Origin of the sequence: Halostella pelagica, from assembly GCF_004762015.1 — an archaeon.
In the GTDB taxonomy this organism is placed as follows: Archaea; Halobacteriota; Halobacteria; order Halobacteriales; family Natronoarchaeaceae; genus Halostella; species Halostella pelagica.
In genome coordinates this window covers 1-56,042 of sequence record NZ_SJES01000009.1, presented here as the reverse complement: position 1 = coordinate 56,042, position 56,042 = coordinate 1, and the positions used below count along the sequence as shown (strand labels likewise).

Sequence of the window (56,042 nt, the reverse complement as noted above, 5' to 3'; positions counted from 1 at the left end):
GCCATCGGCGGCGGTGCCGACAGCATCCCGCCTGCCGTCCTGAACCCGTTGCGGATCGTCTGGCCGAACGATGGGTACCACCGTCCGATGTCGCCGAGGCTGAGAAACGTGATCGCCGCCTCGATCAGGATCAGTTGCGGTACCTTCTGGGTAGCGCCAACCAGCACCGTGTTCGACACGTTCGGGAGAACGTGTCGTCGGAGGACGGTGAGATGGCCGACGCCGGCGCTTCTGGCCGCCTCGATGTACCCCTCCTCTCGTCGCTGTAACGTTTCGCTCCGAACGAGTCGGGCCATGCTTCCCCAGCTTAACAGACTGAACACGACGGCGAGCAACAGCAAACTCCGCCCGTAAATGAAGATCAGGATCACGTAGATGACGAAGGCCGGAACCGACTGCTGGACGTCGACGTACCCCATCAGTAGGGTGTCGACCCACCCGCCGACGTAGCCCGCGACGACGCCGACGGCCGTGGCGAGCGGCACCATGATCACCGTGGCGATCACGGCCATCTGCAGGCTCGTCCGCAGGCCCCAGAGGAGGAGCGTGTGCATGCTGTATCCCCGATGAGCCGTACCGAGCGGGTAGTTAAGCGTCCCTCGACAGAACTCCTCGCCGCCGGACGTGACGACCGGCCCGACGCAGTCGTCCCCGGCCGGTGCAGTGATGAACGCCGGTGGCTGGTGTTCGATGTACAGGTTGAGTTGCGCCCGCTCGACCAGTATCGGGGCCAACAGTGCGAGACTGACCACGACAGCGAGATAGCCGAGACAGACGACGGCGACCCTGTTGGACGCGAACCGGTCCCAGTAGCGGCGAGTCCGCGCCGGGTCCCGGACCAGCGGCGGAACGACGATGAACGCGAGCACGACGAGGCCCGCCCGGTACACCCAGGTCAGTCGGGACGGGAACATGAGAACGGCGTCGCCGTGTTCCCCGTAGTGCAGGCGGAGCGCCAGGAGGGCACCGAGCGAGAGGACCAGTCCGACGAACTGCCACGGGACCGACCACCCTCCGTCGCGGCTCTCCCAGTTGATCGACTCTATCGGGGGCGAATCGTTCTCGGAACTCATGCGACGATATACCCCTGAGACCGAGCAGAAAACGGCCGAGTAGCGCCTGATCGAAACGCGCGTTGTTGGATAGCGAACGACCGGACCGAGTACAGTTGGATGGCGAACGACTGGCCGGAGTACAGTTGGATGGCGGACGACTGGACGGCGTTCGGGTGTTTACTGTGGAGGGGGGTCATCGTGGGTAATTTCGGGTTCTGGCGGCAGTTATGCGGTTACTATGGTTATGTTAGCATTTCCCCACGAATCATTCATTAATTTTTTGTATTCTCTCCCTCACACTCGATCTGTCAGAGCCCTCCACAATGCCGCCCTGGAAACACGTCACCAAACGAGTCCTCTTTGCAGCGTTCGCCATGTATCTCGTCGTGTCGGTTACGTTCGGCCTCGTCGCGTTGACTGAGGACCCGAACGAGGCTCAGGTCGCCCATCAAGCCACCGAGGAGGCGAGTCCGGGTCAGGAAGAAGAAGCGGTCGAGGAGGCCCTCAGCGACTACCGGGAACGGAACAACCTGGACGACCCGATCACGGAGCGATACGTCCGCTGGGTGGTCGGCATCGCGACGTTAGACTGGGGGTATTCGACCACGCAGAACGCGCCCGTCACGGACGTGATACAGCGAACGCTTCCCGCGACAATCGCGTACGTCCTGCCGGCGATGCTGTTCGCACTCGTTGGGGGTGTCGGACTCGGCGTGTTCTCAGCGATGAACGACGGGACGGTCATCGAGCGCTTCTCGACCGGCGGGCTCTCGCTCGCGTACGGCGTCCCGAACTTCTGGTGGGCGCTCGTGATACCGATGGTCGCGCCGCGGTTTGTCGGCGACGCGCTGTCTTCTATCCCCGAGTTCCAAACGATCGTCTTGCCAGCCGGCATCCTGGGAACGAGTCTCATGGCCGCCCAGCTCCGGTACGCGCGGGCGGAGTCGAACGAGTACGTCAACAGGGAGTTCGTCAAGCTTGTCCGCGCGAAAGGCGCCTCGAACGTCCGCGTTGGCCGCCACGTCCTCCGGAACGCGGCGCTCCCGCTGTTCTCGCTGTTTTTCGTCGAACTGCTGGGCGTCCTCGTCGTGAACGTCTTCGTCCTCGAACAGATCCTCCCGATCGGGGGGATCGGTGCCGTCGGTCTCCGGGCGATCAACGACCGCGACATGGCGCTCATCATCGGCGTCGCGATAGTCACCGCCTTCGCGGGTATCGTCGGTAGCCTCGTTCAGGACCTCGCACACCTCTCTCTGGACCCGCGGGTCGAGGCGGACTGATAGGGGCGGTGGTAACTGTGTCCCGGTAGTCGCCGACGCGGCCCGCCGAACTACTGAACTGGCATCCAACAGGCCCTATGAGTCGGAAAACGGACGGCGGACTCGGCCAGCTTACTCCGTTGCGCGCTCGACGAGGGCGGACGCTCGCCGCTCGGCCCGTTCTACGACTGCCGTCTCGTCGACGGTCAGCACGTCGCGGTCCCGCATGAGCACCTCGCCGTCACAGACCGTGTGTCGAACGTCGCTGCCGGACGCGGCGTACGCGAGGTGGCTCACGAGGTCGTGGTGCGGCGTCAGATGCGGTGCCGAGAGGTCCACGACCGCGAGATCGGCGTTCGCGCCGGCCTCGATCCGGCCGCTGTCGATGCCGAGCGCGGCCGCGCCGCCCCGGGTCGCCATCTCGACGACCCGCTCTGCGGGCACCGCGCTCGCGTCGTCAGTGGCGAGTTTCCCGACCATCGCGGCGTCGCGCATTTCGTCGAAGAGGTCGAGGTCGTTGTTCGAGGCCGCGCCGTCCGTGCCGAGGGCGACCGTGACCCCCGCGTCGACCATGCGCTGGACGGGCGCTATCCCGCTGGCGAGTTTCATGTTCGACGCCGGGCAGTGGACAACGGCGGTTCCCCGCTCCGCCAACAGTTCGATCTCCGTCCCGTCGACGTGGACGCCGTGGGCGACGAAGTCCTCCGGCCCGAGCATCCCGCGGTCGTCGGCGTAGGCGAGCGGTCGCTCTCCCCGCTCCTCGACGATAGGGTCGACCTCGTCAGTCGTCTCGTTGGCGTGGTAGTGGAGCGGAATTCCGGACTCGCGGGCGCGGTCGGTGTACTCGGACAGATACTCGTCGGCGACCGTCGTCAGACTGTGGGGCATCACGGCCGTCGAAACGCGGCCGTCCGCCGCACCGTTGTACTCCTCGGCGACGTCCAGACACTCCTCGAAATCCGCGATGGCGACCTCCTCGTCCTTTCCCACCGTGACCACGCCGTGGCCGACCAGAGCGCGCATTCCCGACTCGTCGACGGCGTCGACTATCTCCGGGACTTCGAAGTACATGTCGCCGAAGGCGGTCGTCCCGGACCTGATCATCTCTACGATGCCGAGATCCGCCCCGGCGCGGATGTCCTCGGCCTGAAGGGCACCCTCGACCGGCCAGATGTCTTCCTGCAGCCAGGCGTCGAGCGGTTTATCGTCGGCGTACCCGCGGAGGAGCGTCATCGAGACGTGCGTGTGAGCGTTCACCAGGCCCGGGATCACGAGGCCGCCGCTCGCGTCGAGTCGGTCGTCGGGGTCCTCGCCGACATCCTCGCCCACCGCCAGTATTTCACCGGCATCCCGGTCGACGAGTACGTCCGCGCGCCTCACTGTCATATCTGGACGGAGCACTGACCCGTCCGAGACCAGCATGGTGGTCATACCGTGGGGTTTCCGGTCCTGTGGCGTCAATCTACCGGGTCCGCGTCGGCCGTTTCGCTCACCGAACGTCGGACGCGTGCGACCGGGGTTTATTTTCCCGGGCTCCGTCGTCGTTCGTATGCAGTTCCAGTGGCTCAGTTTGGCGCTTCGAGAACACCGTCGGTATCTACTGGTCTCGGTCGGCCTGTTCCTCCTCGGGACCGTCGTGGGCGTCGGGCTGGTCGCTCGCGGCGTCGACCTCTTGGCCGAACTCGAACTGGACTCTCTCCAACAGGTGTTTCCCGCGGAGCCGACCGTCTCGTTCATCCTCGTGAACAACACGCGGGCGTTTCTCGTCTTTCTCGTCGGCGCACTTTCGCTTGGCCTGATCACGGTTCTCGGTCTGGTGGTCAACGGTGTCCTCCTCGGCTACGTCGGCGCGCTTGCGGCGGGCAACGAGGGTATCGGCTTCGTCGTCCTCGCCATTGCCCCCCACGGGATCCTCGAACTCCCCGCGCTGTTTGCCGCCAGCGCGGTCGCGTTCCGCGTCGTCGCGCGGGCCGGTGCAAGGATCGCTGGCCGACGCTCCACCGTCATGTCCGGCGACGAGTGGCGGCGGACCGCCGGGTTCGTTGCGGCGGCCTGGGTGGTCCTCGCCGTCGCCGCGTTCGTCGAGATATACGTCACTTTCGGGCTGGTCGAGGCGCTGTACGGGTAGCGAACGAAAAGCAGTTCCACGCGGACCTCGTTGACCCGACCATGCGCATCGCCGTGCCGAACAAGGGTCGTCTCCACGAACCCACTATCGAGTTGCTCGAACGCGCCGGTCTCCACGTCGTCGACGGCGCGGACCGAAAACTGTACGCCGATACGGTCGACCCGGACGTGACGCTACTGTTCGCCCGGGCCGCGGACATCCCGGAGTACGTCAGCGATGGCGCGGCCGACGTGGGCATCACGGGCCTCGACCAGGTTCGCGAGGCAGAGCCCGGAAACGTGGTCGAACTCCTCGACCTGGAGTTCGGCCGCTGTCGCCTCGTCCTCGCCGCGCCGCGCGACGGGACGATCGAGTCCGTCGACGACCTGGAGGGCGGCACCGTCGCGACTGAGTTCCCCAACGTCGCCCGGACGTACTTCGAGACGACGGGCGTTTCCCCGGACATCGTCGAGGTTACCGGTGCGACGGAACTCACTCCGCACGTCGATATGGCCGACGCCATTATCGACATCACATCGACGGGGACGACGCTCAAGGTGAACAACCTCGCCATCATCGACGAAGTGCTTTCCAGTTCCGTCCACCTGATCGCGCGCGACGACGTGCTTGACGACCCGAAAGTCGAGCAGACGGAGACCGCGTTCCAGTCCGTTCTCTCCGCGGACGGCAAGCGCTACCTGATGATGAACGCCCCGCAGGACCGCCTCGACGAGGTGCGCGACGTGATCCCGGGCCTCGGCGGCCCGACCGTGATGGACATCGCGGACGAGAACGGCGGCGAGAAGGTCGCTGTCCACGCCGTCGTCGACGAAAGCGACGTGTTCGAGACGATCACGGAAGTGAAAGAACAGGGCGCGAGCGGTATTCTCGTGACGGAGATCGAGCGGCTGGTCGAATAGCTCCGCCGACCCGAACGGTATCGGTCCGCCCGCACAGCGTCACGTCGGTGCCGTCCCGAGCAAGCCGACCAGGTTCACGAGCGTGATTCCGGCGATCACGGTCACCGTGTAGTGGATGACGGCGACCAGTCCTGCGAGCCGGTAGTTCAGCCGATACGCGCTCCGAATGGCGAGGTAATCACCGAACATCGTAACGCCGATCGTGATCGCCGGCCCGTAGTGCTGGAGCAGCACGGAAGCGGCGGCGGGGACCGGTCCGACGAGCAGGGCCCGCCGCGCCGATACCTCCCCGAGAACGTACCGCGCGGCGATATGCGCGGTCACTGAATAGCCGAGTGCGAATATCAGAAAGGTCCCGACGTATGCCACCAGCGTTCCGCCGGCCGGATCCAACTGTGCGACGAATGCCATGTCGACCGATCGGAGTCCGACAGGTAGTGCGTACCGATCTTACTCCAGCAGACCGAGGTCCTCGAGTCGAGAGACGATCTTGTCGACCGCGTGTTCGGCGTCTTCTGGCTTTTTCCCGCCGGTGATGACGAGCTTCCCGCTGCCGAACAGGAGCGCGACGACCTCGGGCTCGTCGAGGCGGTAGACGAGACCCGGGAACTGCTCGGGTTCGTACTCGATGTTTTCGAGACCGAGACCGATCGCGATAGCGTTGAGGTTGAGATTACGACCGAGGTCCGCGCTCGTGACGATGTTCTGGACGACGATCTCGGGGTCTTCGTTGACGTTGATCTCCAGTTCGCGGAGCTTGTCGAAGACGATACGGAGACTCTCGTGGACGTCGTCAGTCGACTTCGCGCCAGTACAGACGATCTTGCCGGACCGGAAGATGAGAGCGGCGGATTTGGGGTCCTGCGTTCGGTAGACGAGACCGGGGAACTGCTCGGGGTCGTAGTCGGCCCCTTCTAGGTCCATCGCGACGCTCTGCAGATCCAGTTCCTGCCCGATACCCGTCGAGGCTACCACGTTTTCGATATTAATGGTTTCCTTGGGATCAGTCATGAGTCGACTTAAAAGACGTATTTAAGGTTTATAAAGGTTGGTGCCGTCCGCAGACAGGTCGTCCACGAGACACACCGAATGGGCCGTTTATACCGAGCCAATCGACCAAATACGCTACACTGTCGGCCGTACGTCAGTGACGAGATCCGACACCCTGGTGTGTCGACAGTCGTCATGGGTCTCCGTCCGACAGTGTGAAACAGTACGCTCGCCAGTATCAGCCGACAGTATCATTGTCGGGCCACCCGGACCCTCTGTCGTGTACGTCCTCGAACTCGGCGGTGAAGACGACGCGTTCGCGGCCCGCGAGGCTGCGAGCGCCGCCGCTGACGTCTCGATCGTCGGACCTGGTCTCGCCACCGCGACGGCGATCAACCGCGACCGCGTCCGGACGCTCGCCTACACGCACCGAGCGAGTGAGATGATCGGCCGCGCGGACGCGACGGTCGACGGCGCTCGCGCACTGCTCTCGGCGTCGACGCTCGACCGCCAGGGGACCGTCGCCGTCCGCGCACGAGACGTTCGCGGGAGCGCCGATATCGATACGCAGGCCGTCGAACGCGAGCTCGGCGACGTGCTCGTCGACCGGGGGTTCACGATAGACCTCGACGACCCCGACCACGAAATCCGTGCGGTGTTCGCCCGCGGCGAACCGTCGGGTGACGTCGACGCCGACCCCGCAGATACATCGATTCTGGGCTGGCTCGCCGCCGAGAGCCGGCGGGATTACGGCGAACGCAAACCGACCGACCGCGCCTTCTTTCAGCCCGGGAGCATGGACCCGCTGCTCGCCAGAGCACTCGTAAACATCGCTGGCGCGGCACCCGGCCGGACGATCCTCGACCCGATGTGCGGAACTGGCGGCGTCCTCGTCGAAGCGGGCCTCGTCGGCGCGCGCGTTCTCGGTAGCGACGCGCAGGCGCGGATGGTTCGAGGGTCCCGCGATAACCTGGCTCAGTTTCTCGGCACTGACGGCGATTACGGAGTCGTCCGCGGCGACGCCACTCGGTTACCGTTTGCCGGTGACGCCACTGACAGCGACGAAGATGCCTCATCGAACTCACGGAGTTGGCCCGTAGACGGCGTGGTCTTCGACGCGCCCTACGGCCGCCAGTCGAAGATCGCCGCTCACGACCTGGACGACCTGGTCGCCGGCGCGCTGGCGGAGGCGCGCCGGCTCGCGCCCCGGACGGTGATGGTCGCTGATCGTTCGTGGGCCGGTACCGCCCGCGAGGTGGGCTGGGAGATCGAATCGTCGTTCGAGCGCCGCGTCCACCGGTCGCTGACGCGGCACGTGCTGGTGTTAGAGTAGGCGGTCGCACAACCACTTTCGGCCGGCGACGACGGCACCGACGAGGAGTCCGGTGAGCCAGGCCCCGAGGACGACGGTCCTGTCGGCCGTCAGTTGGTTCGACCCGGTGGCACCGAGCAGAAGGAGCGTGACGAACCAACTCGTCAGCGAAAATGACCAGATCTGGCCGTACGAGACGGGGATGCGGTCCGTCGAGGCGAGGACGCCGACGACGAACCCGGGTGCAAACACCAACACACCTGCTATCCAGGGAGGCTATCCGGCATCGAGAAGATGGGACCCGACGACTCCCATCGGCAGGGAGAGCAGGAGCGTCGCCCCGACGACGACCCCGGCCCGCTCCAGTCGCGCGGGAAGCGAGGCGTCCTCTGAGCTCTCCCTGACGGCGTTTTCAGTCATGCTCCCTCTCGGGGAGAACGATCGGCGGGGTCTGACGTTCTCTCGACATGGTTCGGCTTGGCGGATGCTTCTGATAAGTGTATCCCCCATGAAACTAACAGGCGACACCGCATGTCACGGGACGAGTCGTCGCACAACCGCCTCGTCCGCCCCGTGTCGTCTGGTCAGGTCACGAGGGGTCTGGCCGCGGTTCGGTACAAAAAGGTGTAGACGCGGATCGATCGTCGACCCGCTTACCGGCCTATCTCCGCGAGCAAGTGCGAGACGTGCAGTCTGTCGTTCGTCCCCTCCGCGAGGTCCATATCTATCTCGCCAGCGATGCGGTGGAGTTCGGCGAGATGTTCGCCGCCGTAGCGCGAGCGCGCGATCCGGAGGATGTCGTCTAGGACCTCCTCGCCGCTGAACCCCTCGTCGACGAGCAAGTCGTCGAGCGTACTCCGAGCGTCGGTGAACTCCCCGGCCTCGGCGTCGTCTAACATCTCTTTCACCTGGGTGTCCGCGCCGACGTCGCCGAGCGTTTCGTAGGCGGCGTTCATCGTGACCTCGCCTTCGGCTTCGCTGGTGGTCTGGGCGGCGAGGATCGCCCGCCGGAGGTCGCCGCCGGCGTAGCCGGCGACGTACTCCAGTCCGTCGTCGTCGTAGTCGACGCCCTCCGTCTCGACGATGTTTTCGAGGACGGCGACGACCTCGTCGTCGGTCGGTGCGCGCATCGGGACCGGGAAACAGCGCGAGCGGATCGGCGGGATGAGCTTGGTGGGCTGACGGGTCGTGATGACGAACTGGGTCATCTGGTGGTGGCGCTCCATCACGCGGCGAAGCGCCTGCTGGAAGTCAACGCGGATCCCCTCGGCGTTGTCGAGTACGACCGTCTTGTATGTCCCCGAGACGGGTGCGTAGCTCGCTGATTCCTTGAGGACGTGGTTTATCATGTCCCGTTTGGCCATGCTGCTGCGCCCGTTGAGGAAGGAGGCAAACCGCGGGTCGTTTTTGATCTCCTTTTTCGTCCGGTCGAAGAAGTCCGCGACGTTTATCTCGACGAGGTCGTTGTCCGGGTCGTCGTGAGCTGCGCGGGCCAGCGCTCGCACGGCGGCGGTCTTGCCGCTCCCTTTCGGGCCGTGGACGACGAGGTTCAGCGGTTCGTCGACGGCCTTCTGGAGGTACTCCCGAACGTCGTCCTGCGGCAGGTCCGCGAGATCTGGGGCGTAGGTGTCGGTCCACAGCGGCGCGTCCATCACCCACTGGTAGTTCCGTCAGGGGTAAGAATCGGTCGGTTCCGGCGGCCGCGTTGCAGGTGGAGGAACGACTCCGGTCACCGTTTCGAAGCGGGTTTAGGCGAGGGCGGCCGACGATACGTCAATGTCGATTCGCGTCACCTTCCTCGGGACCAGTGGGGCCGTGCCGACGACCGAGCGAAACCCCAGTAGCCTGATGGTCAACCGCGAGGGTGACGGCCTGCTGTTCGACGTGGGAGAGGGGACTCAGCGCCAGATGATGCGGTTCGGAACCGGGTTTTCGATCTCGCACATCTTCATCACGCATCTCCACGGCGACCACGTTCTCGGCCTTCCGGGACTGATCCAGACGATGGACTTCAACGACCGGGAGGAACCGCTTGCGATCCACGCGCCGCGAGGGACGCGATCCGAGGTCGAGGACCTGCTGTACGCCGCCAACACGCGGCCCTCGTTCAGGGTTCGCGTCAACGAGGTCGACGACGGCGACGTGGCGCTGACACAGTCCGACTACGAGGTGCGCGTCATCGAGGCCGACCACCGCACCAAGGCTATCGGCTACGCCATCGTCGAAGACGACCGCAAGGGCCGGTTCGACCGCGAGAAGGCGGAGGAGTTGGGTGTCCCAGTTGGCCCCAAGTTCGGCCGTCTTCACGAGGGAGAACCCGTCGAACTGGAGGACGGAACTGTCGTCCGCCCCGAACAGGTCGTCGGGGATACGCGGCCCGGCCGACGCGTCGTCTACACCGGCGATACCCGGCCGATCGCGGCGACAGTCGAGGTGGCCGAGGACGCTGACCTGCTCGTACACGACGCAACGTTCGCTGACGACTTCGCCGAACGCGCCGGTCAGACCGGCCACTCGACGGCGCGCCAGGCCGCGGAGATCGCAGCGCGGGCGAACGCGAAACGCCTCGCCATGACGCACATCTCCTCGCGCTACGCGGGCGACGTTTCCGACCACGAACGACAGGCGCGGGAGACGTTCGACGGCGAGGCGTTCGTTCCCGACGACGGACAGACCGTCGAAGTGCCGTACCCGGACGCTGAGTGACGGTCGCTGAGGGGACGCTCTACTGAGGTCTTCCGACTTCCGCCCGGTCTTTTATATCTGTGACTCCCTTACGCCGTCCTGTGAGTACCCGCACGAGTGCCCTCGACACGGTAGTCTTCGGCGTCGACGTGCAAAGCGGCGACGTCCGCGGCGACGCTCCCTCTTACGCGCTCGTCGTCTTCGACGGCGAGGACATCGACCGCGATGTCGTCACGTACCGGAAGCTCAGACGCCTAATCGAGGACGAGCGCCCGGACATCATCGCGACCGACAACATGTACGAACTCGCGGAGGACAAGGACGCGCTCGTGCATTTCCTCGGCGAACTCCCGGACGAGACGCGCCTCGTTCAGGTCACGGGCGCGGAACAGCCGGAACCACTCTCTCGGGTCGCCGGCAGGCACGGCGTTCCCTACGGAAAGGATCCGATGCAGGAGGCGGAAGCCTCGGCCCGCCTCGCTGCCCGCAACGTCGGGCAGGAGGTGTCCGCATTCACGGACACGACCGAGGTGAAGGTCTCTCGCGGCCGCTCGACCGGCAAGGGCGGGTGGAGCGAGGACCGCTTCACCCGTCGGATCCACGGGGCGGTCCGTACTCGGGCCCGCGAGGTTGAGTCAGCCCTCGACGACGCTGGCCTGGAGTACGAGAAAGATGCAACCGAGAAGTACGGCGGCTACTCCAACGCTGTCTTCCGCGTGACGGCCCGTCCGCAAGACATCCCAGTCTCCCGCCGGCGAAACGGCGACACCCGGACCGAGATCGAGCGCGTCCGGCGCGACGGCATCGAATTCCGGCCACTCGCCAAGCGACGGGACCACGTTCTCGTCGGCATCGACCCCGGGACGACGACCGCCGTCGCCATCGTCGACCTGGACGGTGGCGTCCTCGACGTCCTCTCGACGCGGACCGCAGACACCGCCGCCGTCATCGAGTGGATAGTCGAGCGCGGCCGACCGCTGCTCGTCGCCGCGGACGTGACGCCGATGCCCGAGACCGTCGAGAAGATCCGTCGCAGTTTCGACGCCGCGGCGTGGTCGCCGATGTCGGACCTCCCCGTCGACGAGAAACAGCACCGGACCCGCGATATCGGCTACGACAACGACCACGAACGGGACGCGATGGCCGCCGCGCTGTTCGCGTTCGACGACCACGAGGACCAGTTCGAGCGCATCGCCCGGAAAGTGCCGCCGCGGATGAACCGCGGCGAGATCACCGCCCGCGTCATCGCAGGCGACGAGTCAGTCGAGTCGGTTATCGACGACCTCACCGAAACCCCCGAGGAGGAGGAAGAGACCACCGAGCACACCCCCCGCGAACTCACTGCCGAGGAAAAGCGCATCCGAGACCTCGAACGGCAGGTCGAGCGCCTGCAAGCGCACGTCGAGGACCTGAACGACACCGTCGCGGAGAAAGACGACCGCATCGACGAACTGGAGAGCAACCTCGACGCGGCCCGCAGCGAGGAGCGCCGCGAGGTCCGTAAGGACCGCGAGGTGACCCGCCTCGAACGCGAGACCGAGCGCCTCGAACGCGAATTAGAGGAAGAACGCGGGCGCAACGAGGAACTCCAGGGGAAACTCGACCGCCTCAAGGAACTGTGGAAACTCGACCACTCGAACTTCAGCGACGTGGCGGCCGAGAAGAAGGGCCTCGTTCCGGTCAAACCGGTAGAGAAGTTCACCAGAGGCGCGCTAGAGGCGGCAAACGAGTCGTACGGCCTCGCGGAGGACGACGTGATCTACCTCCGGGACGCAAGCGGCGCGGGCCGCAGCACCGCCGAGAAACTCGTCGACGTGAACCCACGCGTCGTCCTCAAAAACGGCGGCGCGATCTCCGATATCGCCGACGAGATCCTCTTCAAGAACGGGATCCCGGTCGGCCCCGCGGACGACGTGGCCATGCAGGAGGTCGACGAACTCGCGGTCGCCCGCGAGAGCGAGGTCGAGGCCGTCATCGACGACTGGGAGGACCGCGCGGAGGAACGGCGCAAGGAGCGCAAGGCCGAGGAACTCGACCGGCTAATCAGCGAACACCGGGCGGACCGCGGCGAGTCCGACTAACGCGACCTTTTTTCTCGTCGGGTCGCCGAAGGCGACCACTCCTCCAAAAAATGTCGATCAAAAAAGGCCGCTTGCTCACTCGCTACGCACGTTCGCTCGCGGACCTTTCTCTTGTCGCGCCTGCCTGCCCTCCCCAGAGTCGCGCGGTTCGTCGCGTCCGCTTCTCACCGCGCTCGCCGGCCGTAACTCGGAATGATCGGCTCCGACGCCCGTTCGCCGAACACCGTAGCGTTGAAACCCTCGCTCGTCCACCCTCTCGGTATGGATACGTACGACCTGATCACCCGGAACGCGGCCGAGGTGGTCACCGAGGACGAGGTGGAGGAGATGGCCGAGAGCCCCGAGGTGAAGCGGGCATACGTCGGCTACGAACCCTCCGGCGTCCTCCACATCGGTCACATGTTAACCGCGAACAAACTCATCGACCTGCAGGAGGCCGGTTTCGACGTGACCGTCCTGCTCGCGGACGTCCACGCCTACCTCAACGACAAGGGGACGTTCGAGGAGATCCGCGATACGGCCGAGCGGATGCAACAGCAGTTCATCGCGTACGGCCTCGACGAGGACAAGACCGACTTCGTCTACGGTTCCACGTACCAGATGGACGAGGAGTACGAACTCGATCTGCACGCCATGCAGGTGGAGACGACGCTGAACCGCGCCCAGCGCGCGATGGCCGAGATCCAGAGCGGCGAGACGGCAAAGGTGAGCCACGTCGTCTACCCGCTGATGCAGGCGTTGGACATCGAATATCTCGATGTCGACCTCGCAGTGGGTGGGATAGACCAGCGGAAGGTCCACATGCTCGCCCGCGAGAACCTGCCGGAACTGGGCTACGACTCGCCGACCAGCCTGCACACGCCTATCCTCGCCGACCTGACGACGGGCGAGGGGAAGATGTCCAGCAGCGAGGGCGTCACCATCTCCATGGAGGACTCAGCCGACGACTTAGCGGAGAAGGTCAACTCGGCGTACTGCCCGCCGACGCGCGACCCGGAACCGGACGACGACGGCAACGAGCGGGAGAACCCGGTCCTTCAGATATTCGAGTACCACGTGTTCCCGCGGTTCGAGGAAGTCGTCGTCGAGCGCCCTGACCAGTACGGCGGCAACCTCGAGTACGGTGACTACGCAGCGCTCGCGGACGACCTGGAGAGCGGCGAACTCCACCCTGCGGACGCGAAGTCGGCGCTTGCCGACTACCTCGACCGCCTGATCGAACCGGGCCGCAAGCAACTGCAGTCCTGACCGACGGGCGCTCTGTTACTTCACGGTTAACTCCCCGTCGCACTCGGGACAGACCAGCGGTTCGCCGTCGGTTCCCGGAATCTGCATGTTGTCGTGTCCGCAGTCGGGGCAGGCGACGTTGCCGACGCCCGGGATTCGGGCGATGCGAACGTCCTCGGTTTCCCGCGGCGCGCCGAGCGCGAACGCCACCAGATCCTCGTCGCCCTCGTTCCCGCCGGTCTGGAACTCGCCGGTGGCGAACCGGACCGCCTCGTCCTCGCTGACGGTGACCTCGCCCTCCCTCGTTCGGAACGTCGCCTCTCCTTCGACGACGAGGAATATCTCCTCCTGGTCCATGTGCGCGTGGAGCGCGCCGCTGAACCGCTCGCCGGGTTCGAGGACGTAGCGCGCGACGGCCACGTCCCCGGCGTTCAGCGGCTCGGTGAGGCCGCGACGGTCGTGCGTCCGGTTCTCCGGATCGAACGTGCTCGGTTCCACGTCGTCGATCGAGACTTTCTCCATGGTCGCGGCTTCGACGGGCGGGATCAAAAACGTTCGCGGTGACGGGGACGTAAAAATAAGGGGGTGCGAAGCGGTTCTCCCGCAGTGTTACATCATCCCGCCCATGCCGAACGACGAGAGCAGGTTGCTGACGAGTGCTTTCACCGTGAGGACGAAGCCGAGCAGCATGAGCGCCAGTCCGGCAGCGATGATCTGACTCTCCCACGCGACGAGCGCTAACCCCGCAAGCACGACGACGATACCGACTATGCCGACAGCGCCGAGTTTCTTTATCATGGGTTCGAAGACGTGAGTCTACACTTAAAGGCCGGCGATGTATTGCGGCCGTCTCCCGCGCATTTAAAGGTCTGCCGTACCTTATCTCGCGTATGAGCGACAACCAGGGGCGCAAAGACCTTCGCATGCCTGACGAGGACGAGGTGTTCGCCACAGTGACGAACATGCTCGGCGCGAACCGAGTCAAAGTCCGCTGTGCGGACGGGACGGAACGGACGGCCCGTATCCCGGGCAAAATGCAAAAGCGGATCTGGATCCGCGAAGACGACGTCGTGCTGGTCGAACCGTGGGACTGGCAGGACGAGAAGGCGGACATCACCTGGCGCTACGAGAAACAGGAAGCTGACCAGCTCCGCGAAGAAGGACACATTCAGTAGCTCTTCTCATGGCGACGCCGTATCCCGACGACCGACTAGCGGGTGATCCGCCGGTGCGACGATGAACGACGAGTACGCACTGGTCGACCAGGAGAACGCAGACGGCCCCGGAGACGAGTGGGAAGAACTCGACGTTTCCGACACCGAGGCGGACGAGATCGCCCGTCAGCGCGACCGGGAGTTCGACGAGTTTCGCAAGAAGATCAAAAACAGCGAGCGATTCAAGGTCGAAGCGTCGGTGTTCGACGACGCCACGTTCGCCGCCCTGTACAAACTTGTTCAAGACGGCTACGTCGACGCACTGGGCGGCCCCGTCTCGACCGGCAAGGAGGCGAACGTCTACTCCGCGCTCGGTAGCGGCGGCGAAGTTGCGATCAAGGTGTACCGAATCAACGCCAGCGACTTCAAAGACATGCGGGAGTATCTCGTTGGCGACCCCCGCATCGAGGAACTCGGCGGCGACAAGAAACGGACCGTCCTCGCGTGGACGAAAAAGGAGTTCGCGAACCTCAAACGCGCCCAGAAGGCGGGCGTCCGCGTCCCGAACCCCATCGCCGTCCAGCGCAACGCCCTCGTCATGGAGTTCCTGGGCCACGACGGCGAACGCGCGAAGCGTCTCGCGGAGGTCGACGTCGAGAACCCCCAGACGGCATACGAGGTCGTCCGGGAGTACATCCGCCGCCTCTACGACGCCGGACTCGTCCACGGCGACCTCTCGGAGTACAACGTCGTCGTTTACGACGACCATCTCGTCGTCATCGACGTCGGGCAGGCGGTGACGATCCACCACCCCAACGCCGTCGATTTCCTCGAACGCGACTGCGAGAACGTCGCGAACTTCTTCTCGCGGCAAGGACTCCCGGTGTCCGGCGAGGACCTGCTCGCGTACGTGCAGGAACACTCCGAGCCTCGCGAAAACTGATCGAGTCTCCCGAAAACCGATACCGTCGAACGGACCGTCGTGACGAGATTCGACTCGGTGTCGACAGTCTTGGCCTCCGTCCGACGGTATAGTAAACGCCGATCCTATGTAGACCGTCGCCGACCCCATGTAGACCGTCGCCGAGCCCTCTCACCGATCAGTCGGAAAACCATTCGACTGCCGACTCCCGACTTTCGACCAGCGCCGACAGGTGGTCGTCGTTCGGGAGCCGAGTCAGTTTGGCGTCCGGAAGCCGTTCGGCGAGATGTGCCGCCGCCGCTGGCGGGGCGTTCGTATCTGCCTCGCCGTGCCAGAGACGGACCGGAGTGGCGACAGCGTCGATGTCGAACCCCCAGTCGCGGACGAACAGTCGACTCTCGCTAGCAGCGGCCGCGCTCCCCTGGCGATACGCCTCGCGGAGGTTGGCTTCGACGAGTGGACCGAACGGTCGCTCGGTTCGTTCCTCGAAGTCGGCGAGCGGCCGGTCGCTGAACTGCCCGACCAGCGACTCGGCGTCGGACCGCTCGACGGCGAACGCCTGTAGCCGGAACAGCACGCCAGTCAGTAGCGCCGACCGGCGAGCGACCGCGTCCAGCGTCTTGCTCGTCAGTCCCGCACCGTCGTTCGGCGCGGACGGCGGACCGACGGTGCTTACCAGCGCGACGCGGTCGACGCGCTCGGGGTGACGAGCGGCGACCGCGAGTGCGTGTGGACCGCCGCCGGAAAAGCCGAGGACGCCGAACTCGTCGACGCCGAGGCCGTCAGCGAGCGCAACGGCGTCGTCCGCCCAACCGCCGAGACTCCGGTTCGCTACCGGGTCGGACTGTCCGGTTCCGGGCCTGTCGGGGGCGATCAGCCGTACCCCGTTCGACTCCGCTATGTCCTCGAACGCGGCACCGAGGAGCCGGGACCCGGGCGTCCCGTGGTGGTATATCACCGGCACCCCGTCCGGGGAACCGTATTCGTCGTACGCGACCGTCCGCCCGTCCGGCAGATCGACTGTCCCGTCGGGGTCGTTCGCGTCCACGCTCGTCGTCATGCAGAGATGTCTCTGCCTTGACTACAATTGGATTTCGTTCGGGCGGCGTCCAAAACAGTGATGTACGGAACAGTACGTACTCCCGCTCGATGAGGTCCGCTCCCGTTCGCTGCTGGCGCTGGCACACCCCGGGAGCGGACAGTGTCGGCAGTTCGGTCGGCGCGGCGTAACCCGTCGCCCGGGCGGTCGACGCTCACTCGCTTTCTCTCGCGCACCGCTTTCGACCAGCCGCGACTCCGACCACGACTCTATGCCAGACGACACAGACTACGACAAGCTACTCGACGAGTTCGGCGCGGACGCACTGACAGACGACCAGATCGAACGGTTTCCGGACCCGCCTCACCCGCTCGTCCGCCGCGGCGTCTACTACGCCAAACGGGACCTCGATCCGTTCCTCGCGGCGGCCGAACGGGGTGACACCCACTCGATAGTGACGGGTGTCGGCCCTTCCGGACCGCTCCACCTCGGACACGTGGTCCCGCTGTACTTCGCGAAACACGTTCAGGACCGGACGGGCGCGCACGTGTACGTCCCCATCTCGGACGACGAGAAGTACTTCACGCGGGACCTCACGTTCGACGCGGTCCGCAAGCATCTCCGGGAGAACCTGCGCGACCTGCTCGCCGTCGGGTTCGACCCTGACCGGACGCGGATCGTGATCGACACGGCCGACGCCGACGCGCTGTACCCGCACGCGGCCTCGTTCGCGGGCGACATCACCCAGGCCACCGTCGACGCGACGTACGGCACCCCGGAGAACGTGGGGCAGTCGTTCTACCCGGCGATGCAGACTGCGCACCTGCTGTTACCCCAACTTGTCCACGGCGAACACCCCACGCTCGTTCCCATCGCCGTCGACCAGGATCCCCACGTCCGGGTGTGTCGCGACGTCGCCGCGAAAGCGAAGTACAAGGTCCGCAAACCCGGCGCTCTACTCTCGAAGTACCTGCCCGGACTGGGCGGACCGGGGAAGATGAGCAGTTCCGACGACGCGCCGTCGATACGGCTCACCGACGACCGCGAGACGGTCGAGCGGAAGATCAAGAAACACGCTTACTCGGGCGGACGGGAGAGCCTCGACGAACACCGAGAACGCGGGGGCGATCCGGACGTGGACGTTGCCTACCAGTACCTCTACTCCTTTTTCGAGGACGACGACGCCGAGGTGGTGCGCCTCGCCCGCGAGTACCGTTCCGGGGAGTTGCTCTCCGGGGAGATGAAGGCGCGCGCCATCGACCGCATCGCGGATTTCCTCGACGCGCATCAGCGCCGCCGCGAGGCGCTGGGTGACCTCCCCGAGGAACTCGAACTGTACCGGCTGACAGAGGACGAGCGCGAGCGGTTGCGCGCGGACCCGCTGGGGTAGGCGTCGACCGCACGAGGTATCGCGGTTCCCCGGCCGGGGAAACGATAATACGGCCCGCGTTCAACCGTCAGTAATGACAGTACAGTTACCAGACGGTCTCTGGCAGCTCGATTGTCAGACCCGGGATAAACCGAACGCGTACGTCGTCGATGACGGGGAAATCACGCTCGTCGATGCCGGATGGCCCGGCGACGAAGTGACCGTGAGAGACGGCCTCAGTGACGCCGGCTTTGAACCGTCGGACATCGACCGAGTCCTGTTGACTCATTACGATGCTGACCACGTGGGCACGCTCTCGAAACTGACGCCCGCTCTGGACGCACCAGTGTACGTCAACCGATTGGAGGTACCTTACGTCGCCGGTGTCCGGCTTCCACCTTGGACTGCCCGCTGCGGACTCGAAGCCCTCCATCGACTGTACTACCGACGCCTCACGCTCCCCGATCTCCCTATCCGTGCCGTCGAGGACGGCGATACGATCGGCGGCTTTCGGGCGTATCACGCGCCGGGACACACACCTGGTCACGTAGTCTACGTTCACGAAGAACTCTCCGCCTCGTTTTTGGGTGATCTCGCATACGGACTCGGAGACAGTCTCCGCCCCTCCGGCCGGATCACGAGCTACGACCATAAACAGGTCGAGGAAAGTATTCAGTCTCTCTCCGACCGGACCGGGAGCTTCGAATACGCCTGTCCCGGACACGGTCCCCCGCTTCGGGATGGTCACCACCGGCTGTCGAGTCTGGTCGAGTAACTCCGCGGGCGAATGTACACCGGTCCCGTTTCGGACTGCCCCCTTGCCGAACCCTTAAAACGGCACATCGCCTACACCCTCTCATGCAGCACGTGAAGATACCGCAGGACCGCATCGGCGTGCTCATCGGCGAGGGCGGTGAGACGATGCGAGAGATCGAGAACCGCGCCGAAGTACGCCTCGACATCGATTCGGAGAACGGCTCAGTGAGTATCGACAAGACGGGCGACCCGATCAGCGGACTGAAAGGGCCGGACATCGTCAGAGCCATCGGTCGCGGCTTCAAGCCGGAGGAAGCGCTGACGCTGCTGGACGACGAGATGATGATGTTCGACCTGATAGACATCAACTCCGCAGCCCGAAACAAGACCGACCTGAAGCGAAAGAAGGGGCGGCTCATCGGCGAGAACGGCCGGACCCGAGAACTGATGGAGGAACTCACCGGCGCGTCCGTCGTCATCTACGGGTCGACGCTGGGCGCTATCGGCACTCCCCAACAGGTCGAAATCGTCCGCGAGGCCGCGGAGATGATCTTAGAGGGCGCTCCCCACGGTTCCGTTTACTCCTTCCTCGAGCGCAAGCACAACGAACTCAAGCGCCAGGGTATGGAGTACCACCAGTTCACCGGATAGGCCGATCTCGGACATATAAACCCCGTCCTTGACACGGCGTAGCATGACGCACCGTGGCGGTCCCTTTGGTGGTTCTGTGTCCTCTTTCCGGTACTTTTATATAGAATCACATTCAACCTAAAGCTTGTATATGGCGCAGCAGATGGGCAATCAGCCGCTTATTGTACTTTCCGAGGACAGCCAGCGAACCTCCGGAAAGGACGCACAGTCGATGAACATCACCGCCGGGCAGGCGGTTTCCGAGTCCGTTCGGACCACACTCGGTCCGAAAGGCATGGACAAGATGCTCGTGGACTCCACGGGCGATGTCGTCGTCACGAACGACGGCGTCACCATCCTGAAAGAGATGGATATCGAGCACCCGGCGGCCAACATGATCGTCGAAGTCGCCGAGACCCAGGAGAACGAGGTCGGCGACGGCACCACGAGCGCCGTCGTCGTCTCCGGTGAACTCCTGAGTCAGGCGGAGGAACTCCTCGACCAGGACATCCACGCGACGACCCTGGCTCAGGGGTACCGCCAGGCCGCCGAGGAAGCGAAGAACATCCTCGAAGACATCGCCATCGATGTCGACGAGGACGACACCGACATCCTCACCCAGATCGCCTCCACGGCGATGACGGGCAAGGGTGCCGAGAACGCCCGCGAACTGCTCGCCGAACTCGTCGTCGACGCCGTCCGCTCGGTCGCCGACGACGACGACATCGACACGGACAACATCAAGGTCGAGAAGGTCGTCGGCGGTTCCATCGAGAACTCGGAACTCGTCGAGGGCGTCATCGTCGACAAGGAACGCGTCCACGAGAACATGCCCTACTTCGTCGAGGACGCGGACGTTGCGGTGCTCGACGACGCTCTCGAAGTCAAGGAAGCGGAGATCGACACCGAGGTCAACGTCACCGACCCCGACCAGCTTCAGCAGTTCCTCGACCAGGAAGAGGAGCAGCTCCAGGAGATGGTCGACCAGCTCGTCGACGTCGGAGCCGACGTCGTCTTCGCAGAGGACGGCATCGACGACATGGCCCAGCACTACCTGGCCCAGGAAGGCATTCTCGCGGTCCGTCGCGTGAAATCCAGCGACGCTGAGAAGCTCGCGCGCGCCACGGGCGCTCGCTCCGTCGCCAACCTCGACGACATCGAGGCCGACGACCTCGGCTTCGCCGGCAGCGTCGCCCAGAAGGACGTCGGCGGCGACCAGCGCATCTTTGTCGAGGACGTCGACGAGGCCAAGTCCGTCAGCCTCATCCTCCGCGGCGGCACCGAACACGTCGTCGACGAAGTCGAGCGCGCCATCGAGGACTCGCTCGGCGTCGTCCGCGTCACGCTCGAAGACGGGAAGGTTCTGCCCGGTGGCGGCGCACCCGAGACTGAACTCGCTCTGAAACTTCGCCAGTTCGCCGACAGCGTCGGCGGCCGCGAACAGCTCGCAGTCGAAGCGTTCGCAGACGCGCTGGAGATCAACCCGCGCACCCTCGCCGAGAACGCTGGTCTCGACCCCATCGACTCCCTCGTCGACCTGCGCAGCCAGCACGACGGCGGCAACACCGCCGCCGGTCTGGACGCCTACTCGGGCGACATCATCGACATGGAATCGGAGGGCGTCGTCGAGCCGCTCCGAGTCAAAACGCAGGCCATCGAGTCCGCCACCGAGGCGGCCGTGATGATCCTCCGAATCGACGACGTCATCGCGGCGGGCGACCTCTCCGGCGGTCAGGTCGACCCCGACGACGGCGGTGACGGCGGCGCAGGCGGCCCCGGCGGCGCGCCCGGCGGTATGGGCGGCGGCATGGGCGGCATGGGCGGTATGGGTGGCATGGGCGGCGCGATGTGAAGTCGGGCAACGCCTGATTTCACGGACGCCGTCGACCCCCCGGAACCCACGTCCGTCCGCGACCGCTCGGATGAATCACCGTACGGGAACGTGTGTTCTCGACTAACGCGTCGCGTTCGCCCGGCGGCGGTACGGTAGCCGGGCGACACGGTTCTCTTCGGATATTTTCGCTTTCGTTAGCCGATCTGTAGCCGTTCCGATTCACCTAAGTGAGCTACCGTGATAGTTGCAATATATGGACACGCTGCTGCTGAACAGCGATGCGGTCGACGAAAACGCGCGAATGGACGCTATAATCCGCTCCGTCGAAGAGGCGTTCGGAGCGTACCAGCGCGGTGACGTACAGATGCCGGCGAAGTCCTACATCGAACTCGAACGATACAACGGCGACTTCCGGTCGATGCCGGCGTACATGGACGCCGGCGACTGGGACGCTGCCGGGATCAAGTGGGTGAACGTCCACCCTGACAACCCGGCGGACCACGGCCTGCCGACCGTGATGGGGACGATGATCTACTCGGACCCCGAGACGGCCTACCCGCTTTCGGTGATGGACGGGACGACGCTGACGATGAAACGGACGGGCGCGGCCGCCGCGGTGGCGACCGACCACCTCGCCGTCGAGGACGCGACCACCCTCGGGATCGTCGGCGCGGGCGTCCAGTCCTACACGCAACTGACGGCTATCGCGGAGGTCCGTCCCATCGAGACGGTCGTCGTCGCCGACAAGGACTCCGACCGGATCGACGCCTTCCGCGACGAGTTCGGCGACCGCTTTACTGTCCGGGAAGGCTCTATCTCCGACGCCGCCGCCTGCGACGTGCTCTCGACGGTGACGCCCGTCCGAGACCCGATCGTCTCGCTCTCTGACCTGGGCGAACACACCCACGTCAACGCGATGGGCGCCGACGCAGAGGGCAAACACGAACTCAGCGACGAGATCCTCCTGTCGTCGAAACTCGTCATCGACGACCACGAACAGTGTACACACTCCGGCGAGATCAACGTCCCCTGGCACGATGGGACCCTCGGCGACGACGACCTCTACGGCGAGATCGGCGAGATCGTCGTCGGCGAGAAGGAGGGTCGCACCGCGGAGGACGGGGTAACCGTGTTCGACTCGACGGGCCTGGCTATCCAGGACGTCGCCGCCGCCCGCGTCGTCTACGAGGAGGCCACAGACGGCGACGAGGGCACGCCGTTCGACCTCGTGCAGGCGTAGACGTCGGCATCGAACCACGCCCCGCCGCGGACGGTTTTGCAGTTGCGTAGTAGTGCCGGAGGCTGCCGACCGACAGGCCCCGGACGAGACCAGTACGCGCAAGCAGCAGTACGAGCAGTGTCAGTGCACCGGAACGGGGTTTGATTTTCTTCGTCCGAACTCGCGTCGACCCGTCAGCGTCGGCTTCCGACGGCGTCCTCTATCCCGGCGCTGCTGTCGGATAGAAAGGTATAGGGAGTCGACCCGCCGAAACACGTACAAGCGAATGAGCGACGAGAGTTACGACCACGCGGCGATAGAGACACGCTGGCAGGAGGCGTGGGACGACGCGGCGGTGTACCGGACGCCGGACGACGTCGAAGACCCGACGTACGTCCTCGGCATGTACCCGTACCCCTCCGGGAAGCTTCACATGGGCCACGTCCGGAACTACACGATCACCGACGCGTACGCCCGCTACCGTCGGATGCAGGGCGACGACGTGTTGCATCCGATGGGGTGGGACGCGTTCGGCCTGCCGGCCGAAAACGCCGCCAAGGAGCGGGACACGAACCCCCGCGACTGGACGTTCGACTGCATCGACACGATGAAAGGGCAGATGAAGTCGATGGGGTTCGGCTACGACTGGGAGCGGGAGATAGCCACCTGCACGCCCGACTACTACAAGTGGAACCAGTGGTTTTTCACCCGGTTCTACGAGGAAGGACTCGTCGAGCGACGCGACGCCGACGTCAACTGGTGCCCGTCTTGCGAAACTGTCCTCGCGGACGAGCAGGTCGAAGGCGAGGAGGAACTCTGCTGGCGGTGCGACAACCCTGTCGAGCAGCGCGAACTGGACCAGTGGTTCCTGCAGATCACGGACTATTCGGACGAACTTGTCGACTACATCGACGAACTGGAGGGCTGGCCCGACTCCGTTCGGCAGATGCAGCGCAACTGGATCGGCCGCCAGTACGGGACCCGCCTGCCGTTCGACGTCACCGGACCTGACGGCCACGACCACGGCACCGTCGAGGCCTTTACCACCCGCGCCGACACCGTCTACGGGGCGACGTTTTTCGCGCTCGCGCCGGACCATCCCATCACAGAGGAACTGGTCGCGGAAGACGACGACGTCCACGAGTTCGTCCACCACGAGGCAGACCCCGACGGCGACGAACCGAACGGTGTCGAGACGGACCTCACCGCCACGAACCCCGTAACGGGCGAGGAGATCCCGGTCTACGTCGCCGACTTCGTCCTCTCTGACGTGGGGACCGGCGCGCTGATGGGCGTCCCCGGTCACGACGACCGCGACCACGAGTTCGCCTCGAAGATGGGCGTCGACATCGCGCCCGTCGTTGCGCCCGATACGGGCGAGGACGACGGGCCCGAAGCGCCCGACGTCTCCGAGTCGGCGTTCACCGACGACGGCGTCCTCGTCAACTCCGGGGAGTACTCCGGTCTGGACAGCGAGAGCGCCCGCGAGGCGATCACTGCGGACACCGCGGGAGCCGAGGAGGCGACCCAGTACCGCCTGCGCGACTGGGGCATCTCCCGGCAGCGCTACTGGGGCACGCCGATCCCCGTTATCCACTGCGACGACTGCGGCCCTGTGATGGTGCCCGAGGAAGACCTGCCGGTGGAGTTACCGGAGTTCATCAACACCACCGGCAACCCGCTCGACGAGGCCGAGGAGTGGAAACAGACGACCTGTCCCGACTGCGGCGCGGACGCGGTCCGCGAGACGGATACGATGGACACCTTCGTCGACTCCTCGTGGTACTTCCTGCGGTACGTCTCCCCGGACCTGCCGGACGCGCCGTTCGACCCCGCACGGACCAACGACTGGATGCCGGTCGACCAGTACGTCGGCGGCATCGAACACGCCGTGATGCATCTGCTTTACTCTCGCTTCTTCACGAAGGCACTCGCCGACTACGAGGGATTAGAACACCGCGAGCCCTTCACCAACCTGCTCGCGCAGGGGATGGTTCAGTTAGAGGGTGAGGCAATGTCGAAGTCGAAAGGGAACACGGTCTCGCCCCAGCGCATCGTCGAGGAGTACGGTGCCGACACCGCTCGCCTGTTCATGATGCAGGCGGCCCAGCCCGAACGCGACTTCGACTGGACCGAGGAGGGCGTCCGCTCGACGTACCGGTTCCTCGGCCGACTGAAAGACCTGGTGCAGTCGTTCGACCCCGACGCCGGCGGGTCGGGAGACGACCCGATAACCGACTACGTCGCCGATGAGATAGACGCCTCCGTCGCCGTCGCGACCGAGGAGTACGACGACCTGACGTTCAACGTCGCGCTCCGCGAGGCGCAGGAACTGGTCGGAACGCTGCGACAGTACCGCGACTACGCCGACCCTCACCCCGAGACGTTCGAGCGCGGACTGGCTGTCGCCGTCCGATTGCTGGCCCCGGTGACGCCGCACCTGGCCGAGGAACTGTACGACGAACTCGGCGGCGACGGGTTCGTCGCCGAGGCCGAGTGGCCGAGCGCTGACGTCGACCGAGAGACGGCCGAAAAGCGCCGGCAACTGGTGGAAAACACCCGCGAAGATGTCCGTCAGATCGTCGAGGTCGCGGGCATCGAAAACCCCGAGCGCATCGACATCGTCGTCACGCCCGAGTGGAAGTTCGACGCACTCGGCATCGCGGTCGAGAGCGACGCCGACAACCTCATCTCCGAACTGATGGGCGAGTCCCACATCCGCGAGCAGGGCGATGCGGCGGCCTCTTACGGGCAGGACCTGCAGGCAGAGCGTGAGGCGCTGTCGATGACGCTCGCTCCCGAGGACGAGTACGAGTCTCTCGTGGCCGCGGCGTGGCTCGTCGAGCGCGAGTTCGACGCCTCAGCCCGCGTCGTCCGCGCCGACGAGGCGGACGACGACGTCGCGAACACGGCCGAACCGGGCCGTCCCGCCATCGACATCGTGGAGTAACTCTCCCGCGTCACCGATATCTGATCGCCCAGGTGGTGGCCGTCCCGGCGAGAAATGCCGCGACGCCGGAGAGAACGGCCGTCACCGCGCGCGAAACCGGGTCCAGCGAAGCGCTGAACCAATCGAACACGGTTAGTATCACTGCGACCGCCAGGATCGATGCCCACTCCGTATCGGAGAACTTAGTGACACCCGACATACGTTCAGACTGACCTCTCCCGTACTAAATACTGGGCGTTCGAACCCGTCACTCGATATCGATCTGGCGTCCCTCGGTCGACCCCTCCCGCTTGGGGAGACTCACCGTCAGAACGCCGTTGGCGTACGAGGCCGAGACGGCGTCCTCGTCCACTTCCCCGGGCAGCGTTAGCGTTCGGCTGACCGACTTCTGGCGTCGCTCGCGGCGGTGGTACTGCATCCCGTCGCTTTCGCTCTCCTGTTCGTGCTCTCGTGCCGTGCTCGCCTCCAGTTTGAGGCGGTCACCCGCGACGGTGAGGTCTATCTCGTCGGTGCCGTACCCTGGCAGATCTGCGGTCACGACGAACTCCTCGTCGTCCTCCGCCACGTCAACCGCGATACCCTGTAACTCCGCCCCTGCGCCGCGGAGCAGTCCTTCCTCGGCCTGCCGACTCATCCGGTCTAGCATCTCCTGAACGTCGTCGAATGGATTGTGTTGCATGGTCCCCCTCGTGATTCAGTAGCACGCTAGCGGGCTTAAAGTTCGTCCCTGCGACGCCGCCCGGGAGATATTTTCCCGCTCTGAAGCCGAGAGAATGCTTTATCACGATCTGGGCGGTACTGTACGTATGAAACGCCGGTGGCTCACCGTACTCGGCTGTCTCATCGTCGCTGGCTGGACCGCCGTGGTTCTGGCGTTCGGATCGTTCCAGTCCCCCGACCCGCTGTTTCTGGTCGGCACAGTGCCGTTTCTGCTCGCGGGCGTCCTGTTCGCCCTCGCAGGAACGACCGAGAGCCTCGGCGGCATCGAGTGGTATCAGCTCTCCGGCCTCGGCGACGTACTGATAGGACTATCCATGTCCGCCCAGTTCCTGTGGACCGCGACGCGGAGCGGTAGCGTTCCCGGGGACGCGCTCGTCGTCGACGCGATCATGGCGGTCGGCGGCCTCTCGCTCGTGTTCATCGGGATCGACTGGATACGCGGCGGCAAGCACTTCGACCTCTCGACGTACGAGTCCGGGCCGATATTCGACGGGTGAAACTGACGGACGGAAGTCAGTGACGAATTTCGCGGGGACGTTCCCGCGAAATATCTGAAACAGTTACGTCCGACAGTATAAGCGCCGTCGGTGCCGGCCGGTCCAGAAGAACTACTGTAACTGTGTACCGCTCCGACCGCACGTACTCGTGCGGTCGATGCCGAAATGACTTACAGCAGTCCCTATCAGAGCGCCGCGAGACCGTCGTCCAGCAGGTCGCGGAGCACCTCGCGAGCGTGACCGTCCGGGGCCACGTCCTCGTAGACCGCGTACACCTCGCCGTCCGCGAGGACGAACGTCGTTCGGTCGGTTACCCCGCCGGTCCGGTCGACGTCGAACGCGTCGGCGACATCGCCGTCGGGGTCCGCTAATAGGTCGAAATCGAGCCCCTCGGCCTCGCAGAACGCGCGGTGGTCGTCGACGGTGTCAGTGGAGACGCCGTACACCGTGATTCCGGCGTCGCGATAGCTCTCCAGTTCGGCCTGGAACTGCCGGGCTTCGGTCGTACAGCCGGGTGTGGCGTCTTTCGGATAGAAGTAAAGCACCGTCGGAGCGTCGCCGTCGATGCGGACCGTTCCGTCGTCTTGGTTGCGGGCGGCGATCTTGGGCGCGTCGTCGCCGGGCGCGAGTGTCATACGCCGTCTTCGGCCCGGAGTGGAAAAGGCCCTCCGCCCGAGCGTCGGCGGTGGGTCTCCGTCCGACAGTATCAGTAGAGGACGTGTTCGCTGTCGTAGGAGCCGAGGCGGCGGACCCAGCCGTTCTCGGCGATGTCTTCGATGACTTCCAGAGCGTCCTGCGTGCGGTCCTCGTACAGACCGGCGGCGATGTCGATGTGGAAGACGTAGTCCCCGAGACGCTCGCCGCTGGGTCGGGATTCGGCGCGCGTGAGGTTGATGTCCCGCTCCGCGAACGGTTCGAGCAGTTCGAGCAGGAGACCGGGGTAGTTCGCGTTGGGATAGACGATGATCGACGTTTTGCCGCCGGCCGGCGAGCGGTCGCCCACCGGCGCGAGGACGAAAAACCGCGTGGCGTTAGAGGTGCGGTCCTGGATGTCTTCGGCGAGGACCTGCAGTTCGCCTGCTGCGTCATCAGACCGCGACTGACTGCTCGCGGAACTCGGTCCCGCGGCGTTTTCCGGGTGGCCGATAGCGGCAACAGCGGCGTCCTCGCGAGCGCGCTGGACGCCGCGAGCGGTGCTGGCGACGGCCTCTAGCTTCGCTGACGGGTACTCCGCTTCCAGATAGTCCCGACACTGTGCCAGCGCCTGCGAGTGGCTGGCGACGACGGAGAACTCCGTTTCCTGGGCGAGGAGTGCGTGTCGGATCGGCGTGACTATCTCCTTTACGACGGCGATGTCGTGGGCGGCGAGCGCGTCTAACGTCTCCGTGACGCTGCCCTCGATGCTGTTCTCGATGGGGACGATACCGCGGGGATACGTCCCGTCCGCCACCGCCTCGACGATTCCGGCGACCGACTCACGGAACTCCACCACGTCGGCGACGGCGCTGGCCGCGCGGTGCGAGTAGGTCCCCTCGGGTCCGAGCGTAACTGCCTTCATCGCTCGGTGTATCGCCCGTCACCGTCAAAAGGACTCTGATGTGACCGGGACGCCGGTTCATGCCAGAGGCTGGTCTTGTCTCACGAGCGCGAGGGTATCGTCTCCAGGAACCGCTCGGGGTCCTCGTGGAAGCAGTCTCCGACCACGATGGCGTCGGCACCGGCGTCTATGATCTCGTCCGCTCGCTGTTTCCTGTCGATACCACCGCCGTAGAGAAACACCGTGTCGTCGAGATACGTCGCCGCCGCCTCCACGTCGGCGGGACCGCCGTAGGTGCCGGAGTATTCGAGATAGAAGACGGGAAACCCGTAGAAGGATTCGGTCGCCAGTGCGGCCCCCGCTACCTGCTCACTCGAATAGGCCGCGTCGACGCCCGACACCGCCGCTGCCGTCGATTCCAGGTTCTGGATCACGTACCCCTCGCCGATGATCTTGTTGGCCATCCGTGAGACGACGTCGAGACCTTTCGACGCGATCAGGTCCCCGAGAACGGGCAGACCGGTCCCGAAGATCTCGTCCGGTTTGCTTCCGACCTCCGTGAAGAGGTCGACGTGCTTTTCGACGAAATGTTCCTTGTCGCCGTTGTACACCGCGGGTATCGCGACGAAGTCCGCTTCCTCGACCGTGTCCGTGGAGACGTGACTCGAACTGTACGGCTCCTGTAACACCGGTTTCTCCGGGAACCGCCGCTTGATCGCCCGGATCGTATCGAGCGTGTTCTCCGCAGTGACGCCGTCCGACCCTCCGACTAACACCGCGTCCGTGCGATCGAGGACGTCGATATCGGGCGGAAGTTCCTTTGCCGGGTCCGCTTTCGTGACGTGAGTGATATCGCTCCAGTTCAGGTTCATATACGCCGAGACAGACAAGAGCAGTAAATAGCTGTTTTTCTTCCAGCGATGCCGATCGCTGGAGAGGCCTGTGACGGCCCGTCCCGACCGAATCACTCGGATTCGCCGACCGGGTCGTACACGTTCTCCATCGCGGGGAACTCCCGGATTTCGACCTCGTACCCCAGATGGTTGTGTCCCGCCGAGTCCCCGACGAGGATCATGTCGACGCCGCCCGCGTCGACCTGTCGCGCGATGGGCGCGTCGTACGCCGTCAACATCGTCAGCGGTTCGCCGCTCTCGTACTTCTCACGAACTCCCGTATCGAAACCCGCGACAGATAGTAGTCACTGAAAGTCACTGCACACCTGATCGCACGACGGCGATGCGATCAGCGTGAGGTCCGTTTCAGTGACTACTATCGTTCGACCAGACGCACGAACGCACCGTAACTCTGTAGTTTGGCCGATAGCAGTCTGATCTCCCCTACTCGCCGCATCCGCCCGCCGAGATCGTGACCGTCTCGGAGAGAGAGAGCGCGATCCGCTCGGGGTCGTCACGCGGGCCCGAAAGCGCCGTCCAGTTCTCGACCGTCCCGTCGTAGAACTCGCCGTACAGCGCCGCGTCCTCGTTGAACGCTGGCGCGATCGTGATGGAGAAGCCGTCGCCGAGGCCGGAGTACGCGCCCCCGTCGGTACGTCTCTCGTCCCACGTCCAGTCGATCCGGTGAGTTTCGCCCTCGGTGGTCCAGTTGTCGTAGTTGTTTGTGTCGTTGTACTGGTCGTCTTGGACAGTCCACTCCCCGCTATCCGACAGACCGGTGATGGTGAACGTGGCCGCGCCGCCGGCAGACGTGGTGTTGTTCGCCCCGTGGATACTCACCAGACTGAGAGTTCCGTTGGGGTCTTCGTACAGGAACAGCGTACTCGAATTCGGCTCCTGAAGGTCGTTCGTTCCGTCCGATCTGTACGAGGCGTTGGTATCGTTCCCTGTCGTATCGGGACTCCCGTAGTCGTAGAACTCCGCAACCGATCCGTTACCAGCGATCGGCGTAACCGTGTAACACTCGCCGCCCTGCTCGACGGAGTACGGTTCGTCCTCCTGTGCCGCGACGGTCCCGACCGTCATCGACAGCGCGGCAGCAATAACCACGAGTACGGTGATGACCCGCGTCGCTGTCTGCCGATCCGCGCTTTCGGACGATCCGTACAGTAGAGCCCTTATTTGCATGCAGTCCCGCTTGCCCGACTGTCCCTATTGTAATGATTGGAGTAGCGGGTCCGTGACGAAGCAAAACCGTCCCTATTCGCGGACAAGTGTAGGTTACTGAACTGCTCGCGAGAAGCGAACGGTCAGCGCGGCGTCCGTCGTTCAGGCGTCGGCCCCGCTCGGACCGGCCGACAGGAGTACCGGAAGCCGCGCTATCGGTTCAGCGTGTGGATCGCCTGTCCTAGCGCGTTCTCGCAGGCCTCCATCACGGCCTCCGCGAGCGTCGGATGGGTGTGAATAGTCGCGGCAACGTCCTCCAACGTCGCACCCATCTCGACCGCGAGAGCGAGTTCGGCGACCAGTTCCGAGGCCTCCGGGCCCGCTATCTGCGCGCCGAGGATGAAGCCGCTCTCCTCGTCGGCAACGACGCGGACGAACCCCTCGCTGTCGCCTGTCGTCAGGGCGCGGCCGCTTGCACGGAACGGGAACTCGCCGACGACGGGGTCGAAGCCGTCCGCTTCGGCCTCTTCCTCGGTGAGACCGACGGTGGCGATCTCCGGGTCGGTAAACACCGCGGCGGGGACGGCCTGGTAATCGAGCGCGGCCGGTTCCCCGGCGATGACCTCCGCGGCGACTTCGCCCTCCTTGCTCCCCTTGTGGGCGAGCATCGGTTCGCCGGCGACGTCGCCGACGGCGAAGATGTGGTCTTTCTCGGTCCGGGCGCGGTCGTCCGTCTCGATGAAGCCGTTGTCGTTCGTCTCGATGCCCGCTGCTTCTAGGTTGAGCGTGTCCGTCACCGGCTGGCGGCCGACGGCGACGAGTACGTTGTCGGCGTCGAACGTCTCCGCCGCGCCGCCGTCGGCTTCCGCGGCGACTTCCTCCTCCATCGCTTCCGTCGAAACGCGGATGCCGTCGTCGGTTCCCTCCCACCCGGTCGCCGTCCGGCCGAAGTGGAAGTCGATGCCGAGTTCTTCTGCGCGCTTTTTCACGGGCCGAGTGAGGTCCGATTCGTAGGCCGGAAGCACGGAATCAAGCATCTCGACGACGGTGACGTCAGTGCCGAGTTTCGCGAAGACGGTCGAGAGTTCCATGCCGATGTAGCCCGCACCGATGACGACCAGGCGTTCGGGGACCGAGTCGAGAGCGAGCGCCTGCCGCGAGTCCAGCACCGGTTCGTCGTCGAACGAGAAGCCCGGAATCTCGATGGGGCGCGACCCCGTCGCGATGATCGCGTGCTCGAACTCGACGGATTCGCTCCCCTGTCCCTCGCCGGAGTGACCGACGCGGACGCTGTTCTCGTCGGCGAACTCCGCCTGCCCCTCGATGAGGTTGACGCCGTTTGCCTTGTTCAGTTTCTCGACGCCGCCGGTCAACTGGTCGACCACGCTGTCTTTCCACTCGACCATCTGGGCCATGTCGACCGCGGGGTCGGCGTGGATCCCCATCTCCTCGGCGTTGCCCGCCTCGTGGGCCACGTCGGCGGCGGTTATCATCGCCTTCGAGGGGATACAGCCGTGGTTGAGGCAGGTCCCGCCGTAGGCGTTCTTCTCGACGAGCGTCACGTCGAGGTCTAACTGGCCAGCGCGGATAGCGGCGGTGTACCCGCCGGGCCCCGCGCCGATGACCAGCACGTCCGTTCCAGTTGCGATGTCTCCAACGACCATTATTCTAGTAGCAGTAGCTCCGGGTCCTTCAGGTATTCCTTCACGCGATTCGTAAAGCGGGCGGCGTCCGCCCCGTCGACGAGTCGGTGGTCGACCGACAGCGACAGCGGTAGCGTGTGTCGCGCGACGACCTCTCCGTCCTCGACAACCGGACGCTCTTCGATGGCTCCCAGCGCGAGGATACCGGCCTCGGGGTAGTTGATGATCGGCGTTGCGTATTCGCCGCCGATGCCGCCGACGTTCGTGACCGTGAACGTCCCGCCCTGCATCTCCTCACGGGCGATAGAGCGGTCGCGGGCCTTCTGGACCAGTTCGTTCATCTCGGAGGCTATCTGGAGCAGGCCCTTGTGGTCGACGTCGTCGACGACGGGGACCATCAGTCCCGCGTCCGTCGCCGCGGCGACGCCGATGTTGTAGTAGTTCTTCTCGACTATCTCCTCGTTCTCCTCGTCGAGGCTGGAGTTCACCATCGGGAAGTCCTTCAGCGCCGCCGTGACCGCCTTCATGATGAGCGGCATGTAGGTGAGCTGAATGCCGCGTTCCTCGGCGCGTCCCTTGAGCCGCTCGCGGATCTCGACGAGGTTAGTCACCTCGACCGAGTCGTGGTGGGTGATATGCGGCGCGGAGTATTTCGAGCGCTCCATCTGGTCCCCGATGGACTTGCGAATGCCGCGATACGGCGTGCGCTCTTCCCGTTCCGCGGGCTCCTCCCGAAGACCGAGCGCTTCGGTGTCGGCCTTCTGGGCCTCCTGCTGGGCCTGGGCGTACTCGCGGACCGCCTCGGGCGTGACGAACGGTTCGCCGTCCCGTTTTTCGGTCGCCGGCACCGCATTCAGGTCCACGCCCTCCTCGTCCGCGAGACGGCGCGTGGCGGGCGCGGCGAGCGTCTTCTCCCTGTCGGCAGATTCGACCTGCTGCGGGGCTCCGCCGGCGGTCGAGCCGCTACTGGTCGCTCCGGCGCTTTCGGCGGATGCCTCGGCCGCGGATGCGGACTCGCTCGCTTCCGCGGTCGCGGTCTCCGGTTCGGATCCGCCGCTGTCGGCGGCGGCGCGTACGTCATGTTCCGAGATGCGACCGCTCGGGCCGCTGCCGTCGACTTCGGCGATGTCGACGCCGAGTTCTCGGGCCAGACGGCGTGCGCTCGGTGCGGCGAACACACGGCCTTCGGGCGTTTCGGCCGATTCGCCCGCCGTCTCCGTCCCCTCGTCGCCGGCGGGTTCGGCGTCGGCTCCGTCGGCCTCGGCCGCGTCCGCGGCCTCTCGCTCGGTCGTCTCCTCGACCGGTTCGCCCTCGACGTTGAAGGTGATGATCACGTTTCCGACGGGGACCATCTCCCCCTCGTCCGCCCGGATCTGCCGGACGGTCCCGTCTACGGGGGCCGGGACCTCTACGACGGCCTTGTCGGTCTCGACCTCGGCGACCGGTTGGTCCTCTTCGACGGTGTCGCCTTCCTCGACTAACCACTGTACTATTTCGCCTTCGCTGACGCCCTCTCCGACGTCCGGAAGCTTGAATTCGCGTACCATGTTGGGTTATCGTCTATCGTTCAGAACTCCACCGCGTCGCGGATACCGTTTTTGATACGTGCAGGTTCGGGTAGGTAGTAGTCTTCTAACGCATACAGCGGGAACGGCGTGTCGAAGCCAGTGATCCGCTCGACCGGTGCCTCCTGGTACAGGAGAGACTCCTCCTGAATGATGCTCGTTATCTCCGCGCCGAGGCCGCCCGTCTTGGGCGCTTCGTGGACGACGGCGGCGCGGCCGGTTTTCTCGAACGACTCGACGATGGCGTCGCGGTCGAGCGGGGAGAGAGTGCGCAGGTCGACGACCTCGACGTCGATGTCACCGTCGAGTTCCTCGGCCGCCTCCAGCGTCGGTCGTGTCATCGCACCCCAGGTAAACACCGAGATGTCGCTGCCCTCGCGGCGGACCGCGGCCTCGCCGAGCGGTACTTCGTACGACTCCTCCGGCACCTCGCCGCGGAACGCGCGGTAGATGAGCTTCGGTTCGAAGAACATCACCGGGTCGGGGTCGCGGATGGCAGCGGTTAGCATTCCCTTCGCGTCGTACGGCGTCGAGGGGATGGCGACCTTGAGCCCCGGTTGGTGGACGAAGAAGGCCTCCGTCGACTCCGAGTGGTGTTCCGGCGCGCGGATGCCGCCGCCGTACGGCGCGCGGATGACCATCGGGCAGGTGTACCGCCCGCGGCTTCGGGTGCGGAGGCGCGCGGCGTGGCTGACGATCTGGTCGAACCCGGGGTAGATGAATCCGAGGAACTGGATCTCGGTCACCGGACGCAGGCCGTAGGCGGCCATGCCGACCGCGGTGCCGATGATGCCGGATTCGGCGAGGGGGGTGTCGATGACGCGCTGGTCACCGAACTCGTCGTACAACCCTTCGGTGGCGCGGAACACGCCGCCGTTTTTCCCGACGTCCTCGCCCATGACGAGCACGTCGTCGTCCTGGCCCATCTCCGTCTCCAGTCCGTCTCTGACCGCCTGTACGAGTGTAAGATCCTGAGCTTGAGATTCTGCTGCCATAGTTTACTCCTCCAGTAGTGCGTCGTCGCCGTGCGTTTCGCGTAGTCGCTGTAACCACTGCATCTGCTCTTCGAGCCGTTTCGGCATGTCCGCGTAGACGTGTGCGAATATCTCCTCCGGGTCCGGCCGTTCGACCGATTCGGCGGCGTCGATAGCGTCCGCGACGTCTTCCTCTATCGACGCCTCGATAGCGTTGACCCGTTCGTCGTCGAGACGGCCCGACTCCCGTAGGAACGTCTCCATCCGCGGGATCGGGTCCTTTTGCTTCCAGCGCTCGACCTCTTCCTCGTCGCGATACACCGAGGGGTCGTCCGCCGTCGTGTGTGCGCCGAAGCGGTACTGCACCGCCTCGATGAGCGTCGGTCGCAGTTCCTCGTCTCCGGGGTTTTTCGTCTTTTCGACCGCTTCGCGGGTGACCTTATACACGGCGAGCGGGTCCATCCCGTCGACCTGTACGCCCTCGAACCCGTAGGCGTTGGCCTTCTGCGCCAGCGTCTCGCTGGCCGTCTGGCGCTCGCGGGGGACCGAGATGGCCCACTGATTGTTGTTACAGAAAAACACCGTCGGAGTGTCGAACACGCCGGCGAAGTTCAGTCCTTCGTGGAAGTCGCCCTCGCTCGTCGCTCCGTCGCCGAAGTAACAGAGGAACGACTTCTTCTCGTCCCGAAGCTTCGACGCCCACGCCGCACCCGTCGCGTGCGGTATCTGCGTGGCGATGGGGACGGCGGCGCTGAAGATGTTGGCGTCGTCTGGAATGTCCATTCCCTCCTCGCTGCCCATCCAGTACAGCAGCGTCTGCTTCAGCGAAAACCCGTGAACCAGCGCGGCCCCGTGTTCACGGTAACTCGGGAACAGCCAGTCCTCTTCGTCCAGGGCGTGCGCGCTTCCGATCTGCGCGCCTTCCTGTCCCGACAGCGGCGGGTACGTCCCCATCCGCCCCTGTCGTTGAAGGCTGACCGCTCGCTGGTCGAAATGCCGCGCGAGACGCATCTCGCGGTACATCTCGACCAACTCTTCGTCCGATAGGTCGGGCACTTCTGCGTCGTCAAGTACCCGGCCCGTGTCGTCCAGCACCTGTACGCGGTCCTGGGGATCGTGCTGTAGCGTACTCACGGTCGGACCCTCCGTACCATACTCCCATGGACAATCGCTCGGGTTATATGATTTTCGTAAATACTTTACTATCAACTCTATTCTTGCCTCGGTCTCGTAAGGACGTACGCCCGAGGCGGGAGATACACGACGCACGAATAACTGTTGGGTGAAGAACTGAAAATATCGGCACTTGCCACTCACGTCGAACGCGTTCTCTGGACGGACGGTCAGCGCCTCGGCGACAGTTTCCCGTCCGAGACGAACGGGCCCATCCGAACGCGGTCACGGGACGGCGAACGCGCCGAGCGTGACCTCGGAGTTCGGGTCGACGGAGGCTGTCCACCGGACGCGGACGGTCGTGGCGCGCTCTACGTCGACGGTGACGGAGTCACCCTCGGTGACGTGCCGCCGCTCGAACGTCTCGTGGAACCCGCCCGGTAACGGCCGGCCGCCGGCGGTGACGGTCAGGTTCGTCCCCAGGATACGCTCGTCGCCGTCGTGTGTGACCGTCACCGACCCGTCGCCGTACTCGAAGACGAACGTCGCGTCCGGTTGTACTGGGTTCCCGTGGTGGAGCAGGTCGAACTGCCCCGTCGCTATCTCTCCGTGGACGCTGAGAGTCCGATCGTCGGCGCGTACAGTGCGGTCGACGAACTCCTCGACGCCGCCGACGTATCTGTCGCCGGACCCGTCGCCGTAGCGGTCTTCGACGGCTTCGACCTCGGGCGTCCCGTCCGGATAGTCGAAGACGATCCTGCCGGCGGTCGCTCGTTCGCCGACGGTCCACCCGACGCCGGTCGCCGCCGGCGTTCCGATCGGTGCGGTCGGACGGTGTGGGTCGAGACCGGGGTTGCTGTCGAGCGGACTGCCGACCGTGGCGACCGGCGGCGCGCCGACCGCCTCGGCGACGCTCCGGACTGCGGGCGGGAGCGACTCGTCGCGTTCGAGCGCCTCGACCGACCCGTCCCAGTTCCCGTACCGCGAGTGGACGATCCCCCGTTCGTCCGGACGGTCCTCTCGGGCGTCCGCGACCGCAGGTACGGAGACGATGACGCGGTCACTGAACAGGACGGGCGACATCGGCGTTCCGTACACGACCTCGAACTCGCCGTCGTTGACCGCCTCGGGCGTCCCTTGCGCATCCGCGAGTGCGGTCCTGGCCGTCGACCGGCGGAAGTTGCCGACGACGAACATCGACCGCCCGGTTGCGACGAAGTGGTCGATGTCTTCGAACGGGAGACCGGTCCACGCCGTGTTTTGCCGCAGTCCGTCGGCAACCGGCGCGGCGACGGACGGGAGCACGTCCGCCACTCTGCTCGGTGCGAGATAGAACGCCGCCCGCCCTGGCGCGTCGGTCGACCCCATGAATCTGACGTACGGGTCCGGGTCGCGGTCCTCGTACTCAGGAGCGTCGGCGCGAAACGCCGCGGACTCGGCCGTACAGCCGGCGACCGCTCCGACTGCTCCGACTGCTGTCGCCCGGAGCGCGTCGCGGCGCGTCCACTCGTCCATACGCTGCGGTACTTCGACTGAACACAAAATAGTCGGGTGGTGAGATGTCAGCCGTCGTCCATCTCCGCGCCGTGGGTCAGTCGTCGCTCGCTTCCGGCGCAACGCTCTCGCGGGCGCGCTTGCGGGCCTGCTCGACGGATTTCCCGTCGCGCAGGACGGCGTCGACGAACAGTTCGCCGGCCTTGTACGAGGACCGCACCATCGGCCCGCTGGCGCAGTAGAGAAAGCCGAGTTCCTCCTCGGCGACGCGCCGCCAGGTTTCGTACTTGTCGGGATGGCTGTACGCCTTCACGGGGAGGTGGTCCCGCGAGGGTCGGAGATACTGGCCGAGCGTCACGACGTCGACGTTCGCCTCCCGCAGGTCTGCGAGGGTCTGATACACCTCGTGGTCGTACTCGCCGTGGCCGAGCATGATCGACGTCTTGGTGTAGATGTCCGACTCGCGGTCGACCTGTTCGAGGACGCCGAGGCTCTGTTCGTACCCGGCGCGCGGGTCTCGGACGGGCCGCTGGAGGCGCTCGACCGTTTCGATGTTGTGTGCGATCACGTCCGGTTCTGCCTCGATAATCTTCCGAACTAGCCGTTTTTCGCCCTGGAAATCCGGGATCAGCACCTCAACGAGAATGCCGGGATGGCGGCGCTTTATCTCGCGGATGGTTTCGGCGAAGTGACCAGCACCCTGGCCCGTCAGGTCGTCCCGGTCGACCGAGGTCAACACGACGTAATCGAGACCGATCTCCGCGACGGCGCTCGCCACGTTCGACGGTTCGTCCGGGTCGAGCGGTTGCCCTCCGCCGGTGTCGACGTCGCAGAACCCGCAGTTTCTGGTACAGGAGTCCCCCATGAGCATGAACGTCGCCGTGCCGCCGCGGTCCCCCGAGGCCCCGCCGGACGGCTTGTTTCGACCGCTCCAGCACTCCCCGAGGTTCGGGCAGTTCGCCTCCTCGCAGACGGTGTTCAAGTCGTGGTCCCGCAGCGTCTCCTTGATCCCGGTGAACTCCTGACCCGCTGGCGGTTGCATCTTCAGCCAGTCGGGTTTTCGCGGGCGACTCATGGACGGTACTGATGATTCGTCGGGTGAAAAACGTGGGGTTTTTGCGACAGTGACGACCGTAGGGCATCTCCGTCCGGAGGCGTCGACGCCGTCCGAGGGCGCGATGCCGTCGCGACGTTCGACGAGTCGCTGGACCGACACTAATGACAATATGTTGATTTTTCCGACTCCAAAACTATAAAAAGATGTCTCTATTCGGGGTTGAATATCAAAAGACCATGTGGGAAACTAGCCCGGAGGACATCACGGAGGGGTCGATCGCCCGGGTACTGGTGGTCCTCGCCGCACCGCTCGTCGTCCAGAACCTCGTACAGGTAGTTCAGCAGGTCGTCGACACCTTCTGGCTCGGCCGGATCGGCGAGGACGCCGTTGCGGCTGTCGGCCTGAACTACCCGGTGGTGGCGATGCTCGCTTCGGTCGTAATCATGGCTCCGTTCGTCGGGACCCAGGTGATCGTCTCGCAGCGAGTCGGCGCGGAGGAGTACTCCCGCGCCCGGCGGATCGCCGTTCACGGGTTAGCGGTCGGGCTCGTCCTCGCTCTCGTCGTGGGCGTAGTCGTCGCCGTTGGGGCGGACACCGTCGTCGAGGCTCTGGGCGCGGGCGACGACGTCGCACCGCTTGCCGCGACGTACCTCGCGACGTACGTCATCGGCCTCCCGGCGATGGCGTTGAGCGACGTGCTCGAAGGGGGGTTCATCGGCTGGGGCGATTCCCGCGCGGCGCTGTACATCAATGTCGTCGCCGTCGTGGTCAACATCGGTCTCGACCCGATCCTCATCTTCGGGTGGGGGCCGGTCGACGCCTACGGGATCCGGGGTGCGGCCTTGGCGACGGTGATCGGTTACACCGCGGGGTTCGCCCTCGCCCTCGCCATGGCTCTCGGCCTCCGGAACACGTTCACGTTGAGCCGCGACGCGGTGACGTTTCGGGTGGACGAGTTCCGGGAACTGCTCGATGTCGGTATCCCGTCGGCCGGGCGTCGGATCGCACAGGACGGCGTCAGAGTGGTGATAGTCGGCATCGTCGCGGCAGTCAGCGGCGCGGCCGGCCTCGCTGCGTACACCGTCGGCGCACGTATCGCAAGCGTCGCGTTCATCCCGGCGAGCGGGTTGAGTCAGGCGGCACAGAGCGTCATCGGCCAGAACATCGGGGCGGAGCGTCCCGCGCGGGCGCGAAAGACGACATGGATCGGCGTCGGCATCGGGGCCGGCGCGCTCTCGGTCGTCGGTGCCCTGCAGTGGGTGTTCCCCGTCGGTCTGACGCAGTTGTTCGTCCCCGACATCTCGACGGACGCGCTCTCGCTGACAGTCGATTACCTCCGGATCCTTGCGTACGGATACTGGGCCATCGGGGCGACGTACGTTCTGCGAGCCGGGTTCAACGGCGCGCGGCGCACCCGAACCAGCATGGTCGCCTCGCTCCTCCAGTACTGGGGGGTGCGACTCCCCATCGCCGTCGGTGGCATCGCGCTGTTCGGCATGGGCGTCCACGCCGTCTTCTGGGCGGTGACGCTGTCGAACGTGGCCGTCGCGGTCGGCCTGGGCACGTACTACTACTACAGCACCGAGTCCGGGATGTTAGACCGCGCCGTCACGCAGGCCGTCGCGGACGACTGATACTGCCGGACGGAGTCCCGCGACGAACTCCGGCACATCGGGGTGTCGGATCTCGTTACGACGGTCTGTCGACAGTGTGGCTGTGCCGGCCGCCGGCTCGGGGTCTGTGGACCCGCCGCTACACGATCGACCGCTACGGAAACGCCTTTGACCCCCGGACCCCCCGAACCACACGAGATGGAAGTCGCCGAGGTGGTTCCGGAGTTCGCCGACGCGTTCTCGTTCGAGGAGTTCAACGACATGCAACGCGAGGCGCTGCCAGCGATCGTCGACGGCGACGAGAACGTCGTCGCCAGCGCCCCCACCGCAAGCGGGAAGACGGCGCTCGCGGAACTCGCTATCTGCAAGACGCTCGCGGAGGGCGGCACCGCGCTGTTTATCGCCCCGATGCGCGCGCTCACCAACGAGAAGGAAGACGAGTGGGAACGCTTCGAGGACATGGGCTACTCCGTGTACGTCGTCACCGGCGAACGCGACCTGAACCCGCGACGCGCCCGGCGCGCGGACATCCTCGTAATGACGCCGGAGAAGGCCGACTCCGCGACCCGGAAACACGACACGCCCCGGTACTCGTTCATCGCGGACGTCGACTGCTGCGTCATCGACGAGGTACACCTGCTGGACTCGGACCGCCGGGGGAGCGTCCTCGAAGTGACGGTGTCGCGCCTGCGCCGCCTCTGTGACCCGCGGACCGTCGCCCTTTCGGCGACGATGCCGAACGTCGAGGACGTCGCCGCGTGGCTCGACGCTCCGCCCGAGGCCACCTTCCAGTTCGGTGACGAGTACCGCCCCGTCGACCTCAACGCCGGCGTGAAGACGTACACCCACGGTGACAACGCCTTCGCCGACAAGTACCGACGGCTCTATCGCTCGCTCGACCTCGTGGAGCCGCACATCCGCGACGGCGGGCAGGCGCTGGTGTTCGTCTCCTCGCGACAAGACACCGTCCAGGCGGCGAAGAAGGCACGCGACGAGATCGGCGAACGCGACATTCCCGTCGGCGCACGCGGCGACTACGACTTCCACACCGAGACGAAGCAACTCGAAAACGACACGCTCCGGAAATCCGTGTTAGACGGCGTTGCCTTCCACCACGCGGGGCTTTCGAAAAACGACAAGGACCTGATCGAGGAGTGGTTCCGCCAGGACCGCATCAAGATCCTCTTTTCCACCTCCACGCTCGCGTGGGGGGTCAACCTCCCCGCCCGCTGTGTCGTCATCCGCGACACGAAGCTCCACGACCCCCTCGAAGGCGAGGTGGACATGAGCCCGCTCGACGTCCTCCAGATGCTCGGCCGCGCGGGGCGGCCTGGGTACGACGACGTGGGCTACGGCTGGGTGGTCTGTGACCGCTCCGACGCCGACAAGTACCGACGCCTGCTCCGGGAGGGCAAGGAGATCGAATCGCGGCTTGCAGGGGTCCCCGACTCGTCCGACTCGGGCGCTCGTCAGCGCAACTCCGACGGCGACCTCGACGCCCACCTCAACGCCGAGATCGCGATGGGCACTATCCAGGACTTAGACGACGTGATGGAGTGGCTCGAAACCACGTTCTACTACGTCCGCGCCCAGAGCAAACCGGCCGAGTACGACTTCGAGAACCTCCGCGACCGCGTGCGGACCGAACTCGAACGGCTGGTCGACCGCGGCTTCGTCGAGACGGACGCGAACCTCGGCGTCGAGGCGACGGGGCTCGGCCTGCTCGCCTCGAAGTTCTACCTCCGCCTGGAAACCGCCGAGCGGTTCCACGACCTCGCCGTGCGTGACTCCATCCCGACGGACGCCATCCTCGAAGCGGTGGCGAGCGCGACTGAGTTCGACAGCGTCAGCGCCCGGCAGTCCGAGCGGGACGCGGTGGAGGCGGTTCTTTCGAGTCAGAACGCCGGCGACCTAGACCACGGCCCGCGGAAAGTGCTCGCCATCCTCCGCTCGTCGATGACGGGGTCGACCCCCGCGGAACTGCGCAGCGACGCCTGGGTCATCCGCCAGAACGCGTTGCGTCTCGTCTCCGCGCTCCGGGGCTTTCTCGATCGCTTCGCGGACCCGCGCGACGCCAACCTCGCGCGCCGCGTCGAGGCCCGCATCGAGAACGGCGTCAGCGACGACGCCGTCGGCCTCACCGCCATCGACGGCGTCGGCTCGGGCCGCGCGAGCAAACTCGCCTCCGAGGGGATCGAGACGCCCGGCGACGTGGTCGACGCCGGCGTCGCTGGACTGGCCGACGCCGGCCTCTCCGAGGGCGTCGCCGAACGCGTCGTCGAGAGCGCCCGCGACCTCCCCGCCGTCGCAGTCGAGTGGGGCGACTTCCCCTCGACCGTCGCCCCCGGCGAGAACGACATGCGCGAGGTGTCAGTTCGGAACTCGGGTGCCGCGGCGCAGGCGGGCGTCCGCGTCACGGTAAACGGCGTCGAGATGACGACGTCCGACGGCTATCTCGACGACACGCTGACCGCGCCCGTCGGCGTGTTCGGCGGGAGCGACGACGAGATGACGTTCACCGTCAGCGTCGCGTTTCCGGACCTGCCGCTGTTGCCGGTCGAGGAGCACCGGACGGTGCGGGTAGCGTGATCAGGCCCAGCCGTGCGTTGCCGCGTCCGACGCGATCTCGTTGTCCGTGGCGTCATACCTGAGAACGTCGTCGATCTCGCGCGTCCGGACCCTTGAGACGTTTCGTCTCTCTTGGAGATACTTCTCGGGGTGTTTTGGTACAAGGGATCCGCATCTATTTGGGCTGACTCTGATAAATATAAATTACTATTCATATTTTTTCAACACACAAGGAATATCTTCATAAAAGTTTGAATTGGAATGAGGTGAGAGCAATGAACCGTCAAGGATTATGGGCAACGTTTCTTACTGTGAGTCTCGTCGGAGCCATCGGCTTTTGGCTGCTGTCGTTTTACTCCGACCCGTACACGAAGGCGGTGGTCGGCGTCCTCCTCGCCGCGATCGTCGCCCGCGTCGTCTTCCCGAAGCTCCGGGACTACCGGTTCGACGACGCGGCCGTGGGCCGTGGTGTGCGAACGTTTCCGGTCGCGCTGCTGGTCGCCCTCGTCGTGGTCCTGAACTTCGTGCCGGCGGACGCTATCGCCTCTGCGAAGGCGCTCCTCGTGGCGGTTTCGGTCGCCGCTATGACGAGCTATCTGGTCGCGGTGTACGACGTGCGTGCGACGCTCGCCCGGCGGATCTAACCGCGCCGCCCGCCGCCGACTTCAGGCCGTCCGCGAAAGCAGGTCGTCATGCAGTTCCTCCGCGCCGTCCGCGACGGCGTCGGCCTCGTCGAGGTCCATCTCGGCGTTCGTCTCCGTCCGGTAGCCGACGGCGGTCATCCCGGCCGCCTTGGCCGATTTGACGCCGTTTTTCGAGTCCTCGACGGCGATGCAGTCGGCGGGGTCGACGCCGACCTGCCGCGCGGCGTGTTCGAACACGTCCGGGGCGGGCTTGCTGTCGGCGTCGATGTCGTCGGCGCTGACGACTGCCTCGAAGAGATCCGTCAGGCCGAACCGCTCGGTGACCATCCTGATCCACTCCTGCGGCGACGACGACACGACGGCGACCCTGCACCCGCGGTCGCGGAGCGTCTCGACTAGATCGCGGAAGCCGGGCATCAGGTCAACCTTCTCCGCGTAGATCCCTTCGGCGGCGGACTCGTACCGCCGTTCCCACTCTTCGCTGTCTATCGCCACATCGTAATACTCGTCCAGATAGTCGTAGATCTCCCGGTAGTTGATCCCGGTTATCTCGTCCTCCGAGATATCCCCGTCGGGGACCGCCGCGGGCAGTATCTCTTCGGTTTCCAGTTCGACCCAGAAGTCCTCGGAGTTGACGATCACGCCGTCCATATCGAACAGTACAGCCGTCGGTGACACGTCTCGACCGACGGCGCGACGCGTCAAATGTTCTGCCCCGCAGGTTTAAGGCCGAAACCGGGACCAGCCCGGGCCATGTCCGCGACCGACTCCCCCGACGCTCCGATCCGCGTGCTCGCCGGCGACTGTACCGTCGTCTACGACGGCGACCGCCGCGAGGAACACCGCGGCCGCGTCACCGTGGTCGTCAAGCCCGACAACACCGTCCTTGTCCACGATGCCGACGGCTATCAGCCCGTCGCGTGGCTGACCCGGGCCGACGCCGTCGCCTGCTCGCGTGACGGTAGCTTCGCCGTCGACGCGCACGCCGGCGACCAGCGACTTCGAGTCGTCGCCCACGCCGAGGACGGTTTCGCGCGGTATCCCTCCAGCGAGGCGGGGACGCCCGTCGGCGACTGTCCCGACTGCGACGGCACGCTCGTTCGGACCGGCGGCGCGGTGTCGTGTCTCGACTGCGGCGAGCGCTACGGCCTCCCGTCCGGAGCGATCGTCACAGACGAGCGCTGCGACTGCGGTCGCCCCCGACTTCGGGTTGAACGCGGCCAGCCGTTCGACGTCTGTCTCGACCGCGAGTGCGAGTCACTTGACGCCGCCGTACAGGAGGCGTTCGACGGCGTCTGGAACTGCCCGGACTGCGGTGACGACCTGCGTGTCCTCCGCCGCGGCGGTCTCCTGGCGGGTTGTGACTCGTATCCTGACTGCGACGCGAGTTTCTCGCTTCCGGCGGGCACGGTCGTCGGAGAGTGCGACTGCGGGCTACCGCTGTTCGACACGGGAACCCGAAAGCGGTGTCTCGACGGGACCTGCGAGGCATGAGTGGCTCCCTTCGTTCGTGCCGCGCTCCCGACCACAGCCCCTTTGCCCTCGCGCCGTCCACCGACGAGTATGGACGGACACCTTCGGGACGGCGTCGTCAGAGTCGGCGGCGACGCCCGCCAGCGGTTCTACGATTCGCGGGGCTACGGCCGGCCGCTTGGCGGGAACGAGATTGCCCTCGCGCGCACCGAGGCGGCCCACCTCCTGTTCCGGGGGGACCTCGACGCCGTCGACGGAATGAGCTTCCGCGAGTTCCTCACCTCAGTCGACGACCCACGCTTCGGCGTCCGCTTTCTCGTGTACGCCGACCTCCGCGAACGCGGGTTCTACCTCTCGCCCGCCAGGGAGGACTGGGTTCCGGACCCGGACGACACCGACTTTCACGTCTACCCGCGCGGGAAAGGTCCCGGCGACGGCGAGGTGGCCTACCGGGTGCGAGCCGTGGGCGAGCGTGCGTCCGTCCCCGCCGCGACGCTCGGCGACCGCGTACTCGCCATCGTCGACGAGGAAAGCGAGATAACGTACTTCGAGACGGGCCGGCCGGACGTCGGCGGCACCAGCGGCATCGACCTCCCCGATAGCGTCCCCGCCGACCTGCTCTCGGACCGCGTCGTCTGCTGGGAGTCGCCGGCCCACCTCCACGAGCAGGGATTCTACGGACAACCGCTTGCCGGCCGCGACGGCGACCGCGAAGCGCTCCAGCTATCGCTCGTCGAGGCTGCGTACCTCGTGGAACGCGAGGTACTAACTCTCCCCCGTGAGGCGGTCGTCGACCGCGGCCGTGCCGTCGAGGGCGAACGGTTCGACCGCCGCCTCCTGGTGTATGCGGACCTTCGGGACCGCGGCGTCGTCCCCAAGACCGGTTTCAAGTTCGGCGCTGACTTCCGGACGTACGCCGACGTCGAGAGCGTCGACGACCTGGGACACTCCGAACTACTCGTTCGCGTCCTGCCGTCGGAGTACGCGTTTGCGCCGCGGGACTTGGCGCTCGACGTGCGCCTCGCCCACGGCGTCCGCAAGACGATGACGTTCGCGCAGGTCGACGGCGAAACGGTGCAGTGGCGGTCGGTCGAACGGCTGACGCCCTGAGGACTCACTCCGCGGGCCGACGAGTCGCGACAGCGGTGTAGTTCACTCCCGCGAAGTACGTCTCCACGACGTCGCAGTCGCCGAACGTGCGCTCGACGGCGGTCGTGACGTTCGAATCGACGTTCCAGTTCGCGACCAGATGCAAGGCCCGCGCGAGAAGCGGGTTGACGATCCGGAGCGGACCGGACGGGACTCGTCGGATGTCGAAGACCGCGAACCGTCCCCCGGGGACGAGCGCGTCGCAGACCCGCTCGACGGCCTCTTCCGGCGACGGCATCACGCTGAGCGAGAGGGTCGCTATCGCCGCGTCGTACGCCGACGGTTCGAGGTCCGCCCTCGTCGCATCCGCGCGACGGACCTCCACGTTCTCCCAGCCACGCTCGGTGACCCGCTTGCGGGCCCGGTCGACCATCTTCGGACTGTAATCGATCGCGACGATGCGCCCTTCGGGACCGACAGCCTCCCGGAGCAGTTCGAAGTTCACGCCCGGCCCACAGCCGATATCGAGCACGGCATCCCCCGGTTCGAGGTCGAGATAGCGGACCGTGGTTTCACGCATCGGCTCGTAGTCCGACTCGCTTCGTTCGTAGTGGTCGCTCCACCAGTTCCAGACGCGGCGGCTCCGTTCCAGATGTCCTCCGTCCGGGTCGCTCCTGCTCTCACCCGCCGGTCGTGTCGTTTCGCTCATACTCTGTTATCGAACGGCGAGCGGGAGGGTTCTATCCCCGATACTTTTCGGAGGTTTAAGTATTCACCCGCAGTACGCCCGCTGTGAAGTCGCTGGAACTCGTCATCGAATACACGGCCGAGACGATCCATCCGATGCACGCGTTCGTCTGCGAATCCCCTGCAGTCGAGCAGGAGGTGATGCTAGAGGGGAAGACAGAGGGCGGCAAGCGGACACTGCTGTTCTACGTCGAGGGCGACCCCCGGGTCTACGAAGCGATGCTCTCCGCGCGGGATTCGATCACCGAGTACGATATCCGGCCCGACGGCGACGGCGGGTTCTTCCTGTACATCCGTGCGCCGAACGGCGAGGGCGAGGAGTTGCTGCTCGACGCATTCAGCCGGGACACCGTCGTGGTCGTCCCGCCGGTCGAGTTCCGTGCCGACCGGACGATGCGTCTGACCGCCGTCGGCCACGGCACGGACCTGCGAGAGCTACTGGACGCGATCCCGTCTGAGCTGAGCGTCGATATCCTCTCGGTCGGTCCGTTCACCCGCGGTTTCGGCCCGTCTCTTACCGACAGACAACGGGAGGCACTGGAGGCCGCCCAGTCGGTCGGATATTACGAGATTCCCCGGGAGGGCGGCGTCGAAGCCATAGCCGCCGAACTCGACTGCGCCGTCTCGACGGCCTCGGCGTTGCTTCGGCGCGCGGAGTCGCAACTGGTCGCCGACACGCTCGGCGACCGCCCGTAACGCTCCGAAGCGAACCCCTTTTGCCCATGTCGCCGCGATGCTACGGTAATGACTGACGAGACTCGCGACGCCGACGAGACGGTCCGCCAGGACGACGGCGGAACGGAGGCGGCGGGGGCCGACACCGAGGCGTCGAAGACGCCTCGAGCAGACGGTGGAACCGTCGACGACGTGGCTCTCGACCCGTGGGGCTCCTCCAGCGTTTCCGACTACCGCAAGCTGTTCGAGGAGTTCGGCATCGAGGAGTTCGACGAGGTGCTCCCCGAAGTGCCCGCTCCGCACTACCTGATGCGCCGCGGCGTCATCTTCGGTCACCGCGACTACCGGCCCGTGGCGGAGGCGATGCGCAACGACGAGCCGTTCGCCGCGCTCTCGGGGTTCATGCCGACGGGCGACCCCCACATCGGCCACAAGCTAGTCTTCGACGAGATCATCTGGCACCAGCAACAGGGCGGCGACGCCCACGCGCTGATCGCCGACCTCGAAGCCCACAGCGCCCGCGGCCTGACGTGGAAAGAGATAGACGAGCACGCGCGGGACTACGTGCTCTCGCTGCTGGCGCTCGGCTTCGACCCCGAGGACGGGACGTTGTACCGCCAGTCGACCAACCGCGAGGTGCAGGACCTGGCGTTCGAACTCGGCAGCGAGGCGCGCTTCTCGGAGTTCCAGGGGATCTACGGCTTCGACGGCGAGACGGACGTCTCGCACATGCAAAGCGTCGTCACGCAGATGGCCGACATCCTCTACCCGCAACTCGACGAGCCGAAGCCGACCGTCATCCCGGTCGGCCCGGACCAGGACCCGCACGTCCGCCTCGCTCGCGACCTCGCCGCCCGGATGCGCTTTTTCAAGGTCACCGAGGCGTTCGCCAGCTTCGAACTTGCGGACGAGCGGGAGCGGGCGCTCGTCGGGTGGTTCTACGATGCGGTCGAGACGGCGATCGAGTCCGGACTCGGGATGGAAACGAAACGTGTCGACGCCGACGAGGCGGATCTCGGGAACGTCACTTGCGAACAGGCGGCAATCCTAATCAGCGAACTTCGTGACGCCGTAGCGAACGCGGACGATACGACCGTAGACCTGTCCGATGTGAACGTCGACGTGGTTGAGATCGAACGAGCCGGGTACGACCTGTCCGAGAACGAATGGTCAGAAATCATCGACGCGTTGCTTCCGCTTGACGCCAAGACACTCCGCCAGACTGACGATGAAACCATCGAATCGACGCTGGATAAGCTTCATTCTGGTGGGAAAGAGCCCCTCCAACGCCGAACACGCTTCGTCGCACAGCACGCGGACGACGAGGCGTTCGACGCCCTGATCGAAGCGATCGACGGCGAGAAGCGCGTCTACGACGAGCACGCCGACTCGTTCGACCTCGACCGCGACGTGGCGGAGGAGCTCGCCCGCGATGTCGAACTCGACAACGGCGGCTACGGTTTCGTCCCGCCCTCGTCCATCTACCACCGCTTCATGACCGGCCTCACCGGCGGGAAGATGTCCTCTTCCGTTCCGGCGAGCCACATCTCGTTGCTCGACGACCCCGAGGAGGGTTACGACAAGGTCAAGTCCGCGACGACCGGCGGCCGCGAGACCGCCGAAAAGCAGCGCGAACTCGGCGGGAAAGCAGACGAATGTCCCGTGTACGAACTGTACGCGTACCTGCTCTCCGGCGACGACGACGAGTTCGCCAAGGAGGTGTACGACGAATGCGTCACCGGCGAGCGCCTCTGCGGCGGCTGCAAGGAGCAGGCCGCCGAACTGATGGAGGAGTTCTTAGAAGACCACCAGGACAAGCGCGAGGAGTGGGCGGAGAAGCTAGACGAGGTCGATATCGACCTGAACTCCGCCCGTAAGCGGGTGTAACCGTTCCGCAGCCGAAACGGTCCGCTCCGGCCGCCGGAGACCACGGCGCGGTCGAACCGTCCACCGCGCTCGCGGCTACTTCTCGACGTACACCGTCGGCCACTCGGGGTTCTCTTCGAGGACAGCCGTCGCGTCGACCGCGCTCCAGTAATCGTGCGGTTCTGCGCCCAGCACCTCTCTCACGCGCTCGCGCGTGATCAGGTTCTCGCCGTCCCGGACGAGGTGAAACGCCTCGCGCTTTCGCTCGTCGAACTCCTCGCGGACGGCTCGCTGAAGTCGGTCGGTCGGGTAGTTGACGACCAGGTGCCCGCCCTCGCAGACGAGGTCGAACAGTGCCCGCAGAGCTGATTCCGGGTCCGCGACGAAATACAGCGTGGCGACGCAGTAGACCACGTCGAACTCCCGGTCTGTCGCCAGGTCGGGGAGTTCGTCGACGGCGAAGTGGAGGTTCTCCAGTCCCCGCTCCGCGGCGAGGAGACGGTTGTCGCGGACGACCGTCTCCGAGAGGTCGTACCCGTAAACGTCCATCTCCGGGTAGCGCTCGGCCAGTTCGAACGGCACGACCGCGGGTCCGCAGCCGACGGAGGACAGATCCCGGGGCATCGCTCCGTCGTCTCCGGCGACCGTCTCCAGAAACAGCGCGAGCAGGTCGGCCATCTCCTCCCCCGCCAGATACGCGCAGCGGTCGTACTCGGCCTCGCGGTAGAACTCGTCCCAGTCCATCGCCGGCGGTTCGCCGCGGGAGCGATTAAAACGTCCGGTCCCGGCGACGAACGGAGCGGGTTCCAGCTGAGCGCCGCGCAGTTAGGGGGTCACGAAACGGGTCGCCCGCTTCCGCGTCGGTACCGAACTGCCCTCGCAACGTTTTTACTCCGCGTGCGACTATCCCTCACTATGGCATCCGAACCCCACTGCCGGCGTCTCGCCCGCCAGCCGCAGGTCGCTCCGGGGTTCGGCTTTTTCCTTTCCGGGTGATCACGGGCTGTGGACTGCGCGGCGACGCGCCGGGAACCCGGCCGCCGCGGACGAAACCGCCCACGTCGAACCGGAATCGGTAACTGACGACCCCAGAGTACGTGTACCAACGAGCGAATGAAGCTACCAGCATCACAGGTCGCGGTGTTAGAGACCGCGAGCGCGAACGAGGCACAGACAGTCGAGCAACTGGCCGAGGCGACCGACCTCCCACCCGAGACGGTCACGGGTGCCGTCTTCGAACTGGCAGACGCAGAGCTCGTCTCCGTCGAGGAGGCCACCGAGGAGAGCGTCTCGCTGACCGACGAGGGCGCGACGTACGTCGACGGAGGCCTGCCCGAGATCCGCCTGTACGAGGCGGCCCTCGACGCCGGCGCGGACGAAGCGGCGGTAGAGATGGGTCGCGTCATCGGACAGTCCGGTCTGGAGGGCGCGGCGGTCGACATCGCGCTCTCGAACTACGCCCGCAAGGGGTACGGAAGCATAGAGAACGGTGAAATAACGGCCGACCCCGACGCGGACCCCGACAGCGACCCCGAGGCCGCGGCACTGTCCACGCTGTCTGCGGACGAATCAGTCGACGAGGACGGCGTTCTCGACCAGTTGGAACGCCGCGACCTCGTCGACCGGAGCGAGTCGACCGTTCGCTCGGTAACGTTGACCGGTGACGGCGTCACTGCGATGATGGAAGGCGTCGAGACGGCCGAGACGGTCGACCGGATAACGCCGGAACTGCTCACGTCCGGCGAGTGGGAAGACGTCGAGTTCGCCGAGTACAACGTCGAGGCCGACGCCGCCGAGATAAACGGCGGGAAAGAGCATATCCTTCGACAGACCGCGAACCGCGTGAAAGACACGCTCGTCGGCATGGGGTTCGAGGAGATGGAAGGGCCGCACGCCGACGCCGAGTTCTGGATCAACGACTGTCTGTTCATGCCCCAGGACCATCCGGCGCGGACCCACTGGGACCAGTTCGCGCTGGAGAACCCATCTGAGATCGCGGAGCTCCCCGAGGACCTGGTCGAGCGCGTCCGCGACGCGCACCTAAACGGCGTCGGCGAGGACGGCGAGGGCTACCACTCGCCGTGGACCGAGGAGGTCGCGAAGGGGATCGACCTGCGCGGCCACACAACGTCGCTGTCAATGCGCTATCTCTCGGGGTACGCGCAGGGCGACCTGGAGCCCCCCGAGCGCTTCTTCAGCGTCGAGAAGGTGTACCGCAACGACACCCTCGACCCGACGCACCTGCTGGAGTTCTTCCAGATCGAGGGCTGGGTGATGGCCGACGACCTTTCCGTTCGCGACCTGATGGGGACGTTCACGGAGTTCTACGAGCAGTTCGGCATCACCGACCTGGAGTTCAAGCCGCACTACAACCCCTACACGGAACCGTCGTTCGAGCTGTTCGGTACCCACCCCACGACGGGCGAACTCGTCGAGGTCGGCAACAGCGGGATGTTCCGCGAGGAAGTGCTCCGGCCGCTGGGCGTCGACTGCGACGTGATGGCCTGGGGGCTCTCGCTGGAGCGCCTGCTCATGCTGATGTACGGCTTCGAGGACATTCGGGACGTCCACGGGACGCTCGCTGACCTCGAACTGCTGCGGAACACCGAGGTGATTCACTGATGCCAGTCGTCGACGTCGACCCCGAAGAACTGCGCGAGTTGACCGGCCACGACGAGAAAGACGACGAGGAACTGAAGACGGACCTGTTCGGTCTCGGTTTAGAGTTCGAGGGCCGCACGGAAGAAGGCGAGTTCCAGTTAGAGTTCGCGCCGGACCGCCTGGACCGCCTCTCCGTCGAGGGGATCGCCCGCTCGCTGCGCTACCAGTACGGTGACGACCGCGGCGTGTACGTGCCGAACACGAACGACGCCGAGTGGACCATCGAGGTCGACGAGGACGTTCCGGACGAGCGGCCGTACGTCACCGGGGCCGTGATACGGGGCGTAGACCTGGACGAGGAGGCCCTCGAATCGCTGATCCAGTTGCAGGAGAAACTCCACGCGACGATGGGCCGCAAGCGCGCGAAAGGTGCCATCGGTATCCACGATCTGGCGATGCTCAAAGGCGCACCCGCACGGAAAGGCGAGGGCAACTCGATCCGTTACACCGGGATCGAACCCGACGGCGACCGGTTCGTCCCGCTCGACAGCAACAGCGAGATGACGCCAGCGGACGTGCTCACCGACCACCCGACAGGCGAGACGTACGCCGACCTCGTCGGCGAGTACGAGCGTTACCCCGCTATCTACGACGACATCGGCCTGTTCTCGTTCCCGCCCGTTATCAACGGCAAGCGGACCGAGGTGTCGACGGACTCCCGCGAACTGCTCGTCGAGATGACTGGTACCGACCAGTGGACCGTCGACCGGATGCTCTCTATCGTCTGCTACGCGCTCGACGCCCGCGGAGCGACCGTCGAGACGGTCACCGTCGAGTATCCCGACCGGGAACTCGTCCGTCCCGACCTCTCTACGCGGGAGAAATCCGTCTCCCACGACCGCATCGAGGGCCTCATCGGCGTCGACTTCGACCCCGAGGAGGTCGTCGACCTGTTCGAGCGGTCCGGACTCGACGCGGAGACGGCGGAGGGCGGCGTCGGGTCGCAGTCGTCGGATCGCCGGTCGGAGCCCGCCGACAGCCCCGTCTATGAGGTCGATGTCCCGTCGTATCGCGTTGACGTGCTCCACCCGCTCGACCTCGTGGACGACGTTGGACGCGCGTACGGCTTCAACGACCTCGAACCGAGCTATCCTGACGTTAGCACCGTCGGCGGTCGCCACGACCGCTCGCAACTCGAAGACGCCGTCCGGGACCTGCTGGTCGGTCTCGGCTTCGAGGACCTGCTGAACTTCCACATGATCAGCGAAACGGAGAACTTCGAGCGGATGCGGATCGACCCGGACGACGACGCAGTGGGGGCGGCCGACCCGGCGACCATCCGCGAACCGTACAGCGAGGACTACACGATGCTTCGCACGTGGGCGCTCCCCTCGCTGCTGATGGTACTGGAGAACAACACGCACCGGTCGTACCCGCAGGACCTGGCTGAGATCGGTCTCGCCGCGCACGTGGACGACTCCGAGAACACGGGCGTCGCCGAGCGACGCACCGTCGCCGGCGTTCTCGCGCGACACGACGCGTCCTACGAGGACGCCAAGGCACGTCTGCAGGCGGTCGCGCGGAACTTCGACGTCGACCTCGAAACGCCGCCGACCGACCACCCGACGTTCGTCGACGGTCGCACGGCCGCCGTGGTGATCGACGGCGAGTCGGTAGGCGTCATCGGCGAGGTCCACCCGTCGGTGCTCGTCGAACACGATCTGGAACTGCCCGTGGCCGGGTTCGAGTTCCGGATGGACGCGTTAGAATAGCTCTCCGCCTTTTCGCCCGCCCGTTTTTGCGTTACTCCAGGTCCGCCCCGACAGCGTCCTCCACGCTGTTGAACCCGTCTTCCTCCAGCAGTTCGAGTAGCCCCTCGTTGATCTCTCGGGCCAGCGATGGGCCTTCGTACACGAGGCCGGTGTACAGTTGAACGAGCGACGCGCCGGCCCGGATCTTCCGGTAGGCGCTCTCGGGGCCGGAGACGCCGCCGACGCCGATAACGGGCACGTCGACGCGGTCGGCGACGAACCGAACCATCGCAGTGGCCTCGTGTTCGATGGGCTTGCCCGAGAGACCGCCCCCCTCGGCGCGGTTTGGGCTACGGAGGGACGCCGGACGGTCGGTCGTCGTGTTCGTGGCGACGACGCCGTCCAGACCGAGGTCGTTGACGATATCCAGTGCGTCCTCCACCGCGGGACCGGGAAGGTCCGGCGAGAGTTTCACGAGGAGGGGGCTCGCGCCGGCATCGACGAGTTCGCCCAGAATGGCCTCCATGGACTCGCGGTTCTGGAGTTCCCGAAACCCCTCCGAGTTCGGGCACGAGACGTTGACGACGAAGAAATCGCCGCCGTCGGCGACGCGTTCGTACGTCTTGCGGTAGTCCTCGGGCGCGTTCTCGCTGTCGACGCGTTCGCTCTTTGCGATGTTGACGCCGATGGGCACGTCGGCGGCGGTCTCGCTCAGGCGCTCGCCGACGATGGCGGCCCCCTCGTTGTTCAAACCCATACGGTTGATGAGCGCGCCGTCCTCCCGCAGTCGGAACATCCGCGGACGCGGGTTCCCTTCCTGCGGTTCGGCAGTGACGCCCCCGACTTCAACGTGTCCGAACCCCAGGCTGGCGAGAGCGTTCGGGATCTCCGCGTTCTTGTCGAATCCAGCAGCCACGCCCACGGGGTTCGAGAAGGAACAGCCGAACGCTGACACCGCGAGTCGGTCGTCGTCGACGGTGTACCGTCTGGAGAGGCCCTTTTCGACGGGAGTCCCTAAAACACCCCGTAGCCCGCGGTAGACGAGGCCGTGTGCGGTTTCTGCCGGGAGACGAAACAGAAGCGGTTTCGCTACGTCGTACAGGTTCATTGTTCGTATCCTGGGGATAGAACCAGTATAAACCCCGCGAAGCGCCCAGTGATGCCACCGCGACGGGTACGGACCCCGTTAGAACTCGTGTTCGACCTCGTCTTTGTCTGCTTTTTGGATGATTATCTTGTCCTCGCGGACGCGGACGAACACCTCGTCCCCGATTTCCATGCCAGCCACCGCCAGTTCGTCCTCGTGTAGGTTGATGTGGACGTTGTGGTACTCGCCGTTTTCGTCTTTCGCACCACTCGGGCTGAGCTTCTTTTTCCGTACCATCGCGGTATTCTATCTCGACAGTCGCCACACGACATACTTAAGTGTTTTCTACGATCCCGAACCCAGAGCCCTACGATATCCGTCTCTGTCGCTCGATTCGTCCGCGCGCGACGTCACAACCCACTGATATCCCCCGCTCGACCGGTGAATCCCCTTCGTTTTCGGCATCTGGCTCGGAGTCCTTTATAAGACAGTGGTCCAATCCCCCTTCCGTCGGGGATATATTTATAATGAGGCATGTGCTGATTTGACACGGAGGCAAAACCATGGTACGTGAAGACGGTAAACGAAATTTCGCGCTTCGAGACAGCGGTGACGAACCGAGCGTGTTCTCCGGGAACACGCCCAGGCAGGCCGCACTGAAGGCGGCGCGCCGACTCAGTCCGGCGTCTAGCGAGGACGCGGCGGACCGAACAGAGCTCCGGCTACGGGAGAAAGGGACGGACAAAGTCCACATCTACGACGGCTGGGCCTGGGAAGAAGAGGCTCCCTCTGACAAGCCGGACTGGATGCCACAGGAGATAACCGAGGCAAACGTCTCGAAGAAAGGCATCGAACATCTCGACGAGTGACATCGGTCGCTCAGAACTGATTCCTTTTTAACACGCGTACGCGATAGTTGGTAAGTAAAATACTATTAGTCTCGGGTTCTCAGCGTCAGATGCACGGTGACGCCCGGTCCGACCAGGCGCCAGTGGCGTGGGATGATCGGCCGGCCTCCTGCCGTGCGACATTCGATAATCGGACAGCTACAGTAACGCTTGCAACTGTTTACATATCCGATCGCACGAGTGCGTAGGACTGAGTGTGTGATGACTTGCAAGTCATCAGCTACTATATGCGACCACAGCACCAACGAGCAACTGTGGAAAACCGTGGCACGGTAACGGGTTTCGGTGCCGGTTCGGTTCGACGGCCTTTTATGTAACCCGGCCATCCGAATGTAATGTGAAGGCCCGACCGGTTCCGGTCGGGACCTGCCGACGCCCGCACAGGGTTATCGAGCGGTCGGCCGCCGGAACTCTCCGGCGACCGACCCGTTCCGATGCCCTTAAGTGTGTAAGGGTGTTCGGTTGTAATGCGGAAAGCACACGACGCGATTGGCGGGGCGTTCAACTCGCTCCGTCGTACCGGACTTCGAAGGCAGTTCGAAGGGTTTATGAACCCTTCCAGCCTTACAATGAAGTCCGAAGGACATGAGGATTCCACCCCTGCGGTCCGCCGTACACGATGGGATCTGATGTTAGCCTTGGTAGTTCGGTGACACCCGGCCGTTCAACGGTCTGGCGGTCACCGGACACGGACCACGCAAGATGGTGTACACTCGTCTGAGTGTACCCGCCACGCCCCCTGGCCCTTAGTGGCCAGGTACATTCCGGTTGATCCTGCCGGAGGCCATTGCTATCGGGGTCCGATTTAGCCATGCTAGTCGCACGAGTTTAGACTCGTGGCGAATAGCTCC

The 56,042-nt window shown here is 65.3% G+C and carries 53 protein-coding genes, 1 rRNA gene and 1 pseudogene (1 of these 55 running past the window's edge); 27 read left to right on the top strand and 28 right to left on the bottom strand.

The window, feature by feature from the left end:
• On the bottom strand, window positions 1-1,073 hold the 5' portion of the coding sequence (locus tag EYW42_RS17375; protein WP_135536721.1) for an ABC transporter permease. The gene continues 112 nt to the left of window position 1, outside the view; the window shows 1,073 of its 1,185 coding nt (coding positions 1-1,073); its start codon is at window positions 1,071-1,073; the stop codon falls past the left edge of the window.
• A 305-nt stretch (window positions 1,074-1,378) separates the two neighbouring features.
• Here EYW42_RS17375 and EYW42_RS17370 point away from each other — a divergent pair, with 305 nt between their 5' ends.
• Window positions 1,379-2,335 carry an ABC transporter permease gene (locus tag EYW42_RS17370; RefSeq protein ID WP_135536720.1) on the top strand — a complete coding sequence of 319 codons (957 nt, stop codon included), beginning with the start codon at window positions 1,379-1,381 and terminating at the stop codon, window positions 2,333-2,335.
• Between the two features lie 111 nt (window positions 2,336-2,446).
• Here the strand turns inward: EYW42_RS17370 and EYW42_RS17365 are convergent, their stop codons facing one another.
• Entirely contained in the window at window positions 2,447-3,745 is a 1,299-nt protein-coding gene (locus EYW42_RS17365; RefSeq protein WP_135536719.1) for an amidohydrolase, read from the bottom strand.
• A 118-nt stretch (window positions 3,746-3,863) separates the two neighbouring features.
• Between EYW42_RS17365 and EYW42_RS17360 the strand changes: the two genes are divergently transcribed.
• Together EYW42_RS17360 and hisG are read left to right on the top strand one after the other, a co-directional pair.
• Window positions 3,864-4,442: a stage II sporulation protein M gene (locus EYW42_RS17360; RefSeq protein WP_161972975.1), complete on the top strand. Its 579-nt coding sequence runs from the start codon at window positions 3,864-3,866 to the stop codon at window positions 4,440-4,442.
• 41 nt (window positions 4,443-4,483) lie between these two features.
• Window positions 4,484-5,341, top strand: a complete 858-nt coding sequence (gene hisG / locus EYW42_RS17355; RefSeq protein WP_135536717.1) for an ATP phosphoribosyltransferase — start codon at window positions 4,484-4,486, stop codon at window positions 5,339-5,341.
• 39 nt (window positions 5,342-5,380) lie between these two features.
• Here hisG and EYW42_RS17350 read toward each other — a convergent pair whose 3' ends face one another.
• The gene (locus tag EYW42_RS17350) at window positions 5,381-5,752 is read right to left on the bottom strand and encodes a DUF7473 family protein (RefSeq protein WP_135536716.1); all 372 of its coding nucleotides are present in this window, start codon (window positions 5,750-5,752) and stop codon (window positions 5,381-5,383) included.
• Window positions 5,753-5,791: 39 nt separating this feature from the next.
• On the bottom strand, window positions 5,792-6,352 hold the full coding sequence (locus EYW42_RS17345) for a TATA-box-binding protein (protein WP_135536715.1): 561 nt from the start codon (window positions 6,350-6,352) through the stop codon (window positions 5,792-5,794).
• A gap of 259 nt (window positions 6,353-6,611) precedes the next feature.
• Here EYW42_RS17345 and EYW42_RS17340 point away from each other — a divergent pair, with 259 nt between their 5' ends.
• Window positions 6,612-7,664: a THUMP domain-containing protein gene (locus EYW42_RS17340; protein ID WP_135536714.1), complete on the top strand. Its 1,053-nt coding sequence runs from the start codon at window positions 6,612-6,614 to the stop codon at window positions 7,662-7,664.
• Here the strand turns inward: EYW42_RS17340 and EYW42_RS17335 are convergent.
• From EYW42_RS17335 to EYW42_RS17330, 3 genes are all read right to left on the bottom strand, one after another.
• Complete coding sequence (locus EYW42_RS17335; RefSeq protein WP_135536713.1) at window positions 7,656-7,895, bottom strand: hypothetical protein; 240 nt, start codon at window positions 7,893-7,895, stop codon at window positions 7,656-7,658. The two genes, EYW42_RS17340 and EYW42_RS17335, sit on opposite strands and share 9 nt — an antisense overlap.
• A 24-nt stretch (window positions 7,896-7,919) precedes the next feature.
• Window positions 7,920-8,063 carry a hypothetical protein gene (locus EYW42_RS19570; RefSeq protein WP_161972974.1) on the bottom strand — a complete coding sequence of 48 codons (144 nt, stop codon included), beginning with the start codon at window positions 8,061-8,063 and terminating at the stop codon, window positions 7,920-7,922.
• Window positions 8,064-8,296: 233 nt separating this feature from the next.
• Window positions 8,297-9,295: an AAA family ATPase gene (locus tag EYW42_RS17330; RefSeq protein ID WP_135536710.1), complete on the bottom strand. Its 999-nt coding sequence runs from the start codon at window positions 9,293-9,295 to the stop codon at window positions 8,297-8,299.
• A 124-nt stretch (window positions 9,296-9,419) separates the two neighbouring features.
• On the opposite strand from EYW42_RS17330, the gene rnz reads away from it, so the two are divergent.
• The 3 genes from rnz to EYW42_RS17315 all read left to right on the top strand — a co-directional run bounded on the left by rnz (window position 9,420) and on the right by EYW42_RS17315 (window position 13,657).
• Entirely contained in the window at window positions 9,420-10,349 is a 930-nt protein-coding gene (gene rnz / locus EYW42_RS17325) for a ribonuclease Z (RefSeq protein WP_135536708.1), read from the top strand.
• An 80-nt stretch (window positions 10,350-10,429) separates the two neighbouring features.
• The gene (locus EYW42_RS17320; protein ID WP_135536705.1) at window positions 10,430-12,409 is read left to right on the top strand and encodes a DUF460 domain-containing protein; all 1,980 of its coding nucleotides are present in this window, start codon (window positions 10,430-10,432) and stop codon (window positions 12,407-12,409) included.
• A 261-nt stretch (window positions 12,410-12,670) separates the two neighbouring features.
• Window positions 12,671-13,657, top strand: coding sequence for a tyrosine--tRNA ligase (locus tag EYW42_RS17315; RefSeq protein WP_135536703.1), 987 nt, complete (start codon window positions 12,671-12,673; stop codon window positions 13,655-13,657).
• A 15-nt stretch (window positions 13,658-13,672) separates the two neighbouring features.
• On the opposite strand, the gene EYW42_RS17310 is transcribed toward EYW42_RS17315, so the two are convergent.
• Together EYW42_RS17310 and EYW42_RS17305 are read right to left on the bottom strand one after the other, a co-directional pair.
• A complete protein-coding gene (locus EYW42_RS17310) occupies window positions 13,673-14,158 on the bottom strand; it encodes a cupin domain-containing protein (RefSeq protein ID WP_135536701.1) in 486 nt (161 codons plus the stop codon).
• A gap of 87 nt (window positions 14,159-14,245) precedes the next feature.
• Window positions 14,246-14,434 (bottom strand): DUF7470 family protein, encoded by a 189-nt coding sequence (locus tag EYW42_RS17305; RefSeq protein ID WP_135536699.1) that lies wholly within the window; start codon window positions 14,432-14,434, stop codon window positions 14,246-14,248.
• A gap of 92 nt (window positions 14,435-14,526) precedes the next feature.
• Here EYW42_RS17305 and eif1A point away from each other — a divergent pair, with 92 nt between their 5' ends.
• Together eif1A and rio1 are read left to right on the top strand one after the other, a co-directional pair.
• The gene (gene eif1A / locus EYW42_RS17300; RefSeq protein WP_135536696.1) at window positions 14,527-14,811 is read left to right on the top strand and encodes a translation initiation factor eIF-1A; all 285 of its coding nucleotides are present in this window, start codon (window positions 14,527-14,529) and stop codon (window positions 14,809-14,811) included.
• A 61-nt stretch (window positions 14,812-14,872) separates the two neighbouring features.
• The gene (gene rio1 / locus EYW42_RS17295) at window positions 14,873-15,733 is read left to right on the top strand and encodes a serine/threonine-protein kinase Rio1 (protein WP_135536695.1); all 861 of its coding nucleotides are present in this window, start codon (window positions 14,873-14,875) and stop codon (window positions 15,731-15,733) included.
• A 157-nt stretch (window positions 15,734-15,890) separates the two neighbouring features.
• Here rio1 and EYW42_RS17290 read toward each other — a convergent pair whose 3' ends face one another.
• Window positions 15,891-16,772, bottom strand: coding sequence for an alpha/beta fold hydrolase (locus tag EYW42_RS17290; protein WP_135536693.1), 882 nt, complete (start codon window positions 16,770-16,772; stop codon window positions 15,891-15,893).
• Between the two features lie 250 nt (window positions 16,773-17,022).
• Between EYW42_RS17290 and EYW42_RS17285 the strand changes: the two genes are divergently transcribed.
• The 6 genes from EYW42_RS17285 to leuS all read left to right on the top strand — a co-directional run bounded on the left by EYW42_RS17285 (window position 17,023) and on the right by leuS (window position 25,509).
• On the top strand, window positions 17,023-18,141 hold the full coding sequence (locus EYW42_RS17285) for a tryptophan--tRNA ligase (RefSeq protein WP_135536691.1): 1,119 nt from the start codon (window positions 17,023-17,025) through the stop codon (window positions 18,139-18,141).
• A gap of 73 nt (window positions 18,142-18,214) precedes the next feature.
• Window positions 18,215-18,895 carry an MBL fold metallo-hydrolase gene (locus tag EYW42_RS17280; RefSeq protein ID WP_135536689.1) on the top strand — a complete coding sequence of 227 codons (681 nt, stop codon included), beginning with the start codon at window positions 18,215-18,217 and terminating at the stop codon, window positions 18,893-18,895.
• 83 nt (window positions 18,896-18,978) lie between these two features.
• Window positions 18,979-19,527 (top strand): KH domain-containing protein, encoded by a 549-nt coding sequence (locus EYW42_RS17275; RefSeq protein ID WP_135536688.1) that lies wholly within the window; start codon window positions 18,979-18,981, stop codon window positions 19,525-19,527.
• A gap of 142 nt (window positions 19,528-19,669) precedes the next feature.
• Window positions 19,670-21,358 carry a thermosome subunit alpha gene (thsA, locus tag EYW42_RS17270; RefSeq protein WP_135536795.1) on the top strand — a complete coding sequence of 563 codons (1,689 nt, stop codon included), beginning with the start codon at window positions 19,670-19,672 and terminating at the stop codon, window positions 21,356-21,358.
• Between the two features lie 235 nt (window positions 21,359-21,593).
• Window positions 21,594-22,580, top strand: coding sequence for an ornithine cyclodeaminase family protein (locus EYW42_RS17265; RefSeq protein WP_135536687.1), 987 nt, complete (start codon window positions 21,594-21,596; stop codon window positions 22,578-22,580).
• A gap of 265 nt (window positions 22,581-22,845) precedes the next feature.
• Entirely contained in the window at window positions 22,846-25,509 is a 2,664-nt protein-coding gene (gene leuS, locus EYW42_RS17260; protein WP_135536686.1) for a leucine--tRNA ligase, read from the top strand.
• Between the two features lie 10 nt (window positions 25,510-25,519).
• On the opposite strand, the gene EYW42_RS17255 is transcribed toward leuS, so the two are convergent.
• Together EYW42_RS17255 and EYW42_RS17250 are read right to left on the bottom strand one after the other, a co-directional pair.
• Window positions 25,520-25,708 (bottom strand): hypothetical protein, encoded by a 189-nt coding sequence (locus EYW42_RS17255; RefSeq protein WP_135536685.1) that lies wholly within the window; start codon window positions 25,706-25,708, stop codon window positions 25,520-25,522.
• 48 nt (window positions 25,709-25,756) lie between these two features.
• Window positions 25,757-26,188, bottom strand: coding sequence for an Hsp20/alpha crystallin family protein (locus tag EYW42_RS17250; RefSeq protein WP_135536684.1), 432 nt, complete (start codon window positions 26,186-26,188; stop codon window positions 25,757-25,759).
• 127 nt (window positions 26,189-26,315) lie between these two features.
• On the opposite strand from EYW42_RS17250, the gene EYW42_RS17245 reads away from it, so the two are divergent.
• A complete protein-coding gene (locus EYW42_RS17245; protein ID WP_135536683.1) occupies window positions 26,316-26,726 on the top strand; it encodes a hypothetical protein in 411 nt (136 codons plus the stop codon).
• A 185-nt stretch (window positions 26,727-26,911) separates the two neighbouring features.
• Here EYW42_RS17245 and EYW42_RS17240 read toward each other — a convergent pair whose 3' ends face one another.
• From EYW42_RS17240 to lipA, 11 genes and pseudogenes are all read right to left on the bottom strand, one after another.
• A complete protein-coding gene (locus EYW42_RS17240; RefSeq protein ID WP_135536682.1) occupies window positions 26,912-27,361 on the bottom strand; it encodes a peroxiredoxin in 450 nt (149 codons plus the stop codon).
• 71 nt (window positions 27,362-27,432) lie between these two features.
• Window positions 27,433-28,284: a prephenate dehydratase gene (locus EYW42_RS17235; RefSeq protein ID WP_135536681.1), complete on the bottom strand. Its 852-nt coding sequence runs from the start codon at window positions 28,282-28,284 to the stop codon at window positions 27,433-27,435.
• 80 nt (window positions 28,285-28,364) lie between these two features.
• A complete protein-coding gene (locus EYW42_RS17230; RefSeq protein WP_135536680.1) occupies window positions 28,365-29,135 on the bottom strand; it encodes a heptaprenylglyceryl phosphate synthase in 771 nt (256 codons plus the stop codon).
• 146 nt (window positions 29,136-29,281) lie between these two features.
• Window positions 29,282-29,416, bottom strand: a pseudogene (locus EYW42_RS17225) (3-methyl-2-oxobutanoate hydroxymethyltransferase); the annotation flags it as partial.
• 184 nt (window positions 29,417-29,600) lie between these two features.
• A complete protein-coding gene (locus EYW42_RS17220; protein WP_135536679.1) occupies window positions 29,601-30,344 on the bottom strand; it encodes a hypothetical protein in 744 nt (247 codons plus the stop codon).
• Between the two features lie 191 nt (window positions 30,345-30,535).
• On the bottom strand, window positions 30,536-31,987 hold the full coding sequence (lpdA, locus tag EYW42_RS17215; protein ID WP_135536678.1) for a dihydrolipoyl dehydrogenase: 1,452 nt from the start codon (window positions 31,985-31,987) through the stop codon (window positions 30,536-30,538).
• Window positions 31,987-33,513, bottom strand: a complete 1,527-nt coding sequence (locus EYW42_RS17210) for a dihydrolipoamide acetyltransferase family protein (RefSeq protein ID WP_135536676.1) — start codon at window positions 33,511-33,513, stop codon at window positions 31,987-31,989. The genes lpdA and EYW42_RS17210 overlap by 1 nt, the downstream gene beginning before the upstream one ends.
• A gap of 20 nt (window positions 33,514-33,533) precedes the next feature.
• On the bottom strand, window positions 33,534-34,526 hold the full coding sequence (locus EYW42_RS17205; protein ID WP_135536674.1) for an alpha-ketoacid dehydrogenase subunit beta: 993 nt from the start codon (window positions 34,524-34,526) through the stop codon (window positions 33,534-33,536).
• 3 nt (window positions 34,527-34,529) lie between these two features.
• Window positions 34,530-35,639: a pyruvate dehydrogenase (acetyl-transferring) E1 component subunit alpha gene (gene pdhA / locus EYW42_RS17200; RefSeq protein WP_135536672.1), complete on the bottom strand. Its 1,110-nt coding sequence runs from the start codon at window positions 35,637-35,639 to the stop codon at window positions 34,530-34,532.
• 264 nt (window positions 35,640-35,903) lie between these two features.
• Window positions 35,904-37,133: a hypothetical protein gene (locus EYW42_RS17195; RefSeq protein WP_135536670.1), complete on the bottom strand. Its 1,230-nt coding sequence runs from the start codon at window positions 37,131-37,133 to the stop codon at window positions 35,904-35,906.
• Between the two features lie 76 nt (window positions 37,134-37,209).
• Window positions 37,210-38,187 (bottom strand): lipoyl synthase, encoded by a 978-nt coding sequence (lipA, locus tag EYW42_RS17190; protein ID WP_135536668.1) that lies wholly within the window; start codon window positions 38,185-38,187, stop codon window positions 37,210-37,212.
• A 218-nt stretch (window positions 38,188-38,405) separates the two neighbouring features.
• Between lipA and EYW42_RS17185 the strand changes: the two genes are divergently transcribed.
• From EYW42_RS17185 to EYW42_RS17175, 3 genes are all read left to right on the top strand, one after another.
• Window positions 38,406-39,803 (top strand): MATE family efflux transporter, encoded by a 1,398-nt coding sequence (locus EYW42_RS17185; protein ID WP_135536666.1) that lies wholly within the window; start codon window positions 38,406-38,408, stop codon window positions 39,801-39,803.
• 177 nt (window positions 39,804-39,980) lie between these two features.
• A complete protein-coding gene (locus tag EYW42_RS17180; protein WP_135536664.1) occupies window positions 39,981-42,371 on the top strand; it encodes a DEAD/DEAH box helicase in 2,391 nt (796 codons plus the stop codon).
• A gap of 290 nt (window positions 42,372-42,661) precedes the next feature.
• Window positions 42,662-42,994 carry a hypothetical protein gene (locus EYW42_RS17175; protein ID WP_135536662.1) on the top strand — a complete coding sequence of 111 codons (333 nt, stop codon included), beginning with the start codon at window positions 42,662-42,664 and terminating at the stop codon, window positions 42,992-42,994.
• Between the two features lie 21 nt (window positions 42,995-43,015).
• Here the strand turns inward: EYW42_RS17175 and EYW42_RS17170 are convergent, their stop codons facing one another.
• Window positions 43,016-43,672 carry an HAD family hydrolase gene (locus EYW42_RS17170; protein WP_237561365.1) on the bottom strand — a complete coding sequence of 219 codons (657 nt, stop codon included), beginning with the start codon at window positions 43,670-43,672 and terminating at the stop codon, window positions 43,016-43,018.
• Between the two features lie 75 nt (window positions 43,673-43,747).
• Here EYW42_RS17170 and EYW42_RS17165 point away from each other — a divergent pair, with 75 nt between their 5' ends.
• The gene (locus tag EYW42_RS17165; protein ID WP_135536660.1) at window positions 43,748-44,488 is read left to right on the top strand and encodes a topoisomerase DNA-binding C4 zinc finger domain-containing protein; all 741 of its coding nucleotides are present in this window, start codon (window positions 43,748-43,750) and stop codon (window positions 44,486-44,488) included.
• Between the two features lie 69 nt (window positions 44,489-44,557).
• On the top strand, window positions 44,558-45,577 hold the full coding sequence (gene endA / locus EYW42_RS17160; RefSeq protein WP_135536658.1) for a tRNA-intron lyase: 1,020 nt from the start codon (window positions 44,558-44,560) through the stop codon (window positions 45,575-45,577).
• Window positions 45,578-45,581: 4 nt separating this feature from the next.
• Here endA and EYW42_RS17155 read toward each other — a convergent pair whose 3' ends face one another.
• Window positions 45,582-46,265, bottom strand: a complete 684-nt coding sequence (locus EYW42_RS17155) for a class I SAM-dependent methyltransferase (RefSeq protein ID WP_135536656.1) — start codon at window positions 46,263-46,265, stop codon at window positions 45,582-45,584.
• A gap of 83 nt (window positions 46,266-46,348) precedes the next feature.
• Here EYW42_RS17155 and EYW42_RS17150 point away from each other — a divergent pair, with 83 nt between their 5' ends.
• Together EYW42_RS17150 and EYW42_RS17145 are read left to right on the top strand one after the other, a co-directional pair.
• Window positions 46,349-46,999, top strand: coding sequence for a helix-turn-helix domain-containing protein (locus tag EYW42_RS17150; RefSeq protein WP_135536654.1), 651 nt, complete (start codon window positions 46,349-46,351; stop codon window positions 46,997-46,999).
• Window positions 47,000-47,047: 48 nt separating this feature from the next.
• Window positions 47,048-48,865 (top strand): tryptophan--tRNA ligase, encoded by a 1,818-nt coding sequence (locus tag EYW42_RS17145; protein ID WP_135536652.1) that lies wholly within the window; start codon window positions 47,048-47,050, stop codon window positions 48,863-48,865.
• A gap of 75 nt (window positions 48,866-48,940) precedes the next feature.
• On the opposite strand, the gene EYW42_RS17140 is transcribed toward EYW42_RS17145, so the two are convergent.
• A complete protein-coding gene (locus EYW42_RS17140; protein ID WP_135536650.1) occupies window positions 48,941-49,588 on the bottom strand; it encodes a methyltransferase domain-containing protein in 648 nt (215 codons plus the stop codon).
• A gap of 369 nt (window positions 49,589-49,957) precedes the next feature.
• Here EYW42_RS17140 and pheS point away from each other — a divergent pair, with 369 nt between their 5' ends.
• Together pheS and pheT are read left to right on the top strand one after the other, a co-directional pair.
• Window positions 49,958-51,466: a phenylalanine--tRNA ligase subunit alpha gene (pheS, locus tag EYW42_RS17135; RefSeq protein ID WP_135536648.1), complete on the top strand. Its 1,509-nt coding sequence runs from the start codon at window positions 49,958-49,960 to the stop codon at window positions 51,464-51,466.
• Window positions 51,466-53,217 (top strand): phenylalanine--tRNA ligase subunit beta, encoded by a 1,752-nt coding sequence (gene pheT, locus EYW42_RS17130; RefSeq protein WP_135536646.1) that lies wholly within the window; start codon window positions 51,466-51,468, stop codon window positions 53,215-53,217. Before pheS ends, pheT begins: the two co-directional genes overlap by 1 nt.
• Window positions 53,218-53,248: 31 nt before the next feature.
• On the opposite strand, the gene EYW42_RS17125 is transcribed toward pheT, so the two are convergent.
• Both EYW42_RS17125 and EYW42_RS17120 read right to left on the bottom strand, forming a co-directional pair.
• Window positions 53,249-54,304, bottom strand: a complete 1,056-nt coding sequence (locus EYW42_RS17125) for a quinone-dependent dihydroorotate dehydrogenase (RefSeq protein WP_135536644.1) — start codon at window positions 54,302-54,304, stop codon at window positions 53,249-53,251.
• Between the two features lie 78 nt (window positions 54,305-54,382).
• Window positions 54,383-54,580 (bottom strand): hypothetical protein, encoded by a 198-nt coding sequence (locus EYW42_RS17120; protein WP_121816299.1) that lies wholly within the window; start codon window positions 54,578-54,580, stop codon window positions 54,383-54,385.
• A 266-nt stretch (window positions 54,581-54,846) separates the two neighbouring features.
• Here EYW42_RS17120 and EYW42_RS17115 point away from each other — a divergent pair, with 266 nt between their 5' ends.
• Window positions 54,847-55,152, top strand: coding sequence for a non-histone chromosomal MC1 family protein (locus tag EYW42_RS17115; RefSeq protein ID WP_135536642.1), 306 nt, complete (start codon window positions 54,847-54,849; stop codon window positions 55,150-55,152).
• Window positions 55,153-55,952: 800 nt separating this feature from the next.
• Window positions 55,953-56,042: ribosomal RNA gene (locus tag EYW42_RS17110) — 16S ribosomal RNA — on the top strand; the annotation flags it as partial.

What these genes read in the sequence shown, in the direction of transcription:
- EYW42_RS19570 (WP_161972974.1), bottom strand. Translation starts at nt 8,063, where the DNA reads ATGACTGAAAACGCCGTCAGGGAGAGCTCAGAGGACGCCTCGCTTCCC.
- hisG (WP_135536717.1), top strand. Translation starts at nt 4,484, where the DNA reads ATGCGCATCGCCGTGCCGAACAAGGGTCGTCTCCACGAACCCACTATC.
- lpdA (WP_135536678.1), bottom strand. Translation starts at nt 31,987, where the DNA reads ATGGTCGTTGGAGACATCGCAACTGGAACGGACGTGCTGGTCATCGGC.
- EYW42_RS17185 (WP_135536666.1), top strand. Translation starts at nt 38,406, where the DNA reads ATGTGGGAAACTAGCCCGGAGGACATCACGGAGGGGTCGATCGCCCGG.
- EYW42_RS17210 (WP_135536676.1), bottom strand. Translation starts at nt 33,513, where the DNA reads ATGGTACGCGAATTCAAGCTTCCGGACGTCGGAGAGGGCGTCAGCGAA.
- EYW42_RS17115 (WP_135536642.1), top strand. Translation starts at nt 54,847, where the DNA reads ATGGTACGTGAAGACGGTAAACGAAATTTCGCGCTTCGAGACAGCGGT.
- leuS (WP_135536686.1), top strand. Translation starts at nt 22,846, where the DNA reads ATGAGCGACGAGAGTTACGACCACGCGGCGATAGAGACACGCTGGCAG.
- EYW42_RS17310 (WP_135536701.1), bottom strand. Translation starts at nt 14,158, where the DNA reads ATGGAGAAAGTCTCGATCGACGACGTGGAACCGAGCACGTTCGATCCG.
- EYW42_RS17265 (WP_135536687.1), top strand. Translation starts at nt 21,594, where the DNA reads ATGGACACGCTGCTGCTGAACAGCGATGCGGTCGACGAAAACGCGCGA.
- EYW42_RS17290 (WP_135536693.1), bottom strand. Translation starts at nt 16,772, where the DNA reads ATGACGACGAGCGTGGACGCGAACGACCCCGACGGGACAGTCGATCTG.
- EYW42_RS17360 (WP_161972975.1), top strand. Translation starts at nt 3,864, where the DNA reads ATGCAGTTCCAGTGGCTCAGTTTGGCGCTTCGAGAACACCGTCGGTAT.
- rio1 (WP_135536695.1), top strand. Translation starts at nt 14,873, where the DNA reads ATGAACGACGAGTACGCACTGGTCGACCAGGAGAACGCAGACGGCCCC.
- EYW42_RS17205 (WP_135536674.1), bottom strand. Translation starts at nt 34,526, where the DNA reads ATGGCAGCAGAATCTCAAGCTCAGGATCTTACACTCGTACAGGCGGTC.
- EYW42_RS17165 (WP_135536660.1), top strand. Translation starts at nt 43,748, where the DNA reads ATGTCCGCGACCGACTCCCCCGACGCTCCGATCCGCGTGCTCGCCGGC.
- EYW42_RS17345 (WP_135536715.1), bottom strand. Translation starts at nt 6,352, where the DNA reads ATGACTGATCCCAAGGAAACCATTAATATCGAAAACGTGGTAGCCTCG.
- EYW42_RS17280 (WP_135536689.1), top strand. Translation starts at nt 18,215, where the DNA reads ATGACAGTACAGTTACCAGACGGTCTCTGGCAGCTCGATTGTCAGACC.
- EYW42_RS17350 (WP_135536716.1), bottom strand. Translation starts at nt 5,752, where the DNA reads ATGGCATTCGTCGCACAGTTGGATCCGGCCGGCGGAACGCTGGTGGCA.
- eif1A (WP_135536696.1), top strand. Translation starts at nt 14,527, where the DNA reads ATGAGCGACAACCAGGGGCGCAAAGACCTTCGCATGCCTGACGAGGAC.
- EYW42_RS17120 (WP_121816299.1), bottom strand. Translation starts at nt 54,580, where the DNA reads ATGGTACGGAAAAAGAAGCTCAGCCCGAGTGGTGCGAAAGACGAAAAC.
- EYW42_RS17255 (WP_135536685.1), bottom strand. Translation starts at nt 25,708, where the DNA reads ATGTCGGGTGTCACTAAGTTCTCCGATACGGAGTGGGCATCGATCCTG.
- endA (WP_135536658.1), top strand. Translation starts at nt 44,558, where the DNA reads ATGGACGGACACCTTCGGGACGGCGTCGTCAGAGTCGGCGGCGACGCC.
- EYW42_RS17245 (WP_135536683.1), top strand. Translation starts at nt 26,316, where the DNA reads ATGAAACGCCGGTGGCTCACCGTACTCGGCTGTCTCATCGTCGCTGGC.
- EYW42_RS17235 (WP_135536681.1), bottom strand. Translation starts at nt 28,284, where the DNA reads ATGAAGGCAGTTACGCTCGGACCCGAGGGGACCTACTCGCACCGCGCG.
- EYW42_RS17180 (WP_135536664.1), top strand. Translation starts at nt 39,981, where the DNA reads ATGGAAGTCGCCGAGGTGGTTCCGGAGTTCGCCGACGCGTTCTCGTTC.
- EYW42_RS17125 (WP_135536644.1), bottom strand. Translation starts at nt 54,304, where the DNA reads ATGAACCTGTACGACGTAGCGAAACCGCTTCTGTTTCGTCTCCCGGCA.
- EYW42_RS17305 (WP_135536699.1), bottom strand. Translation starts at nt 14,434, where the DNA reads ATGATAAAGAAACTCGGCGCTGTCGGCATAGTCGGTATCGTCGTCGTG.
- lipA (WP_135536668.1), bottom strand. Translation starts at nt 38,187, where the DNA reads ATGAGTCGCCCGCGAAAACCCGACTGGCTGAAGATGCAACCGCCAGCG.
- EYW42_RS17275 (WP_135536688.1), top strand. Translation starts at nt 18,979, where the DNA reads ATGCAGCACGTGAAGATACCGCAGGACCGCATCGGCGTGCTCATCGGC.
- EYW42_RS17220 (WP_135536679.1), bottom strand. Translation starts at nt 30,344, where the DNA reads ATGCAAATAAGGGCTCTACTGTACGGATCGTCCGAAAGCGCGGATCGG.
- EYW42_RS17140 (WP_135536650.1), bottom strand. Translation starts at nt 49,588, where the DNA reads ATGGACTGGGACGAGTTCTACCGCGAGGCCGAGTACGACCGCTGCGCG.
- rnz (WP_135536708.1), top strand. Translation starts at nt 9,420, where the DNA reads ATGTCGATTCGCGTCACCTTCCTCGGGACCAGTGGGGCCGTGCCGACG.
- EYW42_RS17370 (WP_135536720.1), top strand. Translation starts at nt 1,379, where the DNA reads ATGCCGCCCTGGAAACACGTCACCAAACGAGTCCTCTTTGCAGCGTTC.
- EYW42_RS17285 (WP_135536691.1), top strand. Translation starts at nt 17,023, where the DNA reads ATGCCAGACGACACAGACTACGACAAGCTACTCGACGAGTTCGGCGCG.
- EYW42_RS17145 (WP_135536652.1), top strand. Translation starts at nt 47,048, where the DNA reads ATGACTGACGAGACTCGCGACGCCGACGAGACGGTCCGCCAGGACGAC.
- pheS (WP_135536648.1), top strand. Translation starts at nt 49,958, where the DNA reads ATGAAGCTACCAGCATCACAGGTCGCGGTGTTAGAGACCGCGAGCGCG.
- EYW42_RS17250 (WP_135536684.1), bottom strand. Translation starts at nt 26,188, where the DNA reads ATGCAACACAATCCATTCGACGACGTTCAGGAGATGCTAGACCGGATG.
- EYW42_RS17230 (WP_135536680.1), bottom strand. Translation starts at nt 29,135, where the DNA reads ATGAACCTGAACTGGAGCGATATCACTCACGTCACGAAAGCGGACCCG.
- EYW42_RS17155 (WP_135536656.1), bottom strand. Translation starts at nt 46,265, where the DNA reads ATGAGCGAAACGACACGACCGGCGGGTGAGAGCAGGAGCGACCCGGAC.
- EYW42_RS17240 (WP_135536682.1), bottom strand. Translation starts at nt 27,361, where the DNA reads ATGACACTCGCGCCCGGCGACGACGCGCCCAAGATCGCCGCCCGCAAC.
- EYW42_RS17315 (WP_135536703.1), top strand. Translation starts at nt 12,671, where the DNA reads ATGGATACGTACGACCTGATCACCCGGAACGCGGCCGAGGTGGTCACC.
- EYW42_RS17195 (WP_135536670.1), bottom strand. Translation starts at nt 37,133, where the DNA reads ATGGACGAGTGGACGCGCCGCGACGCGCTCCGGGCGACAGCAGTCGGA.
- EYW42_RS17330 (WP_135536710.1), bottom strand. Translation starts at nt 9,295, where the DNA reads ATGGACGCGCCGCTGTGGACCGACACCTACGCCCCAGATCTCGCGGAC.
- pheT (WP_135536646.1), top strand. Translation starts at nt 51,466, where the DNA reads ATGCCAGTCGTCGACGTCGACCCCGAAGAACTGCGCGAGTTGACCGGC.
- EYW42_RS17365 (WP_135536719.1), bottom strand. Translation starts at nt 3,745, where the DNA reads ATGACCACCATGCTGGTCTCGGACGGGTCAGTGCTCCGTCCAGATATG.
- thsA (WP_135536795.1), top strand. Translation starts at nt 19,670, where the DNA reads ATGGGCAATCAGCCGCTTATTGTACTTTCCGAGGACAGCCAGCGAACC.